This is a genomic window from Gordonia sp. CPCC 205333 (genome assembly GCF_048537885.1).
Classification (GTDB): Bacteria; Actinomycetota; Actinomycetes; order Mycobacteriales; family Mycobacteriaceae; genus Gordonia.
This window is the reverse complement of the sequence record NZ_JBCLVI010000003.1, coordinates 346029-403124: the sequence shown is the minus strand read 5'-3', so window position 1 is coordinate 403124 and position 57096 is coordinate 346029. Positions and strand designations below refer to the sequence as shown.

The window sequence follows — 57096 nt, the reverse complement described above, 5'->3', positions numbered from 1 at the left end:
GTCATCGCTCTCGCACTGGTCGGTGTAGTCGTCTGGTCGGTAGCACTGGGCAGCAACGACGACGAGTCAGTCGCGGTCGACTGCAATCAGCCAACGGTTGCCACGCCGAGTACATCCGGTCCGGCACCGGCCACCACCGCGGCAGCTCCGGCATCGACGGCCGCGCCCAAACTCACCGCGGCTTCCCGCGACGACATGCTGACGGTCGCGCCGGCCGCGCTCACCACTTTTTCGGTGCGGGTGCTCAACGCGTCGACCGCTCGCGGCGCGGCCCGGACAGTCTCCGACGATCTGATCGCCCAGGGATTCACTCCGACCCCGGATTCGGCGTTCGGCGACGACCCGCTCTATCCCAACCAGGACCTCAACTGCGTAGCGCAGATTCGGTTCGGTCCGGCCGGCAAAGCCAGCGCGGCGGCGGTATGGCTGGCGATTCCGTGCGCCCAGCTCGTCGACGACGGCCGCGCCGGAACCAGCATCGACGTCGCCCTCGGTGAACAATACAAAGCTCGCGAGCAGAGCCAGGACGCGCAAGCCGCGCTCGAGGCATTGCGCTCGGCCGATCCCAAGGATCCCAAAACCGGCGTCGACCCGTCACTCGTCAAGGCCGTTCACTCGGCCAGCTGCTGACCTATCGGTCAGGCAGGTCGACGAGCGCGCCGACCTCGTCAAGAACCCGCATCATCGCTTGCGCCACACCGGGACTCAGCGCGATCGTCGGGTGACCGTCACTCGCCCGCGAGTTGGCTGGCGGCAGGGTCACCACCGCGCCTGCCTCTGCGGCGATCAGGCCGCCCGCGGCCCAGTCCCACGGACTCAGTCCGTGTTCGATATGCGCGTCGACTGCGCCGCTCGCCACCATGCACAGATCAAGCGCTGCCGCGCCGACGCGCCGGATATCTCGGATCCGGGGCAGTAACGCCGCGATGATCTGGGCCTGATCGGCGCGACGGTTCTGGTCATAGGCGAACCCGGTGGCTACGAGCGCCAGCGACGCGTCATCGATGCCGCTGACCCGCAATCTCTCCCGGATACCGCCGCTATGCCGATACGCTCCGCCACCCGAGGCCGCCGAATAGGTGATCTCTCGTGCGACGTCGACGACCGCGCCGGCCACCGAGACTCCGTTGATCTGCGCGGCAACCGAAACCGCATAGGCCGGAATCCCGTACATGAAGTTGACCGTGCCGTCGATGGGATCGACAACCCAGCGCACTCCGCTGGGTATCTCGCGCGACCCACCGCCCTCCTCGCCGAGCATCTCTTCACCCGGCCGATGTTGTGTCAGCAGGTCTGCGATTAGCGTTTCGGTTTCGGTGTCGGCAAGCGTCACCGGGTCGGTCGGTGTCGACTTCGTCGACACCGCAGCCGATCCACTGGCCGCGTCAGACGACTCGTAAACCGTTGCGGTGCCGAATAATTCGGGTCGTCGGCGGCGGACATGCGCGGCGGCCGCCTGAGCAAGCTCAATGGCGACGAGTGCGAGATCGTCTGCGTCGGTGCTGAGCTGTCTGGAATCGGTCACGCATCCAGTGTGTCATCGCGATAGGGCCGCTTGTCATCCCGAGCTGTGCTCACCGTTCCGGTTTTACCGTTAGCCTGATCACAGTGAGTGTGCGGTTCCGTGAACGAAAGGCCTCGACAAGCCATGACAGACAACACAACTGAGCCCCGACGCAGTTTCGGAATCGACGTCGGCGGATCCGGCATTAAGGGCGGGATCGTAGATCTCGACACCGGCGAGTTGATCGGCGAGCGTTTCAAAGTGTTGACCCCCCGGCCGGCGACCCCCGAGGCGGTCGCGCAGGGAGTTGCCGACGTCGTGGCCCATTTCGACTGGCCCGGGCAGGTTGGGATCACATTGCCCGCGGTGGTTTCCGGGGGCGTCGCGCGTACCGCGGCCAATATCGACCACGGCTGGATCGGTACCGACGTCTACGAACTCTTCGGCCGTCACCTGGGCGACCGAGCACTGTCGGTCCTCAATGACGCCGATGCCGCCGGTATGGCGGAGTCCCGCTACGGTCACGCGTCCAACGAGGTCGACGGCGTGGTCATCTTCCTGACGCTCGGCACCGGCATCGGCTCGGCAATCCTCTATCACGGCCAGCTGCTGCCCAACACCGAACTCGGTCATCTCGAAGTCCGCGGCAAAGAGGCCGAACATCGTGCGTCGTCGAAGGTGAAGGAAGACAACGGCTGGTCATATGACAAGTGGGCCGAAAAACTGTCTGAGGTATTGCGAACCTACGAGGCGTTGTTCTCCCCCGCGCTGTTCATCGCCGGCGGCGGTATCAGCCGCAAGTCACACAAATGGATTCCGTTGCTAACCAACGACACCCCGGTGGTTCCGGCAACTTTGTTGAACACCGCCGGGATCGTCGGCGCGGCGATGGCGGTCGATGCCGGACTACGCGTGTGAATCGCGCGTCGGCGGGCTCCTAAGACAGCCGAGTTGAGCCCCGCGACACGGCACGAGCAGGGCTTTTCTTCACCTTTTCTCAGGTGTCGTTACAATGTTCGTCAGCGGTGCGTTTCGCACCAATAGCCCACCCGCACCGCGCGGTCCACCGACCCCCGGCGCGACTCCCCATCTGCTCGTCCGAAAGGTTGTACGTGGCTGCCTCCAAGACCCAATCGGCGGAAACCGACACCGCCGACTCGGCTGCCACCGAGTCATCGACCGGTGACAATTCCACCGCCCGCAAGGCACCTGCCAAGCGTGCTCCCCGTAAGGCAGCCGCCAAAAAGGCGCCTGCCCGCAAAGCGGCCGCAAAAAAGGCACCCGCCCGCAAGGCCGGAGCTAAGAAGGCCGCCAGCACGGCCGCCGACGGCGACGTCAATGGCTCCGATAGCGTCGACCCGACCGAACTCGACGAACCGTCGATTGATGACATGGACGGTCCGGATACCGACTTGACCGATGTCGACCTTTCCGAAGATCTTGCCGACGACGCCGAGGAGTCCACGCCGGCCAAGCCTGCCAAGGGCGCGAACAAGGCAAAAGATAAAGACAAGGAAGCCGAATCCGACGAGCCGACGGCCGCCGACAAGGCATCCGGTGACTTCGTCTGGGACGAGGAAGAGTCCGAGGCGCTGCGCCAGGCCCGCAAAGACGCCGAGCTGACTGCCTCAGCAGACTCGGTGCGCGCGTACCTGAAGCAGATCGGCAAGGTCGCACTGCTCAACGCCGAGGAAGAGGTGCAACTCGCCAAGCGGATCGAAGCTGGCCTGTTCGCGGCCGAACGCCTACGGCGGATAATGGAGGCTGGCGAGAAGTTGCCGCCGGCACAACGTCGCCTCTACAGCGAAGTCGCCCGTGACGGTAATCGCGCCAAGAATCACCTTCTGGAGGCCAACCTGCGGTTGGTGGTGTCGCTGGCCAAGCGTTACACCGGTCGCGGGATGGCATTCCTCGACCTCATCCAAGAAGGCAATCTTGGCCTGATCCGCGCCGTCGAGAAATTCGACTACACCAAGGGTTACAAGTTCTCCACCTATGCCACCTGGTGGATCCGTCAGGCCATCACCCGCGCCATGGCTGATCAGGCCCGCACCATCCGTATCCCGGTGCACATGGTCGAGGTGATCAACAAACTCGGCCGCATCCAGCGCGAACTGCTGCAGGACCTCGGTCGCGAGCCGACGCCGGAAGAGTTGGCCAAGGAAATGGACATCACGCCGGAAAAAGTGCTGGAAATCCAGCAGTACGCGCGTGAGCCGATTTCCCTCGACCAGACCATCGGCGATGAGGGCGACAGCCAGCTCGGTGACTTCATCGAAGATTCCGAAGCCGTCGTCGCAGTCGACGCCGTCTCGTTCACCTTGCTGCAGGATCAGCTGCAGTCGGTGCTCGAAACGTTGTCCGAGCGTGAGGCCGGGGTCGTTCGGCTCCGCTTCGGTCTCACCGATGGCCAGCCGCGCACACTTGACGAGATCGGACAGGTCTACGGGGTTACCCGCGAACGTATCCGTCAGATCGAGTCCAAGACGATGAGCAAGTTGCGCCACCCATCACGCTCGCAGGTTCTGCGCGACTACCTGGACTGATAGTCCGATCGCACTACAACAACTCCGGTCGCCCGGTTGAGGCGACCGGAGTTGTTATTGTTATGCCTCATGCTCGGCATTCTGCGCCCGTGTACGAGGCATCTCGACGACGATCTACGCGATCAATGGCGCGCACACCTATGCGGACTCTGCCTGTCTTTACGCGACCATCATGGGCAGGCATACCGCGCGATCACCAACACTGACGCCGTCATGCTGTCGATTCTTGTTGCCGCACAACATGATTCATCGACCAGCATGCGGACGGCCGGCCCCTGCCCACTGCGGGCGATGCGCCGCGCCGACGTCATCGACGCATCCGATCTAGGCATCCGACTCGGTACGACGGCCTCGTTGACGCTCGCAAGCGCGAGGGCCGCCGACGTCGTGGCCGAACGGGAACACGGCTTGGCTCGACAAAGCCGAGTGCAGTCGTGGACCGCGGGCCGCGCCGCGACGTTACTACGACGCCGTGCCCTGGCGGACGGCGGCGTGGCACCTCTGGTCGACGTCGACGCGCTCCTCGCCGATCCGGCGGCGTCGGCACAGGCCGAACTCACCGGTCAGTCGCTCACAGCGATCATCGCGCCAACAGCACGCTCGACGTCGGCGGTATTCGCGGCGAGCGCAGAGCTGGCGGGTATCGAGGCCAACCGAGCGCCGTTGGCCGACATCGGAGCTGACTTCGGCGCCTTCGCCCATCTGATCGACGCGGTCACCGATCGCGCCGAAGATGTACGTCGCGGTGACTTCAACCCATTGGAAAAGACCGGCACCACGACCCAACAGGTACGCGCGGACTGTCTTCGGCTCTATCGGGCGGTCGTGCGCCGATTCGACGATCTCGCACTGCATGACGACCGGCTGTTACGCATCACACTGCTTGGCGGCATGCATCATGCATTGCACCGCGTTTTCGATACAGCGACGGTCTCCGCGTCCGACACCCCGACGCCGGACGGTTTCGACGGTCTCGTCCTTGGCCATCCGACCGATCTGCCAACCCCGAACGAGAAGCAGAAGGAGCGATGGCGCGACCGTTGCTTCGATGAATCATGCGACTGCGGCTGCGACAGTTGCTGCGACTGCTGCGGGGACGACGGTTGCTGCAGCAGCTGTAACTGCTGTGACAGCTGCGACTGTGGGTGTGACTGCTGACCTTGTATCCGCAGGCCCTGTCGAAGGCGAACAGTAAACATCGCGTGTGACATGACACACCCGGGGCCCGGGAACAAAACATGAACGCGAATCGTCTGACAGAGTAAGAGAGTCACGTCAACCCAGATGTGGCACTCACGTTGGGACTGACACGCTTGGCGGTGTGTTAGCCCGGGACGGAGGAATCATGTCATCTGTTGTCACTACCACCGATGTGTTCACGCCCCTCACTGCCGCAGACCGCTGCGATCGTTGCAGCGCCGCAGCAAAGGTACGGGCCAGCCTTCCGTCCGGCGGCGAGTTGCTCTTCTGCCGTCATCACTTCACCGAGCATGAAGCACGGCTCGTAGAACTGGGCGCGACCGTCGACCAGTCGGCTGCCGAACTCGTCTAGTCACTGCCCAACGAAACCAACTTCAGGCAACAGCGCCCGGAAATTCCGGGCGCTGTTGCCATTTCACCGCCACTCGCGCAGCGCCTTGATCCGTTCAGTTAGCTGATCGGCGGTAGCCATGGCGGTCGGCGGTCCGCCCAGGCGTGAGCGAAGCTCGTTGTGCACCTTGCCGTGTGGCTTTCCGGTGCGGTGGTGATGCAATGCGACGAGCGAGTTCAATTCGCGGCGCAGCTCGCCGAGATTCGCACCAGTTGAGGTGGCCTTCGGCGCGGCACCATCGGGATGACCGCCCATCGAGGCGGCTACCTTGCGGTTATTGAGTTGCTCTTCCTGCCTGCGCGCGAGCAATTCGCGGACCTGACTGGCATCGAGCAGACCGGGCAGGCCGAGATAGTCGGATTCCTCATCGCTGCCGGCCATCGTCGCCGTCCCGAAGGACGCACCGTCGTAAATGACCTGGTCGAGCTCGGCATCGGCATGTAGTGACTGAAACGCCGCCTCTTCTTCTCCCGGCTCGTCTTTACGTTTGTTGGCGTCGACCAGCAAGGCGTCGTCGAGACCGTCCGACTCACGATGCGGTTTGCCAAGGACGTGATCGCGCTGCGCCTCCATCTCACTGGCCAGACCGAGCAATACCGGAACCGACGGCAGGAATACGCTGGCCGTCTCACCAGCACGTCGTGACCGCACGAAGCGGCCGATGGCCTGAGCGAAATACAGCGGCGTCGACGCGCTGGTCGCGTACACGCCGACGGCGAGCCGCGGCACGTCGACACCTTCGGACACCATGCGAACCGCGACCATCCACTCGGCGTCGGAGGTGGCGAACTGCTCGATGCGATCGGAAGAGCCGGGATCATCGGACAACACCAACGTCACCGACTGACCGCTGATCTCGGTCAGCAATTCGGCATAGTCGCGAGCCGTCGACTGGTCGGTCGCGATGACGAGTCCGCCAGCATCGGTGATACCCGACGCGCGCTTCTGGAGCAATCGCCGATGCGCCGCGCCCAACACCGCCGGAATCCAGTCGCCGTGTGGGTCAAGTGCTGTACGCCATGCCCGTGCGGTGTGTTCGGCCGACAACGGCTCACCGAGTCGGGCGGTGAATTCCTCGCCAGCGCTAGTCCGCCAGCTCGCCTGTCCGGAATAGGCCATGAAGACGACCGGCCGCACGACGCCGTCGCGCAGCGCGTCCGCATAGCCGTAACTATGGTCGGATTTGGATCGTTTGACGCCGCCTGGCTCATCTTCGTAGGTGACGAACGGAATCTGCGAATCGTCGGACCGGAAAGGTGTTCCGGTCAACGCGAGCCGACGTTCCGCGTCGGAGAAGGCTTCGCGGATCGCGTCACCCCACGATTTCGCATCACCGCCGTGATGGATCTCGTCGAGGATTACCAACGTCTTACGGTTCTCGGTGCGGACCCGATGTTTGAAGGGATGCGACGCGACTTGTGCATATGTCAGCACGACGCCGTCGAAATCCGAACTGGTCTGCCCAACCGAGTTGCTGAAATTGGGGTCCAACGCAATGCCGACTCGCGCGGCGGCCGACGCCCACTGGTGCTTGAGATGCTCGGTGGGACACACAACGGTAATCGTGTCCACCGTGCGATCGCCCAAAAGTTCGGCGGCTATCCGCAGTCCGAACGTCGTCTTACCTGCGCCCGGTGTCGCAACGGCCAAGAAGTCCCGCGGTTTAGTCGACAGGTATTTGGTCAACGCCCGACGCTGCCACGCTCGCAACGACGGAGCAGCTGGTTTTTCGCTCACGAAAGAGTTCCGCTCCTGCCCTAGAATCGAGCACTATTCTAACCGGCTTGTACGACACGGCGAACCTGAGCACGCGCGCGTCGCCGCGATCGTGGATGCTAGATGGATCACTACACGCACGCGCAATCCGGCTCCACTGCCCGACGACCCGCCACCCGGGCGCCGGCGTCGAGGCGATCCCGCGCCGGGATCGTCCGATTTACCCAAAGCCGATTCGCCGGATATCGACCGTTCAGACTCCACGCCGACTGACCCGATCGTCCGTGAACCGGTATTCCGCAATCTCCCGAAACTGGTCTGGCGCACCACAGTCGGCGCCTTCGACGACGGGATAATCGGCTGGGCCGCGCAGGCCGCGTTCTGGCAGGCACTGTCACTACCTCCCCTGCTACTCGGTCTGCTCGGCAGTATCGGCTACGTCAGCGGATGGTTCGGGCCGGACACGGTCGCGGTCATCCACGAACGGATCATCGCCTTCGCCAACCGCACGTTCTCCGAGAGCGTCGTCAACGATCTGATCGGTCCGACGGTCAACGATGTCCTCGGCCGTGGTCGGGTCGGTGTGGTGTCACTCGCATTCGTATTGTCACTTTGGGCAGGATCGGCGGCGGTGTCCTGTTTCGTGGCGTCCATCGTTCATGCGCACAATCAGCACGAAGTCCGAAACCCGGTGTGGCAGAGGTTCTTTGCTCTGTTTCTTTACATCGGCTTCCTATTCGCCGCGGTCTTCGTATTACCGCTCGTCGCCGTCGGTCCGACATACCTGCAACGGATCGTGCCTAGTTCGTGGGGCTCGTTCGTCTCTACCCTCATCGACGTCGGATACTTTCCACTCGTAGCTGCTTTGCTGGTCGCGATGCTGACCACGCTCTACCATCTCGCTCTGCCCACTCCACTCCCGTGGCATCGCCTCATCGCCGGCGCGGTGCTCGCCGCGATCGTGTTCTGGATCGCCAGCTACATCCTGCGGCTGTATCTGACCGCGGTTACCCGGTCGGGCTACACCTACGGTGCATTGGCGACGCCGATCGCGTTCCTGCTGTTCTGTTTCTTCCTCGGCTTCGCAGTGGTGCTGGGTGCCGAGTTCAACGCCGCCATCCAGACCATCTGGCCGGCCAAACCGGCGGCGAGTGTGCATGTCAAAGAATGGGTCCACAACACCACCGCCGAAATCACCGGAGGAATCCGGCACCTGCCGAGCGGTGGGTCCCGCCTGGGACTCAGGCGAGACGGCGTGAGCGCGCGCTCACCCGAAAGACGGGAAAAGAACGCGCGACCAGCGCCGCCCGGTGCCTGACCAGCAGACGAGTGGCGGGCGCTACTCGCCCTTTTTCATCCGCGCGTAGATCTTCTTGCATTTAGGACAGACCGGCGACCCCGGTTTGGCCGACCGAGTGACCGGAAAGACTTCACCGCAGAGCGCTACGACGTGGGTACCCATCACCGCACTCTCGGCGATCTTGTTCTTCTTCACGTAATGGAAGACCTTGGGGCGATCTGAGTCGTCAGAGTCAGTGGCGTCGGTGTCGGGCAAATCATCGACGTCGACATCGGGGCGTTCGATTGTCTGTGTTCCCATAGCTCCATTCTGCCCGACCGGTCCGCCACGATCGACCTCGAACCGTACTGACAACCCCGGCCGTGCATTCGCTACCCGAAAGTGGGACAGTGGAGCTATGGGCCACTCAGGTATCGGACATCGGGATGCCCCCGAGACGTTTCTGATCACCGGGGCCGCGACCGGACTCGATGACCAGCACCGCGCACGAGTGCGTAAATACCTCGCAATCATGGCTTTTCGGGTCCCCGCGCTGGTCGGTGCGGGTATCGCCTACAGCATCACGCAGAACGGCTGGATCGCCCTCGCAATAGTTGCAGTGTCCATACCGCTGCCGTGGGTTGCGGTCTTGATCGCCAACGATCGCCCGCCCCGTAAACGCGGTGAGGTCGCACACTATCTGCACGCCGATCATTCGAGCACCGACTCGCGGGCACTGAGCAGTTCGGCCTTCGACGCGGGGGCACCGGGACCTACGATTGACGCCGACGTCGATTTCAGTTTCGATTTCGAGAAACACCCTCCGGCCAGCGACGATAAATCCTGACAATACGCCGGGAACTTTCGGCGCCACCTCCTCGTTGAGCCACTAAGAACGCACACGATGGAGGAGGCCGCATGTCTCGCACGTCAGTTAGCCCAACCCCGACCGCCACCAAGCGACCGGCGATGACCGAACAAGATCTCGATGCGCAATCTCCCTCCGCTGATCTGGTACGCGTGTACCTCAACGGCATTGGCCGTACCGCCCTGCTGAACGCCGAGCAAGAAGTCGAACTCGCCAAGCAGATCGAAACCGGCCTCTACGCGAAACATGTTCTCGCCACCCGCAAACGTCTGTCCGCGGTCAAAAAGCGCGACCTCGCTCAGATCATCCGCGAAGGCGAAGCTGCTCGGGCCCATCTGTTGGAGGCCAATCTACGTCTGGTCGTCTCGCTGGCCAAGCGATACACCGGCCGCGGCATGCCACTGCTCGATCTGATCCAAGAAGGCAATCTCGGCCTGATCCGTGCGATGGAGAAGTTCGACTACGCCAAGGGATTCAAGTTCTCCACCTACGCCACATGGTGGATCCGTCAGGCAATCACCCGCGGCATGGCAGATCAGTCCCGCACCATTCGCCTGCCCGTGCATCTCGTCGAGCAGGTCAACAAACTGGCGCGTATCAAGCGGGAGCTTCACCAGCAGTTGGGCCGCGAGGCTACCGACGACGAACTTGCCGCGGAGTCCGGTATCCCGGCTGAGAAGATCGCCGATCTCCTCGACCACAGTCGCGACCCGGTAAGTCTCGACATGCCGGTGGGCACCGACGAGGAAGCACCATTGGGAGACTTCATCGAAGACGCCGAGGCCACCTCCGCGGAGAACGCGGTAATCGCCGGTCTCCTTCATTCGGATGTGCGCACCGTTCTCGGCACCCTCGACGAACGCGAACAGCAGGTCATTCGGATGCGTTTCGGACTCGATGACGGTCAGCCGCGCACCCTCGACCAGATCGGCCGACTCTTCGGCTTGTCCCGCGAGCGTGTTCGCCAGATCGAGCGGGAGGTCATGGTGAAACTTCGCCAAGGCGATCGCGCCGAACGACTGCGTGCCTACGCGAGCTAGTTCGCGACAGACATTCAACGAGCCGACGCACTACGAGAGTTTCTCGTAGTGCGTCGGCTCGCTTTGTCCGTACTCGACCCGAACTCCGGCTCGGCAAAAGGCCAGCCGAACTACCGTTTCACGGTGTCGAAAGCAGTCTTGAGAGTCGCGCCCGCGGTTTCCGCCGTAACGGAGGTGCCGGTCAAACTGACTGTAAGCAAGCCACCTTTGACCGATACCGCGGCCCACGCCGAATGACCGTCGAATGCGGCGCCAGAATTGGGCAACCCTGCGACGGGTGTTGCGGTCGTGTCTTTTACCGCCAGCTGCATGTATCGCGCTACGGAATCCGTCGTCGACACATAGGCAACAAAACCATTGGTTGGCTCGGTCGACGACCCGATTTGGCATCGACCGGCGTCAGCTTGGCTGACAACTATCGCCGTACCGACAGCACCGCTTAGTGCCTTCGCATCGAGTGCCCCGCACAACTCACCCGCGGGAACGATCGATGGTGTGTCAGCTGCCGGTGTAGACGCGGTATTCGAATCGCTGTCCGAACTTGAACACGCGACCATTCCGGAACCCACCCCTGCAACCAACACTGCCGCCACGAATCCTCGTCGAAATTTCATGTCCGCCCCTCTGAATTGTCCAAATGTCGTCGCGCCGGAGAGTATCAGTGCCGATATCGGGTCTGAAGCTGTGGGCAATGAGAAGCACGCCGCTACGCCAGTCGTCGCGGCCCAGCGTCGACCGCGCTCGGCACCGGCCCGATCCGGATTGTCGCCGACAAGACGGCGGCACCATCGGGCGTTGCCAGAATCGGGTCGCAGATTACCTCGCGAACCTCTGGAATGTCGTCCACGAAAGTGGAAATGCGTTGCAGCAGTTCAGCTAACGCGTCTTGGTCGACCGTCGGGCCACCACGATAACCAGTGAGCAGCGGAGCAGAACGCGGCGTCGTGACAAGTTCTGCGGCGTCGACGTCAGACAGCGGAACGGCGCGATAGCCGATATCACCGAGCAGTTCGAAAGTTGCACCGGACAATCCGAACGAGATGACTGGACCGAATGCCGGATTGTCCGATGCCCGAATCACCGTTCCAACGCCCTTGGGCGCCATCTTCTGCACGTGCAACGCCGTGTCGCCGGTGAGTTCGGTCAGCTCGGCGAATGCGGTCACCACCGTTGTCGCATCGGGGAGGTCGAGTCGCGCACCCTCCCGATCCATCCGGCCACGCCACTGTTTCGACGTCGCCTTGACCGCAACCGGGAATCCGAGTTCCCGCGCAGCGGCCGACGCCTCGTGCATCGAACCGACCACCCGAAACGGCACCACACGCACACCGTAATGCGCGAGTATCGCAGCTGATTCGACGTCGCTGAGGGCGATGGTCTCCCCTGACGCAGGCAGCCGCGACAGAATCGCAGTGCGTGCGGCTTCGGGATCGATGCCGTCGGGTCGGATGATCTCGCCTTCGGGCCGCTCGCGCCACCGCGCGTACTGCCATGACCTGGCCAGTGCTCGGGCTGCGCGCTCTGGGCTCGAATACGACGGGATCGAACCACGAACCGGAGTTCCGTGCGGACCGAAAACCGACAGCATCGGCAAAATGCCCTCGACGCCGAGGAAGGTCGACACGATCGGCTTGCCGCTACCCGATCCTGCGGCGACGAGGGCGCGTGCGTGTTCCTCGCCGTGCACTTCCACCGGCGGAACGAAGACCACGATCACCGAGTCGATCCCGTCGTCGGCGACCGCCTCACTCACTGCGCTCTGGAATGAGCCGGGAGCCGCAGCCGGGCCGAGATCGATGACATCGACCACGTCGAGACCGGAGTGACGTGCCACGTCGGCGGCCAGCGCACCTAGCGCACTCGAGTTGCCGATCACCCTGGTGCGCGGCCCCCTTGGTAAGGGTTGATACGCGAAAAGAGTTGCGCTGTCGAATAATTCAGAGATCGTCTCAACCTGGATGACACCCGCTTGCTCGAGCACCATTTGTGCGACTTTGTCGTCGAAGGATGCCTGCGACGCGCGCTCGGCGCGCATCTGACTCATCGCCCCGCTCCCCGTCTTCACCGCGACGATCGGTTTGCTCCGCGAGACCCGCCGCGCGATCCGGGAGAACTTTCGCGGGTTGCCGAAACTCTCCAGGTACAGCAGCACCACGTCGGTCGCTTCATCGGTGTCCCAGTACTGGAGCAAGTCATTGCCGGACACATCGGCCCGGTTTCCGGCCGAGACGAATGTTGACAAGCCGAGTTGCCGCCGGGCGGCGGTGTCGAGGATCGCGATGCCCAACGCGCCGGATTGACAGAAGAAGCCAACCCGACCGGTCGCCGGAATACGGGGCGCCAGAGTCGCATTGAGCGCGACTCCGGGATCATTGTTGGCGACACCGAGGGCATTGGGGCCCACCAGCCGCATACCGTGCTCGCGAACCTGCGCGACCATTCGGCGCTCGTTCTCCAGCCCTTCGTCACCACTCTCGGCGAAACCGCCGGATACGACGACGAGGGTCCGCACCCCCTTGGCGAGACAGTCGTCGAGAACGCTGTCAACCAAAGCAGCGGGCACGGCGACTACGGCAAGATCAACCGGGTCGGGAATATCGCGCACCGTCGGATAGGCGCGGATTCCGCGCACCGATTTCGGACGTTCCTCAGTTGCGCCGCTGGACCGTCGAGGACCAGCAGTCCTTGCGGCGGTGGGCTTTTCACCCACACGGAGGTCAAGCGCGCCAGTATCGGGGCCGTGTCCCGGTCCGTTGACCGGATAGATCGGACCGGTGAATCCACCCGAAGCGATATTGGCGAGGAGCGTGTTACCAACCTTGCCCGGATCGGTCGACGCACCGATGACCGCCACCGATCGCGGCCGCAGCAGGTTGGCAACGCTGCGTGCCTCCGAGGCGCGTTCACGCGCGTTCCGCACCGATCGCTGTGCCTCGGTCGGGTCGATCAGGAATTCCACGTGCACAGTCGATCCGTCGAAGCTCCGGGTCAGTTGATAGCCGGCGTCGCGGAACACAACGACCATATTCGGATTCTCGCTGAGCACCTCGGCCTCGAACCGGGTGATGCCGTTCTCCGCCGCGGCACCGGCGAGGTGTTCGAGCAGGATCGGCCCGAGACCGCGACCCTGATGTTCGTCGGCCACCACGAACGCCACCTCCGCCGACCCCGGCTTCCCCGTCTCGCCAAGTCCTTCGTAGATGCCAACGGCGATGATCTCGCCGCCAAGTTCGGCGACGAGTGCGACGCGCTGCTGATGGTCGACGGTGGTCGTGCGGGCGATCTCGCGCGGAGAAAGAGTCGGTGTCGGCCCGAAATACCGCAGGTACCGAGTTCGTTCGGAGAGTTTGCTGTGGAATTCGACGACGCGATCCGCGTCGTCCGGCACGATGGGCCGCAGATGAACCACGCCGCCATCGGACGCCAGGACGTCGGCGATCCAGTGTCGGGGATATGACCACGCCTGCCGAATCGCCGGAGTCACGTCGTCGGCCTCGCCCGCCGGGACCTGCGCGGTGGGTTCGGCTGCACTGTCAGTCACGCGGATCCTCCGGATCAAGTCCGTGCAGTGGAAAGACCGCACGTCGGGTGGCCAGAATCGAGCGGTCGGTCTGCGCTTGGGACTTCTCGGTGATGCCGTCGGGCGGCGGCTGGCCGGTGTCACCATCCCATGACTGGTATTTCACATCACCGCCATCTGACATCGTCGTTTCCGGCGGCCGTGAATAGTCCGAGTGCACGTCGTCGGCGATGGTTCGCGCGCCAGCCAACCACTCGTCGCCGATAACAGTCGCCGGCTCGATGCTGCGTCCCAGAGTGGCGGCAATCAGATGGGTCCAGATCCGCGGCACCACGTTGATCACGCCATATCCCCCACCGCCAACAGTGAGCCATCGACCGTCGCAGTAACGGTCGGCCAGATCGCGCATCGCGTAGATCGCGGCACGCTGTCCGTCGACGGTGAGCGACAGGTCGGTCAACGGGTCGGCGCGATGACTGTCCGCGCCACATTGACTAATCAGGATCTGCGGCTTGAACGCTTCCAGCACTGACGGCACCACACTGTGAAATGACCTGAGCCACAACCGATCTGACACACCGGGCATCAGTGGCAAGTTCACCGAGGTACCCGCGGCGGCTCCGTCGCCCACCTCACTCGACCAACCGGTTCCCGGCCACAAAGTTGCCGGATGCTGATGCAACGACACTGTCATCACCCGAGGGTCGTCGATGAATTCCAACTGCACGCCGTCGCCGTGGTGAGCGTCGATGTCAACGTAGGCGATCCGGTCGAATCCGTTGGCCAACAACCATTTGATGGCGACCGCACAGTCGTTGTACACACAAAAACCCGCGGCACGTGCGGGCATCGCGTGATGCATACCGCCGCCGATGTTGACCGCGCGACGCACCGATCCATTCGCGATGGCGCGTGCTGCGGCCAGGGTGCCGCCGACCAGCAGTCGCGATGCTTCGTGCATCCCGTCGAATATTGGATTGTCGGCGTCACCAAGGCCGAACAGCCGCTCAAGAAGTGGTCCCGACAATGCCGCCGTCCCCGACCCGACAGCACGCACCGCGTCGATGTAGTCGGCGGTATGCACTACCGTCAATGCTTCATCGTCAATGTCGGTCGGCGGGATCGGATCGACGCCCTCGAATACCCCGAGACTTTGCGCCAAGGAGACCGTCAAGGCCAGGCGCACCGGATTCATCGGGTGTGTGTAGGCCCACTTGTAGGACAGGTAGCCCTCGCTCCAGATCACCGCGGCATCGCTCGCGCCCGGCCCGCTGTCGTCGTCACTCACGCCTGGATATACCACGCTGATCAGGCTAGGGCATTGTCACGAGATAGGTTGCCGTGCGTCGGATTCTGTTGGTGCACTTTCGAATTCTCATCTTGGGACGTTGGTAACGCCGCCGAACGACCATCGGCTCTGTGCGACACCGCGATAACCTCACCACGGACTGCGCCGCGCTAGTAGTACTCTGGTAGCTCAGGAGCGTGCAGTGCTGCCACGAAAGGGAACTGGGGCGACGTGAACGACTTGGTCGATACCACCGAAATGTATTTGCGCACAATCTATGACCTCGAAGAAGAGGGCATCGTTCCGTTGCGCGCGCGGATCGCCGAACGTCTCGAACAGAGCGGCCCCACCGTGTCGCAGACGGTCGCGCGGATGGAACGTGACGGACTGCTGCATGTCGCAGGTGACCGTCAACTCGAGCTGACTGACAAAGGCCGCGAACTGGCCATCGCCGTCATGCGCAAACACCGTCTCGCCGAGCGTCTGCTCGTCGATGTCATCGGCCTCCCGTGGGACGAGGTGCACGACGAGGCATGCCGCTGGGAACATGTCATGAGCGAAAGCGTCGAACGCCGACTCGTCAATGTGCTGGAAAATCCCACCACTTCCCCCTACGGCAACCCGATTCCCGGCTTGGAACTACTCGGTGTTGAAAGTGTCGCAGTCGTCGACTCGGCCTGCCGAGTATCGGACCTCCCTCAGGGCGATGCCGTCGCTGTCGTGATTCGGCGGCTTTCCGAACACGCACAATCGGACCAGGAACTGATCGCCAGTCTGCGCGAGGCAGGCGTGGTGCCAAATGCGCGTGTCACAATCAGCGGTTCTCCCCGTTCCTACACGATCAACACGCCGGGCCACGAGGGGCTGGTGCTCTCGACCGAGATGGCGCATTCGATCTTCGTCGAGAAGGTCTAGCGGCGTAATTAGCCCGCGACCGGCAACGTCGGCCCGGGCATTGTGACGCCAAGTGCCTCGGCAATCCGGTACGAGTCCCCGATGAGTTCCCGTAGCAGGGCCGGGCGTAGTCCGGCCCGCAACGCGCGGTCGAGCAAGATCGCGAACGACCACTCATGGTCGGCGCCGAGAGCGACGTCGAGAGCTATCCCGGCGAAGGCACCCTCGCCCGCGATGTAGTGCAAATGGGCGAGCATAGTTGCCGCACTCGCGCGGCCGCGACCGCGCAAGACCTGGGTCAGTTCTCGCCACATCTGTTCGGCTTGCGCACGAAGATCGGTGATAGCGAAAACCAATAGCGCGTCACGAACGTGTACGTCGGTGATCGCGCGATGCCAGGTTGCCATTGCGGCACAAGGTATTTGAACCTTCCCCACGCGTGGCGCCGGTCCGTTCGCCAACGCGGCGACGGCATCGTAGGCAAAGGCGAGCAAGTCAGCCTGCTCCTCCCGAGTCGCGCGGGACAGCGATATCAAGCCGTCGGCGGAACAGTCCGGGTCATCGCAGTGGGTTTTCTCGACGAGCAATTGAGTCATCTCGGCCCGCTTGCGCAGAACCGGGCGGCCGCGCCGGAACGCTCGGTCCAATGCGGTCGGCGATGATGACGGATCTGCCAGCGCGCCGACACGCGGCGGCGGCGCGAGGAACGGTGTCGGCGGCCCGGTCAGTACCGTATGCCACCTGCTGCCGGCCGCATACTCGCTGGTCGCGTAGGCGGCCGCGAGTCCGCCGACTGCCGCGAAGGGGGCCGCGATCTGCTCCACGACGGCGGCGATCTCCGGCGAGTCGGGCGAATAGCGATCATCGATGACGACCGCGATCACCGCCGCCGTGTCGTACTGGCGGCAGATCGCTGCCAAATTGTCCACGATGCCGATGAACTCCGGCCGGGCCACGCCGGCGGCGTCCAGTAGCAGGTCATGTCGCATCGTCGAGTCGATCGTGCCGTCGTCGTCGAATGCGACGAGAACCAGCGACCGCTCCGGCATGAATCCGATCAGTCCGCCAATGGCGTCGAGTAGCACATTGGCCGCAAGTGCCCGATTGGTGTCAAATATCGTCATCGCCCAATAATGAGCTGCGAAACCGTTTGCGCAAGAGTCGTTTTCACGACGACGGCGTGTCGTCCACAGCTAGCGTCGTCATCCACAAATTTGCCTGGAGCGATGCGTGAGAAACGTCAGGCGAATGACGCCGAAACCGCCTTGACGAATAGTGCGTCAAGGTCCGGCGTCGACACCGACGCCACCTGCGTCGGCTCAGCATTCGCCGCGTCTGTCGTCGCGACACCGCGGTAGACCACATAGACCCGTACGCCATCGCGTTGAGCCACATAGGTCTTCGACGCGACCCCGACCGCGGACTCACCTTGGCCGCCAGTCGCACTGCCGCCGGTGGTCTGCGTCCGCGCGATCCCGAGGGTCGAGACACCGGGGATCGATGGCTCTGCGAGGTCGATGATCGTCTGCCGCACCGTCGACGACGCTCCCGCCGCATTGGTGCGCACATAGGACTTACACTGTCCGACTTGGTTTTCGAGGTCGGATAGCGGTGTGCTCACGCGCGTCGTCACTACAGTGAGAGTGCCGGGCAGCACCGACGATGCGGACAACTGGGCAACCATCGCCGCGCTGTCGGCGGGATTGGACGACAGCGGCGTCGGAGCGCAACTGTCCGGTTCGACCCTGCCGCCCTGAACATCGCCCACCACATCGGAGACAAGAGCGGCACGAGCTGGGCCGACGACAGTCGTCGGAGTCAGGCCCGCCGGAAAGTCAGCCGCGTCGACCATTCGAGCGCTGATATCTGGATGCGAGGCACCGTCAACGCTGCACGCTGTTCCCAGTGTGACGACCATCGCCAGCGCAGCCACCAATGGCCAGGCCATACGTCCACGTTCAGCGATCACAGCAAACAAGTCTGCCAGCAATCGTCGCTCAGTCCGGGAATCAGCCACACCTTCGGTGCGTTGGAGGGAAACAACACACCGATTACTCACTTCGGATAGAACGTCAACTCGAAGCGCCACCGGGTAACCCGCAGGGCTAATGGATTCGCCTAGCCGGGTACTGGTGAGGGACAATAGTCACTTCACCGGTCGGCACGCTCGAGAAGAAGGAGGCACGACGATGGATGAGAAGCCCGAGCAGAGCTCACTCTACGAGTTGGAGTTCCCGGCACCCGAGATGTCCGGTCCGCCCGAACGCGGCCCGGTCTTGATTCACGCGCTGGAGGGCTTCGCGGACGCCGGACATGCCGTAGCGCTGGCAGCTGAGCATCTGCGTGACAGTCTTGAGTCTGAGTTGGTGGCGACGTTCAACACCGATGAGCTGATCGATTACCGCTCCCGCCGCCCAACGATGACTTTCTCCGGCGAGGAGTTCACCTCGGTGGACATGCCGAAATTGACGATGCATGCAATCCGCGACAATGCGGGCGTCGGGTTCCTGTTGCTGTCGGGGAACGAACCCGATCTGCGCTGGGAACAGTTTGTCGAAGCGGTGCGGCGGTTGACCGAGCAGTTTCGCGTCACCGATGTCATTGGCCTCAACGCGATTCCAATGGCTGTTCCGCATACCCGGCCAGCGACCATCACGGCGCACGGCGACTCCGAACAACTCGGTGACCTGCCACGATGGGGTTCGGAAATGAAGATCCCAGCGTCGGCGTCGATGCTGCTTGAACTACGCCTTACCCAGCAGGGTTATCGAGGCGCAGGGCTTTCGGCCCACGTCCCGCACTACCTGGCGCAGGCCAACTATCCAGGTGCGGCGGCGCGACTGGTCGAGACTGTCGGCGACGTGACCGGACTTAAGCTTCCGGTTGCCGCGCTCGACAACGCCGCGGCTGCGGTCCGCGAGCAGATTGACAACGAGGTGTCGGGCAATAGCGAGATCCAGTCGGTGGTTTCGGCCCTGGAATCGCAATACGACAGTTTCCACGAGGCGGCTCAGACGCAGGCGTCGCTGCTCGCCGCCGACGAACCGCTGCCCAGCGGCGACGAGCTCGGCGCTGAACTGGAGAAGTTCCTGGCGCAACATAACCGCGACCAAGACCAAGGCGATGCTGGCGACACCTCCGGCACTATCTGATCCCGCCGCGCGAGCGGCCTTCGACGAAGACCTGGCATTCGAAGAGTTCTCCGAGTGGGCCGACGGACGCGGCCTCCAGTTCTACTCCCACCAAGAAGAGTCTCTGCTGGAACTGGTCGGCGACTCACATGTCATCCTGGCGACCCCGACCGGCTCCGGAAAGTCGTTGGTCGCCACCGGCGCTATCTACTTCGCGCGGCACCGGCATCGTCGGGCGTATTACACGGCTCCGATCAAAGCGCTGGTCAGTGAGAAGTTCTTCGAACTGTGCGATGCCTTCGGAGCAGACAATGTCGGGCTCCTCACTGGTGACGCCTCAGTCAACTCCAACGCGCCGATTATCTGCGCGACGGCCGAGGTAGTCGCAAATATCGCGCTACGCGACGGCTCTGATAGCGATATCGGCTTGCTCGTCGCCGACGAATTCCATTACTACGGCGACCGAGATCGCGGGTGGGCCTGGCAAGTCCCGCTCATCGAACTTCCCAACACGCAGTTCCTGCTGATGTCGGCGACGCTGGGCGATGTCACGTTCTTCGTCGAGGACCTCACCCAGCGCACCAACCGGCCGACTGCGGCGATCACCGGCACCACTCGCCCGGTACCGCTCGAATACGACTACGCGCTCACACCGATACACGAGACCATCGAGAAGTTGGTCGACGCCGGTCGCGCGCCCGTCTACGTCGTGCATTTCACCCAGGCGTCCGCCGTCGAACGCGCACAGGCTCTGATGTCGGCGAAGGTAGCCGACAAGGCGCATCGGGCCCTGATCGCCGAAGCCATCGGTGATTTCCGGTTCGGTACCGGCTTCGGCTCGACGTTGAGCAAACTTCTGCGAGCGGGCATCGGCGTACATCACGCCGGGATGCTGCCGCGTTATCGACGGCTTGTCGAACGGCTGGCTCAGCAGGGATTACTGCGGGTAGTGGCCGGCACCGACACGCTCGGCGTCGGGATTAATGTGCCGATTCGCACGGTGCTATTCGCTGGCCTCTCGAAATACGACGGTACCAAGGTTCGCCGCCTCTCGGCACGCGAGTTCCACCAGATCGCCGGACGTGCTGGTCGCGCGGGATTCGACACCATCGGGTACGTGGTCGCGCAGGCACCCGAACACGACGTCGAGAATGCCCGTGCGGTCGCCAAGGCCGGCAGCGATCCGAAGAAGTTGCGAAAAGTGGTGCGCCGCAAGCCTCCCGAAGGTTTCGTCTCTTGGGGTGAACAAACTTTCGTCACGCTGACGACCGCGCCCAACGAGGCGCTGCGCTCACATTTTCACATCACGATGGCCATGCTGATGGAAGTGCTCGCCCGACCGGGCGACTGTTTCGCGGCCCTACGTCATCTACTGGAAACCAATCACGAGACCCGCGCACGACAGCTCAAACACATCACGCACACCATCACCCTGTACCGCGACCTTCGGGAAAGCGGCATCGTGATTCAGCTCGCCGAGCCCGACGACTTAGGCAAACATGTCGCCCTGTCAGTTGACATGCCGGAGAACTTCGCTCTGACCAATCCGCTGTCGGCGTTCGCCCTGGCGGCATTCGACCTACTCGACGCCGAGTCATCGACATATCACCTCGATGTCTTGTCCATCGTCGAGGCGACACTCGATGATCCGCGACAAGTTCTGATGGCTCAGCGCAAGGCCGCGCGTGATGTTGCGATCGCTGAAATGAAGGCCGACGGAATCGAATACGAAGAACGAATGGCCCGGCTTGAGGAGATCACCTGGCCGCAGCCGCTTCTCGACGAGATCTCTTTCGCGTTCGGCGTATACCGTTCGACCCATCCCTGGGTCGGCTCATTCCCGCCGTCGCCGAAGTCGGTTGCACGCGAAATCCTTGAGCAGTCAAAGACATTCAACGAGTTCGTTTCCGAGTACGGACTGGCACGCAGCGAAGGAGTGCTACTGCGCTACCTCACTGATGCGTACCGTGTATTGCGGTCGGGCTTGCCGCAGAGCGTTGCCACCGAGCAGATTGTGGACCTGACCGAGAAGCTTGGCACGATGGTCCGCGAAGTCGACTCCAGCCTGCTCGACGAATGGGAACAACTGACCACGGTGGACTCGGAATAGTTGCCGTCGCGCCGACGTTGAGTTCAGTCATGGCACTTCAGGGAGAATACGCACCGAGCACATCCGACTGGGCCCGCAAACAGGCCGAGACTATTGAGAAATCCGGTGGCACCACTGGAACCTCACTCAACGGAATGTCGGTGATTGTGCTGACCAGCCTCGGCGCGAAGTCTGGCAAACTGCGGAAGAGTCCATTGATGCGCGTCGAGCACGAGGGCGAGTACCTGGCTGTCGCCTCGCTTGGTGGCGCTCCGAAGAATCCGCAGTGGTATCACAACGTCGTTGCACATCCCGAGGTGGACGTGCGCGACGGCGAGCAGGTTGGCAGCTATATCGCACGTGAGATCTCCGGCGACGAACGCGATATCTGGTGGGAGCGGGCAGTCGCGGCATTCCCGAATTACGCCGACTACGCAACCAAGACCAGCAGGGTGATCCCGCTGTTCGTGCTGACGCCGACTGACTAGATCCAGCCTCACGAGGATAACGGTCGGGCCGCCTACAACTCCTCAACGACGCCCAACTCTCCGACGACGCGTCTGATCGTCGCTGCCAGCGCGGTGAAAGTGTCTGCGCGGCGCGATGATTCGCGATAGACGAGACCTATTTCGCGGCCAGGTCGTGGTTTCGCGAAGGTCGCCGTGCTCAGGCCACCGCCCGACGTCTCCGCTGCCACGGCAGTCGACGGGATCAGGGTAACCCCGAGCCCTCCCTCGACACATTGGACGGCCGTAGCCAGCGACGCAGCTCTCGTCTGACCTATCTCCGGCCGGAATCCGGCCAGCCGACACACTTCGAGTGCCTGGTCGCGCAGACAGTGCCCTTCATCGAGCAACAGCAGCGGCAGGTCGATCAACGACTGCGGATCTACCCGCTTGCGTCCGGAGAGCGGGTGTCCGACGGGCAGCGCCAGCACGAAATCCTCGCGATACAGCGGAATTTCGACAGTGCCGCGCGATTCGGTCGGTAGGGCAAGTAGTGCTGCGTCCAGTGTCCCCTCCCGCAATTGATCGAGTAGTCGAGCTGTTTGGTCTTCGACGACGCGCAGTCCCAGATCGGGCAACTCGCCCGCGATTCCACGCAGGACAGCCGGCAGCACATACGGAGCCACGGTGGGAATCAACCCAAGTCGCACCGCGCCCGCCAACGGATCATCGGCGCCTCGGGCAGCGACCATGAACGCGTCGATCGCGTCGACCGCGACCGTCGCTTGACCGAGAAGCGCCTCGCCATCGGGCGTCAAGAAGACACGCCGGGTTGACCGCTCGATGAGTTGAGTGCCCAACCCTGCTTCCAGCGCGGCGAGCGCCTGGGACAGCGACGGCTGACTGACTCCCAACTCCGTTGCCGCAGAACCGAAATGGCGCTTTCGGGCGACGGCGATGAAGGCTCGGAGACCGGCCGGCGAGGGCTGATAACTTTGATCAGTCATACCTATCAGTGTAGTGCTTATCATCACGTTTCGTTTTCGTTGCGGTTCGGGCACGATGGAGTGGTAAATCCCCTAGTCGAAACGTATTGAGCTTAGGAGCGCACCCACAATGGCATTGCTGACCATCGGCGATCAATTCCCCGCATACAACCTCACCGCAGTAATCGGCGGAGATCTGTCGCAGGTCAACGCCCAGCAGCCCGACGACTACTTCACCCAGGTCGCCAACGACGATCATGAGGGCAAATGGCGGATCATCTTCTTCTGGCCCAAGGATTTCACCTTCGTCTGCCCCACCGAGATTGCCGCTTTCGGCAAGCTCAATGACGAGTTCGCCGATCGTGACGCCCAGGTACTCGGCGCGTCGGTCGACAACGAGTTCGTCCACTTCCAGTGGCGCGCACAGCACGAAGACCTCAAAACCCTCCCGTTCCCGATTCTTAGCGACCTCAAGCGTGAACTCGCGTCTGCCGCAGGAGTTCTCAACGCCGATGGGGTTGCCGATCGGGCAACGTTCATCGTCGATCCGAATAACGAGATTCAGTTCGTCTCGGTGACCGCCGGCTCCGTTGGCCGCAACGTCGACGAGGTGCTGCGCGTCCTCGACGCGCTGCAGTCCGACGAGCTGTGCGCATGCAACTGGCGCAAGGGTGATCCGACCATCAACGCCGGCGAATTGCTAACCGCCAGCGTCTGATTCACCCCAGCGACCGAAGGAAGTACAGATGAGCATCGACAATCTCAAGGACGCACTCCCCGAGTACGCCAAGGACCTGAAGCTGAATCTCGGTTCGATCAGCCGCACCACCGCACTGAACGAAGATCAATTGTGGGGCACCCTGCTCGCGTCGGCGGCAGCCACGCGCAATCCCCGCGTGCTGAGCGAGATCTCCGACGAGGCAGCCGACACGCTCTCGGCGGAGACCTACAACGCGGCACTGGGCGCTGCGTCGATCATGGGTATGAACAATGTGTTCTATCGCGGTCGCGGGTTCCTCGACGGCAAGTATGACGACCTGCGTCCCGGGCTGCGGATGAATATCATCGGCAACCCGGGAGTCGACAAGGCATTGTTCGAGTTGTGGTCGTTCGCGGTGTCCTCGATCAACGGCTGCGGCCACTGCGTCGCGGCACACGAGAACACGCTCCGCGAGGCGGGCGTCGATCGGGAGGCCATCTTCGAGTCGCTGAAGGTCGCTTCGATCGTCGCGGGTGTCGCACAGGCGATCACGACCACCGAGGTGCTGGCAAAGGCGTAGAAAGTCGTACCGTAAACGCTGCGCATTCGATCGTCCCCAACACCAGTTCGGTGCTGGGGACGATCTCTTTCGTGGAGTTTCGGTCGTCTGCCTGGATGACCGATCCAGCCCCTACTGTGATTCACCATTTAGAATCTAGACATGACGGCAGTGATCATCTGTGCGCTACTGGCTATGTGCATCGCGTTCGCCATCGCCGCGATCGTCGGCGCGCGCCGGTCGGCGGCCCTAGAGTCGCTGGCCACCGAACACGGGTTCAGCTATATCGGCGATGACTCGAGATATGCGAAGCGATTTTCGGGTCGACCATTCCGTACCTGGGGCGGCAAGGTCCACGATCTGGTCTCGGGTCAGTACCGTGGCCGCGACTTCGCCGTATTCGACTACCACTACACGACGTCGAGCGGCTCGGGCGACAACTCCACGAAGCACCACCACCACTTCACGGTGTGGGCCATCGAATTGGCGTGCTCGGTCCCACGACTCGAAGTCGGCAGCGAAGGAATATTCGGCGGCAAAGTCGCCGAATTCTTCGGCGCTGAGCGCATCCGCAGCGGCGATGCCACCTTCGACAACAGATTCAAAGTCTCTGCGGATGACGCCAAATTCGCCCACGCTGTCCTGTCGCCCGATCTGGTTGCACATATGAACGCGAACGTCGGGCAACTCACCTGGCGATTCGACGGTGACGTCATGATCAGCTTCGAAAAGGGTCGCTTCACGGCGGACTCTGGAATGGTCAACCGGCTGGATGTCATGTGCGACATTCTCGACACAATCGGTGACGAGACGTGGCCGTCGAGGCGACACTCCCGCTAGCCACAAACCCCGCGGAACAAGTCATCCCCGACACCCTTTTGGTGTCGGGGATGACTTGTTTCGCAAGGTTTGGGCGAGAAGGTGTCAGCCCAGCGCGTCGGAGAAGCGATGCGCCAGTTCGCCGACCTGGTCGGTGGTCATCACGAATGTCGGCGAAACCTGAAGTGCGCCTTGTCCTGCGGCTCGTGTAACAACACCGTGGGCACGTAGTCGCAGCACAGTAGTCGGCGCGGTCGCCGGATCGGCCAACTGAACTGCCGCTACCGCACCCAGTCCAACGCGAACTTCGCTGACAGCGTCGAGTTCGGCCAGCGGCGCGAACGCGGTCGCTAAGTCACCCTCAAGTCGTGACGCCTCGGCGAGCAAACCCTCGCGCTCGATGATGTCGAGGTTGGCCATAGCGGCGGCAGCGGCCCCGGCGTGCCCACCGTAGGTATAGCCGTGACGGAACCACACCCCACCGCCGTGGAACGGCTCCGCGATCCGCGGCGCGATGAAGACGGCACCCATCGGAACATAACCCGACGTCAGCCCTTTGGCAGTGGTGATCATGTCCGGTTCCAGACCGAATCGTGTACTAGCGAACCAAGACTCGCCGCCGATACGACCGAACCCGGTGACAACTTCGTCGGCGATGAACAGCACGTTGTTGTCGCGGCAAATGGCCCGCACTTCTTCGAGGTAGCCCTCCGGCGGCAGATAGACACCGCCCGCACCGATGATCGGCTCACAGAAGAACGCTGCGACGCGGTCAGCGCCTACTCGCTCGATCAGTCCGAGCAAACTCTTGGCGTCGTTCCAGTCGACTGTCTCGGTGTCGGGCAGGAACTCTCCATAGCCGTCGTGGTTGGCGGGAATACCGGCAAGCGATGTACCGCCGATATGCATACCGTGGTACGCCTTGGAGCGCCCGACCATGATCGTCTTCTCCGGCTTACCCACCTCGCGCCAGTAACGTCGAGCGAGTTTTGCCGCGGTCTCCACCGAATCGCTGCCGCCCGAGGTGAAGAATATCTTGGAACCTGGCACCGGAGCGATCTCGGCGAGCCGGTTCGCCAAGTCGACGGTGACGTCGGCAGTCATATCGCCGAAACCCGAGTAGTGGGCTAGTTTGCCGAGTTGCGCGGCCACCGCGTCGCCGACCTCGCTACGACCGTGGCCGATATTGGTGAACCACAACCCTGCTGTCGCATCGAGATATTGGTTACCTTCAGCGTCGAATACGTAGGCTCCCTCGCCTCGCGCGATCACAAACGGACCCGCGGCGTTGACCGCCCCCATGTCAGCAAAACCGTGCCACAGCGCATTAGTCATGGCCTACATCATGCCGGTAGCGGTGCTATCCGTCGCAATCAGCCCCGAGCGCAATGTTGCCAACGGGCTGTCCGCAGTGGGTTTCGCAGGCCGTATCCTTGAAGGGCTATGCCACCATCGGAAACCGTAGACGACGACGCCGCTATCTCCACACCTGATATCAAGGCATATCGTAAGGCGCTCGATGCGCTCACCATCGTTGATGCTCACCAGCTCGGCCGTCGTTTGGACACATTCAGCGGTCGGGGCCGTCGCGACAAATCCGCCACCCGCAAGCGCGCGAAACCTCCTACCTGGGAATCACTATCCGTCGACCTCACCAAGGCGCAATCGCGGGTTGCACGCCGCGTAGCGTCGGTTCCGACGATCACCTACCCCGATGGTCTACCGGTCAGCGCGGCCCGCGACCAGATCAGCACTGCTATTGCCGAACACCAGGTGGTGGTGATCGCCGGCGAGACCGGATCTGGCAAAACCACCCAGCTGCCAAAGATCTGCCTTGAACTCGGACGCGGAATCCGCGGTTCCATCGGCCACACCCAACCCCGCCGCATCGCGGCCAGTTCAGTCGCCACGCGGATAGCCGACGAGACGAATACCGAACTGGGTGAGGCCATCGGATATTCGGTTCGCTTCGCCGACAAGACCAGCGCTGACACGCTGGTCAAAGTCATGACCGACGGTATTTTGCTGCGCGAGATCGCCAATGATCCGATGCTGCGCGCCTACGACACGTTGATCATCGATGAGGCTCATGAACGCAGCCTCAACATTGACTTCATCCTCGGTTTCCTCAAACGCCTGCTCCCCCGCCGCCCCGATCTCAAGGTGATCATCACCTCGGCAACCATCGAACCTGACCGTTTCGCAAGGCATTTCGCAGTCGACGGAGCCGACGATGCCGTCCCGATCCTCGAAGTATCCGGACGCGCCTATCCGGTCGACATTCGGTATCGGCCGTGGGGAGAGGTTGGGGCGAGCGCAGCCACGGGAATTGGTGGCAGTGATGCTGCCCGACGCCGGGAGCGCGCTGATTTCAACCTAGTCGACACCGACAACGACCACGCCGACCTCGATCAGATCGGGGCGATTGACGCGGCCATCGGCGAGTTGTGGTCGGCACGCGGCGGAGGTCGCGGCGACATCCTCATCTTTCTGCCGACCGAACGCGACATCCGCGATACCGCCGACGCCCTGAAACATCGCGCCAGTAAGGGTGCCGAGATCGTTCCGCTCTTCGCTCGCTTGTCCAATGCCGAACAGCGCCGGGTCTTCACGCCTTCCGACGGTCGCCGAATCGTGTTGGCTACCAACGTGGCTGAGACATCGCTGACAGTTCCCGGTATCCGCTACGTCATCGACACCGGAACCGCCCGTGTCGCAAGGTATTCCACCCGAACCAAGGTCAATCGTCTTCCCATTGAATCGGTTTCGCAAGCAAGTGCACGGCAACGTGCCGGCCGTTGCGGTCGGGTGGCGCCAGGTATCTGCATCCGTCTCTACAGCGAGGACGACTTTGACAACCGGCCGGAATTCACCGATCCGGAAATCCTGCGTACCAATCTGGCCGGCGTCATATTGTCGATGCTGTCATTGCGCCTCGGCGATATCGCCGACTTCCCTTTCGTCCAAGCGCCCGGCGAACGCGCCATCCGCGACGGTGTTGCGGTACTACATGAGTTGGGCGCGATCGAATCGCCCTCGGCCACTTCGGGTCCGCCGCGCCTGACCAGGGTCGGACGCGAACTCGCAACATTGCCGGTCGATCCGCGGCTGGGACGGATGCTCGCCGAAGGACATCACCTCGGCTGTCTCGATCACATTCTTGTCATCGCTGCAGCGCTGTCATTGCCGGACGTTCGCGAACGGCCAGCTGAACATCGTCAGGCAGCCGATGAATCGCATAAACGCTTCGATGTTCCAGGATCAGATTTCCTCGCCTATTTGGAACTCTGGGACTATCTCAACGAACAACGAGACACTTTGTCGAGCAGCAAGTTTCGACGAACCTGCGAGCGAGAGTTTCTGCATTGGGTGCGCATCCGCGAATGGCGTGACCTGCATCGGCAACTGACCTCTATCGTCGCCGACCTCAAATGGTCGATCCAACCGACCCAGCGCGATGCCGATGCCATCCACCGCTCGATCTTGTCGGGACTGCTGTCGAATATCGCGGCCCGCAACGGCGACACTCGCGAATACACCGGAGCCCGCAACACCACGCTGATGATCTTCCCCGGCTCATCGCTATCGAAGAAGTCGCCGCCATTCCTGATGGCCGCCGAAATGCTCGAGACCTCACGGCTATTCGCGCACACCGTCGCGCGGGTGGATCCGCTATGGGCAGAGAAGCTCGCCGGCAATCTGGTCAAACGTGTCTACAGCGAACCTCATTGGTCGTCCAAGCGCGGATCGACGATGGCCCATGAACGGGTCACCCTGTACGGCGTTCCGCTGGTCGCTTCCCGTCGCGTCACCTATACGTCCATCGATCCGGAGCTGTGTCGGGAGATGTTCATTCGGCACGCGCTCGTCGAAGGAGACTGGCGAACCGAGCACAAGTTCTTGGCACATAACCGTGCTCTGCTCGACGACGCCGCCGCCATTGAACATCGCGCCCGACGGGCCGACATCACTATCACCGACGATCAACTCTACGAGTTCTACGACAAGCGGATACCCGCCGACGTGACGTCGGCGCGGCATTTCGATACGTGGTGGCGCTCGGCACGACGCGCGGATGAGACCCTGCTCGATCTCACCGAAGCCGACGTCGTCGACAGTGCTGATGCACCGGTGTCCCCTACTGATTTCCCCGGCGCCTGGGCTCAGGGCACGTTACGACTCGACCTTGCCTACAAATTCGCACCGGGAGATCCCGATGATGGTGTGAGCGTGGTGATTCCGGCGGCGCTCCTCGATCATGTTCGGCCCGCGGGCTTCGACTGGTCAGTGCCAGGCATGCGCGCGGAACTGGCAACCGAGTTGGTGAAGTCACTGCCGAAGTCTCTGCGGAAGTCGATGGCCCCGGCATCTCGCTTCGCCGACGCCGCGTTGGCCAGACTCAAGCCGCGGTCGGAGCCATTGACCAAAGGCCTTGCCAGAGAATTGTCCGCGATGACCGGGTTATCCATCGCTGCAAGTGATTTCGATATCGAAGCGGTCCCCGCACACCTGCGCGTCAATTTCCGCGTCATCGGCGCTGACGGCGCTACGGTGTCGTCTGGCAAGTCTCTACCCGCCCTCCAGTCACGCGGCGGCTCACCAGCCAAGCGCACGGCGGCCATCTTCACCACGTGGACGGCGGACAGTATCGGCACCATCCCCTTTGAAAAGACCGAGACCGTTGCGGGACAACAGGTAACGCGCTATCCAACCCTGAAGGTAGTCGATGGCGGCGTCACCCGCACACTCGCGACGTCGTCGGCACAGGCTAGCCGGATGTTGCATACCGCTGTCTGCGCATTGCTCGCAGCGTCGCTCCCCGCCCTGCCGGTGCGAATCACGCGTACCCTCGACCCCGCCGGAACGCTCGCGCTCAGCCAAAGCCCCTATGCGACAAGCGAGTTGATGCTCGCGGAGTGCACCACCCGTGCCGTGCTCGAATGTGTGACTACTGCCATGACGGCCAATATTCGCACCGCCGAACAGTTTGACGTGTTGCGCAAAGACGTCGCCGGCCCGGTTGCGGAGAAGGCCCTATCGGTTTTCGATGCCGTGGTCGATACGTTGCGCGAAGTAGCGCCGGTGCGAGCGGAGATTGACGCGAATGCCGGCTCACTCGCCGCAGACGACGTCGCTGACCAAATGCATAATCTGATCTATCCGGGTTTCGTCGCATCAACGGCGTTGCCCCATCTGAAAGAGATGCCGCGGTATCTTCGGGGTGCGCGCACTCGATTGGAGCAACTGTCGCTCGCACCCGATCGGGATAACGCTGGTATCGCGATCATCGACCGTGTAGTTGAGGGGTGGAATCAGCGCCTCGCCCAACTCCCACCGGGTCGACGAGATGCTTTCAACGAATCGGCGACGTGGCTCGTCGAGGAGCTAAGGGTTGGCACCTTTTCCCAGCGCTTGGGAACGGCATATCCGGTGTCGGAGAAGCGGATTCGACGCGCCTTCGAGGAATTTAGGTGAGCTGCGAGTCAGTCTCGCCAGCTGCTTCACGGCGTTGGCCTACATGCTCACGCAGCTCATCGATCTCCTGCTGGAAATCGGCCAGCGACTCGAACGACCGGTAGACCGAAGCGAACCGCAGGTATGCGACTTCATCCAGATCCCGCAGTGGCCCCAGAATGGCCAGCCCAACCTCGTTGCTCGGAATCTCAGCCGATCCCGACGCACGGACAGCCTCTTCCACTTGCTGGGCGAGTAGCGCAAGGTCGTCCTCGGCCACGTCGCGGCCCTGGCATGCGCGCCGTACACCGCGCATAACCTTCTCTCGACTGAACGGCTCTGTGACTCCGTTGCGTTTGACGACGGCGAGGACCGCGCTCTCTACGGTGGTGAAGCGCCGACCGCATGCGGCGCAAGAGCGCCTCCGGCGAATCGCCTGTCCTTCATCGGCAACCCTGGAGTCGACGACCTTGGTGTCATCGTGTTTGCAGAAGGGACAGCGCATACCTAGAAGAGTAACCGCCATCATTTTCACGGGTTTCAGTAGACAGGGGTCACCAAAGCCTGACCCACACGAACACCCGACGACTCGAGGTGATTGAGTTCCACAATCTTGTTGATGACCGCCTGCGTGGGCAACTCTGGTGCGACGCGCGCAGCGACGGCGCTGAGCGATTCGCCGGCGCGCACATGGACCACCGAAGTCGAGGTCGGCGCGGGCGCTACTGACGCCTCGTAATTGCCGCCGACAACCGCGAAGAACCACACCAGCCCGGCCAGTGCAGCGCCGACGAGGACACTCGCCGCGCCGCGCCGTCGACGATAAACCGCCATCTGCCGAGCCTCGCGGGCGCGCATGCCGTCAGTTCCCGAGCAGCGTGTGCCGGTTGGCCATGAGATGTCGGGCCGACGGTTGAGCGGGCGGGTGGTCGAACCCGGCGTGCGGCGGGGCGCAGGCCTCGTCGGCGCTGCGAGACCGGCGCGCGGGGCGATACGCGGAGCGAGTGCTGCGGTCATGGTGTCCTCCTGGTGTACGAACCTGTGTTCGATGAACTTATGTTCGATTTCTAGCACGACCCACCGACAATGTCTCGCGACACGTCGAACAAATGTTTGAAAGTCCAGCTCGTCTCGTCTACTTTTGAGTGCAGACCGCCTTGGCGAGCCACCCGAAAAGCACCATCGAAGAAGGGAAACCAGCTGATGACCGAGCAGGGACCGTCGGACGATTCCGCGGCGAACGGCGCACTCGACGCAACTCTCGCCGAATCCGTCGAGGCGACGTTGACCACGCGTCAACGCGCGGTTCTGGAATACATCCGCAAGTCCGTTCGCATGCGCGGATACCCGCCGAGCATCCGCGAGATCGGCGACGCGGTCGGTCTTACCTCGACGTCATCAGTTGCCCATCAGCTGCGCACGCTTGAACGCAAGGGCCTGCTCCGCCGTGACCACAACCGACCGCGCGCGGTGAATATCCAGGACAGTGAGCCAGATCCGTCGGGCGATTCCCCCTTCGGCGGCGTTGCGACGATGCCGACACCTACCTTCGTCCCGGTACTCGGCCGGATCGCCGCCGGCGGACCGATTCTCGCCGAAGAAGCAGTCGAGGACGTGTTTCCACTTCCACGCGAACTCGTCGGCGACGGTTCGCTGTTTCTGCTGAAGGTCGTAGGCGAGTCGATGATCGACGCCGCGATCTGCGACGGCGACTGGGTAGTGGTTCGCCAGCAGAATGTCGCCGAGAACGGAGATATCGTCGCCGCGATGATCGATGGCGAGGCGACCGTGAAGACGTTTAAACGCAAACGCGGTCATGTCTGGCTGATGCCGCACAACGTTATGTTCGAACCGATCGCAGGCGACGACGCGACAATCTTGGGCAAAGTCGTCACAGTTCTGCGTCGCGTGTAGATACGAGGCGTCAGCTGAAGCCTGCGGGCACAACATCGGCGAGGGGCATACTCCCCCCTGGCTGCGGCCTATATGCGGACTTCAGCCGGCTGCGCACAGGCTGAAGTCTGCGGGGATTCGGTAAGTGGGGAGAATGACCCCTCGGAAGCCTCCAGCGCGCAGATTTCAACCTGGCTGAAACCTGCAGCGACGGTGCCATCGAGGGGCACGCTCCCTCGATGTCCGTCGGGCTCAGATTTCAGTCGATGGTTCGTACTTGACCGCACGTCGAGGCACGGTGGCTTGCCCGGCTGAGAACTGCTTGCCTGGCTGAGAACTGCATCGTCAGGTTGGTTGAGGGAAATACTCCCTGGGCAAAGTCCTGACTGCAGATTCGAGCCCGGCGGCAAGCAGACTGGAGTCTGTCCTCCCACACCCGCCGAGGGCGCGACTCCCCCGGCAGCCACCAAAACGCAGATTTGTTTGCGGCGCTCCCAGCCCGAAAATGCGTTTCCACCTTCATCGAGGGCAAATCTCCCCCTATCGCCGCCAGACCGCAGATTTCAGCTACGCCCTATAGTCCGCCGCATCCCAACCCCAGCAGCAACACGGCTGGACTCTGCAGCCGCCATCGTCTCCGAAGGAGATACTCCCCCGGCCGCGACCAAGGCGCAGCGTCCAGTCCGACGACAGCCCGTTACCCGCTCAGCGCCTGCGACGCCGCTGCCCTCGCCGCCGTCGGATCCGCCGTATTGAGCGCGCAGCGCGCCGCGTCTTCGCACGATGCCATCGTTACCTGACCCAGTCGGGCACCGACTGCCGCGGCGGCGACTGGCGCACTCGACAACGACGTGACGCCCATCCCGACAAGTACACAGGCGAGCAGCGGATCGGCCGCAGCCTCCCCACACACACCGACGGGCTTCCCAGCCGCACGACCGGCTGCGGCCACCATCGAGACCAACGACAGTACGGCTGGCTGCCAAGGATCGGTTAGCGCCGCCAATTCGGCCGACATCCGGTCCGCGGCCATCGTGTATTGAGTCAGATCATTGGTACCGATCGACACAAAATCCACTTCAGCCAGAATTGCGGGCGCGAGCAGCGCTGCCGCCGGCACTTCGATCATCACCCCGGCCGTCAGGCCCCGCCCGCGAGCGAGCGCCGCGAATTCCGCGGCCTCAGCGACCGTGGCAATCATCGGAGCCATCACCCAAACGTCGGCATCGCTCGCGGCGGCGGCCGATGCGATCGCGTCGAGTTGAGCTTCCCGCAGTTCCGGCTGGGCGCCGGCAATCCGGTTGCCGCGCACGCCCAACGCCGGATTCGCCTCCTCGGGACTGTTCACAAACTTCATCGGTTTGTCCGACCCGGCATCGAGTGTCCGGATGACCACCTTGAGGCCGCTGAACGCATCGAACACCCCGCGATAACTCGTCACCTGCTCAGCGATCGTCGGAGCCGCCGCACGATCCAAAAAGGCCAGCTCAGTACGGAACAGACCGATCCCGGCCACCGGCTTCGACGATGCTGCCCGCGCCGATGCACCGTCGGCGACGTTGGCCAGGACAGCGACGTCGATTCCGTCCGCGGTACGTCCCGGACCAGCCCAGGCGGCGACCAAATCCGCTTGTGCCTGCCAGTGCGTCGCTGCGGCCCGCGCCGCCGCCGGTTCAGGTTCGACGTCGACCGTCCCTGCGGTGCCATCGACCAGAACCGACGTTCCGGTGCCGATGGTGGCCAGATCGCCAACCGCGACGATGCACGGAATCCCGAGTTGTCGCGCGATGATCGCGGTGTGACTCGTCGGACCACCGAGACGGGTGACCAACGCGACTACCAATTGCGGATCCAGGCCAGCCGTATCGGCAGGGGCCAGATCGTCGGCAAAGAGGATCGACGGCGAATCAGGCACTGGCACACCCGGTTCGGGCGAACCTGTCAGTGCAGCCAGTACGCGGTCGCGTACGTCATTCAGGTCGGTGACCCGCTCGGCCATCAGGCCGCCGAGTTTGGTGAACAAGTCGGCGAACTGTTTAGTGGCGGCGACCGCCGCGTCGGCCGCCGGGCTACCGGCATTGATGAGCTTGCCCGCGGCGGAGAGCCAGCCACGATCTTCGGCGAGGCTGGCAGTAGCACTGAGTACCTCGGCGGCCACGCCCGTGCTGGCCGACGCTCGATCGCGCAGTTTCGCGGCGACGTCCGCTGCTGCGGCGGAGAACCGATCGACCTCGCGCACCCGATCGACGTCGGACAGTTCCACTGTCGACGCAACGAATTCCGGGCGCGGGCCCGGCCAGATCACCGGCCCATAGGCGATACCTGAAACGACCGGCGTTCCGGTCAACTGCTGGATGGCGTCCGACACGCGATTCACCTTTCATCGAGCTATATATGTGATCTAGATTACGAGAAATACTTGACTTGTCAACACATTCGGGGGTAAAACAAACGATATCAACACAAATCTTCCCTGATATCAACATATTGGACGAGAGGAGGCGACTCTATGTATGCCGCAGAACGACATGAGGCAATCGCCGGGGCCGTGCGCGAACACGGCAGGGTGTCAGTCCTCGACTTGGCAGCCCAGTTCGACGTCACCGGCGAGACGATTCGCCGGGATCTCGCCGCCCTCGAACGAACAGGTCATGTACATCGCGTACATGGCGGCGCAGTCGATCCCGGCCTGACTACCCTCGACGCGGGCGAACGGCCACTCACCCAGCGCATCACCGAACACAGCGAGGCCAAAATCGCGATCGGCATCGCCGCGCAGCAATTCTTGCCGACCGCGGGTGGATCGGTCTTCTTCGACGCCGGAACCACCACCTATCAGGCGGCGCGCGCACTCACCGACCCTCGCGAGCTGACTCTTGCGACAAACGCTCTGGGTATCGCCGCGACTCTGGCCAAGCTCCCCGCAGTGAACCTGCACCTCATCGGGGGGCGACTTCGCGGTCTCACGCAGGCCAGCGTCGGCGCCGACACCGTCGCCGCCATCGCCAAGCTTCGAATCTCCGTCGCCTTCGTCGGCACCAACGGACTGTCGGCCCGCCACGGCTGCTCCACTCCCGATCCCGACGAGGCGGCAGTCAAGTCGGCGATCGTCGCATGCGCGAATCGTGTTGTAGTGCTTGCTGATTCATCGAAGTTCAACAGCGACGAGCTCGTATCGTTCGCCCCCCTGTCCGAAGTTGACGTCATCGTGACCGATTCGGACGCCGATCCCGCGGATATCGCACGACTCACCGAACAAGGAATCGAGGTTGTCACCGCATGATTCTCACTGTCACTGCCAATCCCAGCGTTGATCGGACCGTTGAACTCGGCGAACCACTGACACACGGCACCGTTCAGCGCGCCAACGCCACACGGGTCGAAGCCGGCGGCAAGGGCGTCAATGTCGCGCGGGTCGTCGCCACCGCGAGCAGTGACACTATCGCGATCCTGCCAGCGAACCGCACCGATGCGCTCCTGGGACTGCTCGACGCCGTTGAGTTGCCTTACCGATACATCAACGTCGACGACCAGGTCCGCAGCAACATCACGATCGTCGACCCGGACGGCACCACCACAAAGATCAACGCCGCGGGCGCGGCTTTCGACCAGGCCACCGAGACTGCACTATCTCGTCTGATCGACGAACTCGCGCCAACGGCCGACTGGATCGCTCTATGTGGTTCGTTACCCCCGGGCCTCCCCGACGACTGGTACGCGCACATCGCCGAACGCCTGAGCGCGAAAGGAGCCAAAGTCGCCGTCGATACGTCAGGTGCCCCCCTGCGCGCGGTCGCCCGACCGGGTATCGCTCTGCTCAAACCCAACGCAGACGAACTCGCCGAACTCGTCGGCGGCGACGGCCCCACGATCGAATCTGCTGCCGCCACAGGAAATTTCACTCCTGCGGTGACGGCATCACAGAAGCTCGCAGCACGCACCGGCGGTGCCGTGCTCACCACTCTGGGAGCCGCTGGCGCCCTTCTCACGATCGGCCAACGTACCTGGTCAGCAACCGCGCCCTCGATCACTCCCCGTAGCACCGTCGGCGCCGGCGATGCATCGTTGGCGGGCTATCTGCTCGCTGAACTCGACGGGCAAACACCGCCGGACAGGTTACGTCGAGCGGTCGCGTACGGCTCGGCCGCTGCGGCACTGCCCGGCACTCAGCCACCATTTCCCACTCAACTCGACCTCGCCAACGTGCAGGTCACCGAGTTACAACCGTCCACCACCGTGTGATTCCCCATCCTCCTCCCGCTCACACAGAAGAGACTAGCCATGAGCACTGACATTCCGACCGGAGCCTCGGCACCGCAGATCATCACCTCCGAAGCCGTACTCCTCGACGTCGACGCCGGTGCTACCAACGGCGCCGTCATCAGCCGCCTCGCCGGCCTTCTAGGTGCTCAGGGCCGCACCACTGACGTCGACGAACTCGTCGCCGCCGCAATGGCACGGGAAGCTAAGTCGGCTACCGGCCTCCCCGGCGCAATCGCAATCCCGCACGCCCGTTCGGCATCGGTCACGACCGCCAGCCTGGCGATGGCGAGGCTATCGAACAAAGTAGATTTCGGTGGCCCCGACGGCGACGCGGACATCGTGTTCCTGATCGCTGCACCAGAAGGTGGCAGTGAGCATATGAAGTTGCTCAGTTCGTTGGCCCGAGCACTTGTTCGACCCGAGTTCGTCGCCGCGCTGCGTGAGGCTCCCGACGCAGCCAGTGTCGTCGAGCTCGTCAGTCAAGCCGTCACACCGAAGGCCAAAGCTAAACCATCACAACCGGCGGCACCGGCTGCAGTCTCGACATCAGCGCCCACCACAAGTGCGGCGCCCCGCCCGCGAATCGTCGCGATCACGGCCTGCCCTACCGGCATCGCGCATACCTACATGGCCGCCGACGCCCTCAAATACGCCGCCGAACGCGCCGACATCGACTTCACCGTTGAGACCCAGGGGTCGTCGGCGACCACGCCCATGACACCGCAGACCATCGCCGACGCCGACGCCGTCATCTTCGCCACCGACGTCGGCGTCAAGGGACGCGAGCGGTTCGCCGGTAAGCCGGTTATCGCATCCGGCGTCAAGCGGGCCATCAACCAACCCGACACAATGATCACCGAAGCCATTGCGGCAGCGAAGAATCCGAATGCGGCGACCGTCGGCGGCGACGCCGCCGATACAGCCGAATCGGCAGCGGCAACCGTCGGCTACGGCGGTCAACTCAAGCAGGCGCTGATGACCGGCGTCAGCTATATGATTCCGTTCGTCGCGGCGGGCGGTCTGCTCATCGCGCTGGGCTTCCTGCTGGCTGGCTACGAAATCGCCAACAAGACCCTCGACCAGACGCAAACCCTGTCCGACGGCGCGTTCATCGCCCTGCACAACAGCCTGTGGGATTTGCCGTCCGGGGGCATCATGACCTACCTCGGAGCGGTAGCCTTCGCCGTAGGATCGCTGGCAATGGGCATGCTGGTCCCGGTGCTGTCGGGATATATCGCCTTCGCCATCGCCGACCGTCCAGGAATCGCACCCGGTTTCGTCGCTGGCCTGGTATCGATCGCGGTCGGTGCCAGCTTCATCGGCGGTTTGATCGGTGGCCTGCTAGCTGGCGTCGTGGCACTCGGATTGTCTCGAATTCCGTTGCCGCAGTGGGCGCGTGGGCTACAGCCCGTCGTCATCATTCCGCTCTTCGCCTCGATGATCGTCGGCGGATTCATGTTCATGTTGCTCGGCAAACCGCTGGCCTGGGTAACCACGGCCATGACCGACGGCCTCAACTCGATGTCGGGCAGCTCCAAGATTGTCCTGGGCATCGTGCTTGGCCTGATGATGTGCTTCGACCTGGGCGGGCCAGTCAACAAGGCGGCCTACCTCTTTGCGACGACTGGCCTCGCGATCGGCGGCACCGCGCAGTTGGAGATCATGGCAGCCGTCATGGCTGCCGGCATGGTTCCGCCGCTGGCACTCGCACTCGCCACCGCTGTGCGCCCGTCGCTGTTCACTGAGCCCGAGCGGGCGAACGGCAAGGCCGCGTGGTTACTCGGCGCTTCGTTCATCTCGGAGGGAGCCATCCCGTTCGCTGCCGTCGACCCACTTCGGGTGATCCCGTCGATGATGATCGGCGGCGCAACTACCGGAGCCCTGATCATGGCCTTCGGCGTGGAACTGCGCGCACCGCATGGCGGTGTATTCGTCTTCTTCGCGATGAATAACGCCCTTGCTTTCCTTGCCGCCCTGGCAATCGGAATGGTCGTCGCCTGCACCGCGGTGGTCACTGCCAAACAACTCCGCGCGACGCGGCATCCGAACGAAGAAGCGCAACTGGAGGCAGCGATTTCCTGACCGCGCAAGAACTACACCCGATTTCACCAAAACACCAAAGGAGAACCCAATGCCATCGACAACCGTTACCGTCGGATCCGCCGTCGGCCTGCACGCCCGCCCAGCCAGCATCATCGCCGAGGCCGCCGCCGAAGCCGATGCCAATGTAACCCTCGCCGTCGACGGTGAGGATCCGGTAGATGCCGGCTCCGCGTTGCTCATCATGACTCTCGGCGCGGAGAAGGGCACGCAAGTAACCGTCACCGCCGACGATGACGCTGCCGTTGCGAAGATCGCCGAATTGGTAGCCGCGGATCTGGACGCCGAGTAATACTCGCTCGACTTGAACACTGTCGGCTGGGTCGCACCGTAGGCAGAATCCCCCTCCAAGTGGCCCAGCTGTCAGGTTTGAGCCTAGGCCCGACGCCGTCGGGCTACGGTGCGACGACCACCAATTCGCGTAGTTCCCCGGCCAACGCCGCGGGTACCCGAACCCTCATCCGGGTACCGCCCGAGTCGTGGTCGGCGGAGAAGACTTCGCCTTCCGCGTGAATCCTCGACACCAGGTCGCCACGCGAAAACGGCACGGACACAAACAGTTCCACGTCGTTTCGGCCCAGTGCCGACCGGACCCGGTCGAATAGCTCCGCAATACCGGCACCGGTCTTCGCGGAGACGAATACGGCGTCGGGCAGGGCCGCGCGCAGCTGCGTGATCTGCAGTTCGGTCATCGCGTCGACCTTGTTGACCACCAACAATTCCGGCGGCAATGAAGCACCCTCAGCCCCTGTGTTCGGCTGCGCCGACGACTCGCTGACAATCTCTTTGAGCACCTGCCGGACGGCGCTGATCTGCTCCAGCGGATACTCGTCGGCACCGTCGACGATGTGCAGCAGCAGGTCGGCTTCGGCAGCTTCCTCCAGTGTCGACCGGAATGCCTCGACCAGCTGCGTCGGCAGGTGGCGCACAAATCCGACGGTGTCGGTGAATACGACGATCCGTCCGTCGTCGAGTTTGGCTCGTCGCGTCGTCGGGTCGAGGGTGGCGAATAGCGCGTCCTGCACTAGCACGCCGGATCCGGTCATTGCGTTAACCAACGACGACTTTCCCGCGTTGGTGTATCCGACGACGGTCAGGGCTGGAACCGAATTACGTTGTCGTGCAGCACGTTTTACAACTCGCGCAGTCTTCATCAACCGAATCTCGCGGCGCATCTTGGCCATTCGTTCGCGGATACGACGCCGATCGGTTTCGATCTTTGTCTCACCGGGCCCGCGCAGACCAACGCCGCCGTTGCTTCCCGCTCGACCGCCGGCCTGCCGGGACATCGATTCACCCCAGCCGCGCAAGCGCGGCAACATGTATTCCATTTGTGCCAGCGATACTTGCGCCTTGCCTTCGCGCGAGGTGGCGTGCTGGGCGAAGATGTCGAGGATCAGCGCGGTCCGGTCGATCACCTTCACCTTCACGACCTTCTCCAGCGCGGTGAGCTGTGCGGGCGTCAATTCACCGTCGCAAATCACCGTGTCGGCTTCGGTTGCCAGCACAACCTCACGCAGTTCACCGGCCTTACCCGAACCGATGTAGGTCGCCGAGTCCGGCTTGGAGCGACGCTGAATCAGAGCGTCGAGCACTTGTGAACCGGCAGTCTCGGCGAGCGCCGCGAGTTCGGCCATCGCCGCATTGGCCTGCGCCTGTGTGCCGTGGGTCCATACTCCGACCAGCACGACTTTCTCCAGTCGTAGCTGCCGGTATTCGACCTCGGTGACGTCGGTGAGTTCAGTGGAGAGTCCGGCGACGCGTTGCAGCGAGGCGCGATCGTCGAGTTGTAGATCGCCGGTGGTCGGAACACTCGCGGAGCGAGTATCGACAATGGGTGTTGAGATGTCCGTGTCAGTCATATGCCATCCATGATGGCACGTTCACCGACTTCGGGGCATCTCAATATTCGCCCGGCCCAGCGCCGATGCTCGTCTACCCGCGTTCCCAACCGTCGATCAGGGTCCCCCGCGCGACCAGCCGCGACGGGCCGCGCAACGTTGCACCAGCGTCGGCGATATGCACCGTCACCTGGCCGCCCGGAACTGTCAGTCTTAGTTCGCCGGTCATCTGGCCGATCGAACGCAATGCGGCGGCACCGGCCGCGACCAGCCCGGTGCCGCAACTGCGGGTCTCGCCGACGCCGCGTTCGATGACCCGCATCGCCGCGCTGAATATCTCTCCCTCGGCGACCGGCGGAGTCAACACTTCGACGTTGGCGCCGTGCGGAAATACGACGGTGTCGATGTCGGCACCCCGACTGAAATCGAGTCCGGCGAGGTCGTCCACCGTCAAACCGTCGACGACCGCCGCGAGGTGTGGGTTACCAACGTCGACCACCACTCCGGTGTATTCGATCCCGTCGATCAGCGCCGACGACTGCTCGCCGACGCGCGCTGGTCCCATCTCGACGCTGACCTCGGCCTGCGAATCGTCGAACGAGTGGACTGTCACCACCCGCCCGCCCGCCCGGGAGCCCACGGTGAACACATCGAAATCGACCAGGCCTGCGGCGCGGCAGAAGTGCGCGAACACCCGCACCCCGTTGCCACACATCTCCGCGATCGATCCGTCCGCGTTTCGGTAATCCATGAACCAGTCTTCGGGTGCGACGTCGTCGGGGTGTGCGTCCAATACGCCGCGAGCCACCAGTTCACCGGCCCTGGCGACGCGCAGTAGGCCGTCAGCTCCGATCCCGCGCTGTCGGTCGCACAGTGCCGCGACCGCGTCCACCGTCAAGTCAACTGTCGCGGCCGGGTCGTAGAGCAGTACGAAGTCGTTCTGGGTGCCGTGCCCTTTAAAGAACTGGGAGACCGAACCCGCGTCGGGCAGCGTTAGAGTCACATCATTCAGGTTACCGGCCGCGAGTGCCGGTATCGCCGACGACGACGCGCAATGCCTGCTCCGCCAACTCGTCCGACGCACCGTCGAGCCAGGTGATGCGATGATCCCGGCGAAACCACGAGCGTTGTCGCCGCACATAACGCCGCGTGCCGATAAACGTGCGCTCGGCGGCTTCGGCCAGGTCGTACTCGCCGTCGAATGCCGCGAGCACCTGTGCGTATCCGATCGCCCGCCGCGCCGTCTGACCGTCGCGGAGACCCTGCCCTTCCAATAGGCGCACCTCGCTGACCAACCCGCCGTCGAACATCAGCTCGGTACGCAGCCGGATACGCTCATCGAGATGCTCGGTATCGCGATCAACCGCGACAATCTTTGTCCCCCAACGTGGTTCGCCGATAACCGGCGCTGACGCCGCGAACGGTTCGCCGGTAATCTCGACGACTTCCAGCGCCCGTACGATACGTCGCCCGTCCGTGTCGAGGATCGATGCCGCCGCGGCCGGATCGACCCGCGCCAACTCTTGGTGCAGTGCCGCAACGCCGAGTCGCTCGAGTTGTCCCTCATACTTGGCGCGGACCACCGGCTCAGTCGCGGGCAACTGCCAATCATCAAGCAAGGCTTGGATGTACATCATGGAGCCGCCGACGATAATGGGTGTCTTACCCGCATCGCGCAATGTGTCGATGTCGGCAACCGCACCGGCCAGATAGCCGGCGACCGTGGCGGTCTCGGTGACGTCGAGGACGTCGAGTTGATGATGTGGGATGCCGCGCCGCTGCTCGATGGGCAGTTTGGCGGTGCCGATATCCATCCCGCGGTACTGCTGCATCGCGTCGATATTCACGACTTCACCATCGAGTCGCTCAGCCAGGTCGAGCGCGAGTGCCGATTTGCCACTCGCCGTAGGTCCGACGACGGCAACCGGAATCGGTCCGCTCACGACAACGCCGTCCAGGTGGCCACCGTGTATCCGACACCGAGTGGCGAGCCGGTGTAAAGCAGCCGTGCCGCCATTGTGGTCCCCGACACCGCCGCACCGACCGCCTGCCATACCGCGCGGCCCCCGACGCCCCAGCGCGCACACTCTGTCGCCGACAAATCCGCCAGCGCGGCATAGTCGGCACTACCGAGCGCCGCATCGATTCGTGCCTGAAGTTCGTGCGCCTGCGGGGCATCACCACCTCCGGGAGCACGAGTACTCAACGATGTAGCGCCGTCGCCGACGACCATCAGCGCCGTCGGATCCCCCGTGTCGAACAACGCGGTCCGGAGCGACGCGCCGATGTCGGCTACCTGTTCGACAGTTGCATCCGCGTCGATCACAACCGTCGTGAGCGCGTTCAGGTCCGCTTGTTCGCGATACCACCCGGCCAGCAACATCGACGTCGGCCAGCCCGGATCCGCCGGGCCGGCAACGGCCTTAGCCGATAGCGTCACCACTCGATCCGCCCCGAACCCAAGGAAGGTCCCACTGCCATCGAATGCTGAATCCGACTGCGCTCCAACAGAATCACCACATACCAGCCAGCGCGGCCGATGCCCGTCGGCCATCGTATTCGTCGCTCGCAGGGCTTCGATAGCCGCCGCACGCACGTCGTCGACTTCACCGGCACCAGGCCCAGCGAGATCCGGCAGCAGCACCGGCGCACTTGGTACGAACACCACAGATTTCAACACGGGTACCAGGCTAACCGGCGACCAATGTCTCACCAGCGCACACATCGGGCGTGCTGACCTGTTTGAATGGAGCAATCCCTATCGGCCGCGCGCACGCGTGGGTAGCGGGGATGAGACCAGTTGACGGCAGCCGTGGCGCGCGGCACTAGCGGAGGACACCCAATGACCGATTCGGACGCAACTACCCCTGAAGACACCTCGGCCACTCCGTCCGCCGCACCCAAGCCGCGACCGAAACCCGGCCCCAAGCCGGGCCCGCGACCCGGTCCGCAACCCACAGCCGCTTCGGCCGTAAGCCATCCGGCGCCGCATCCGGTCCCGCACGGCGACGTCCATAAATTCGGCCGCGTCGACGACGACGGCGGCGTCTGGCTGATCACCGCATCCGGTGAACGGCAGGTCGGTTCATGGCAAGCCGGCGATGCCGAGCAAGGACTCGCCCACTTCGCCCGTCGGTTCGACGATCTGGCCACCGAGGTCGAAATCCTCGAAGAGCGGTTGGCCGCACGCTCGGGTGATCCGCGCAAGACACAGGTCGCTGCCGCGCACCTGCTCGAAACGCTTCCCGAAGCCGCTGTCGTCGGCGACGTCGACGCACTTGCCGCACGATTGGCCTCGATCACCCAGACGGCAGACGATGTCGCCGCGTCGGTGAAAGCCGAACGCGAGCAGGCCCGAACTGAGGCGATCGCGAAGAAGGAAGAACTCTGTACCGAGGCCGAGGCGATCGGTTCAGACTCGAACCAGTGGAAGGCATCGGGCGACCGGCTGCGGGCCATCCTCGATGAATGGCGGGCAGTCAAAGGCATCGACCGTAAGACCGACGATGTGCTGTGGAAGCGCTACGCCAAAGCACGCGATGCCTTTAATCGACGTCGAGGTGCACATTTCGCCGAACTCGACCGCGAACGGGCCGGCGCGAAGGTTCGCAAGGAAGAATTGATCGAGCGCGCACAGGAACTGTCGTCGTCGACCGATTGGGGTCCGACCGCGGGTAAGTTCCGAGATCTCCTCACTGAATGGAAAGCCGCCGGTCGCGCGCCTCGGGATACCGATGATGCGCTCTGGCAGCAGTTCAAAGCGGCTCAGGATGTGTTTTTCGCCGCCCGCAACGCGGTGACCGCGGAACGAGATACCGAGTTTTCCGCGAATGCCGACGCCAAACGTGAATTGCTCGATGCCGCCGAGCGTTCAATCGATCCGGCCGCCAACCTTGAGGCCGCTCGCCGCGAGTTCCGCAGTTTCCAGGCGCGCTGGGATGAACTGGGGAAAGTTCCGCGTGAACAGATGCAATCACTGGAAGGCCGGGCGCGGGCAATCGAACGTCGAATCCGCGATGCCGAGCAGACGCACTGGCAACAGTCCGACCCCGAGGCGCAGGCGCGCGCGGCCCAATTCGCCGAGCGGGCAGCCCAATTCGAGGATCAGGCGCGCAAAGCTGAGGAGCGCGGCAAAGCGTCAGACGCCCGTAAGTTACGTGAGCAGGCCGAACAGTGGCGCCAGTGGGCTGACACGGCGCAAAGCGCCATCGAGAGCTGAGACGAAAAGCTGGGGCAGATCAGTTGGTGTTGTGACGCCGCTGCAGTTCCCGCACAGCTTCTTCGCGTTCGGCTGCCTCTGCTCGACGTTCGGCCTCCAGCGCGAGCTGGTAGCTACTGCGAGCCCAGACCAGCCGCGCCCAATGGAAACTGAGGACCATCACCGCGATCCACCCGACGATCAGGCCGATACCCACGCCCGACGGCGGAGTCTCGCCGGTGACGCCGGGCGTGTTGCGCGTCCACCAGGACAACAGTCCGGCGACTACAGCGATGAGATTGCCGCACAAGGCGATCCACGCGATGGCCCAACGTCGGGTCAGCAGCGCGAGCGTCGAGAAGCCGATGCCGAAGATCACCACGAAATAGACGAATATCCGCGAGGTGATCGCAATCCGCTCTGCCTGCGCTGCTGACGAATAGGTCAGCACGTCGAACCCGTTCGCCTTTCCGGCGTGCATCAGCACCAGCGACGCGATTGCCGCGAGTACGCCGATGGCAACCACCACTCCGCGTGCGCCCGGATCGAATTCACCGGCGACCCTGCGTTCAGCCTTTTCCAGGTCTTCGTGGAACTCCGCAAAGTCAGATTTGTCGCTCATTGGCAGCCTCCGCTACTACATGCGCTCACCGGCTCAGGTGGGCGCGCTCCGATGCCCGGCATACCGAGCCCCACTCCGACCGGCGCCGTCGTAGGTGTGGTCTTCGCCTCGTAGGAATCGCCGGCTCTCGTCTGGCGATGAGTAAGAACGCCACCGTCGGCGATCAAGTGGTGCGGCGCGGCCGAGGTAATCGTCGTTGTGACGTAGTCACCCGGACGGATCCGTCCGGGTACATCGTCGATGACCGCAAAATGCACCAACCGTCCGTCCCGCGCGCGGCCGGTGAGACGCGCATTCTCCGCGCTCTTGCGGCCGGCCGCGGAGACCAGAAGTTCCACTTCGGTGCCAACAAGTGTCGTGTTTTCGGCCAGACATACCGACTCCTGCAAGGCGATCAGACGCTGGTAGCGATCCTTCACCACTTCCGGTGGTACCTGGCCGTCCATCGTCGCGGCGGGAGTCCCCGGCCGCTGCGAATACTGGAAGGTATAGGCACTCGAAAAGCGTGCGGCGGCAACAACTTCGAGGGTCTGCTGGAAATCTTCTTCGGTCTCCCCCGGGAATCCGACGATGATATCGGTGGTGATCGCCGCATGTGGCATCACCGCGCGCACCCGATCGATGATGCCGAGAAACTTCGTCTTGCGATAGCTGCGGCGCATCGCGCGCAGGACACGGTCAGACCCCGACTGCAGCGGCATATGCAGCTGTGGACAGATATTCGGCGTCTGCGCCATCGCCTCAATGACGTCGTCGGTGAACTCCGCCGGATGGGGCGACGTGAAGCGCACCCGCTCGAGTCCGTCGATCGTGCCGCATGCACGCAGCAAATCGGCAAATGCCCCGCGATCACGGCCCAGTTCGGGATCGGCGAACGACATACCGTACGCGTTCACGTTCTGCCCGAGCAATGTCACTTCACTGACGCCCTGATCGACGAGGGCTTGAACTTCGGCGAGGATATCGCCGGGACGGCGATCAACTTCTTTCCCGCGTAGCGACGGCACGATGCAGAAGGTACAGGTGTTATTGCAGCCCACCGAGACCGACACCCATCCTGAATACGCTGAGTCTCGTTTGGCCGGCAGCGTCGAGGGGAACTGTTCCAGCGACTCCAGAATCTCGACCTGCGCCTGCGAGTTATGCCGGGCGCGGTCCAACAACGCCGGCAACGACCCGATATTGTGCGTACCGAACACGACGTCGACATAGGGCGCTTTCGACAAGACGGTGTCCTTGTCCTTCTGCGCGAGGCAACCGCCGACCGCAATCTGCATGTCGGGCCGGTCGTGTTTCTGCGGAGCGAGATGTGACAGATTGCCATAGAGCTTGTTGTCCGCATTCTCTCGAACGGCGCACGTGTTGAAGACCACCAAATCTGGTTCGTCGTCGTCCCCGGCGGCCACGTAGCCCGCGTCCTCCAACAGCCCCGAGATCCGCTCGGAGTCGTGGACATTCATCTGGCACCCGTAGGTTCGCACCTGATAGCGGCGCGGCGCGGACAACTGACTACTCACTTATCCCAGGGTACGTGAGCAAACCAAATCGATTCCGGGGGCAACCGCCCCGGCATCGTCAGGGGCGACGTCGGCGACGAATGTAAACATTGCGGTGCCAACCTCCGCGTTGCGCGCGTTGCTGAGCCCCCCGCGCAGTAATGTGACCAGATATGACCGCTTCGCCCACCGATGACACCTCCGTCAAGGCCGCCGACGGCCCACCGAAATCGATGATCTCGATGCGAAATGTGCAGAAGCACTTCGGATCACTTCACGTACTCAAGGACATCAACCTAGAAGTCCCCGCGGGACAAGTCGTTGTAGTCCTGGGACCGTCCGGCTCAGGCAAATCGACGCTCTGCCGCACCATCAATCGCCTGGAACCCATTGACAGCGGCGACATCTCGATCGACGGCCGACAATTGCCGTCGGAGGGACGTGACCTGGCCAAGCTGCGCGCCGACGTAGGCATGGTCTTTCAGTCCTTTAACCTGTTCGCGCACAAGACGATTCTGCAGAATGTCATTCTCGCGCCGATCAAAGTTCGCCGAAAGTCGAAGGCGGATGCGGAGAAGCGCGGCTATCAGCTTCTCGAACGGGTCGGCATCGCCACCCAGAAGGACAAGTATCCGGCCCAGTTGTCGGGCGGACAGCAACAGCGTGTCGCCATCGCCCGGTCGTTGGCGATGGAACCGAGTGTGATGCTCTTCGACGAGCCGACGTCGGCACTCGACCCGGAGATGGTCAACGAAGTACTCGACGTCATGGTGTCACTCGCTAAAGAAGGCATGACCATGCTCGTGGTCACCCACGAAATGGGATTCGCCCGCAAGGCCGCCGATCGGATCATCTTCATGGCCGACGGCGCGATAGTCGAAGATACCGATCCGGAGAGTTTCTTCACCGCGCCGAAGTCGGAACGCGCGCGTGACTTCCTGTCCAAGATCCTGGACCACTGATGAGAACACGGAAGTCGCCGCGCGCAACCGCAGTCGCCGCGTGTCTGGTGATCATGGCTCTGGGCGGCGCGCTGCTGTCGGGTTGTGGCAGCACCGAACCGCGTAACCTCATCGATTCCATCCGTAGCGGCTCGGTTATTCTCGGCACCAAATATGATCAGCCAGGCCTCGGTCAGCGCAATCCCGACAAGACGGTGACCGGATTCGATCCGGCAGTCTCGGAGTACGTGGTCAACTACATCGCCGACCAGCAAAAGGTTCCGCACCCCAAGATCACCTGGCGCGAGACACCGTCGGCGCAACGCGAAACATTGATCGACAACGGTGAAGTCGACATGATCGCCGCGACGTATTCGATCAATGCGGCGCGATCGAAGAAGGTCGATTTTGCCGGGCCGTATCTCATCAACTATCAAGGCCTGCTGGTCCGCTCCGACGACGACTCCATCAAAACACTGACCGACCTGGAGAATGGCAAAAAGCTCTGCTCGGTGACCGGCTCTACCCCGGCCCAGAATGTCAAGAAGCAGCTTCCCGGCGTGCAGCTGCAGGAATACGACTCCTATTCCTCATGCGTTGAAGGTCTTCGACGGGGCAAGGTCGACGCTCTCACCACGGATGAGGTGATCCTGGCCGGCTATGCCAAATTCTGGGAAGGCGAATTCAAGTTGGTCGATATGACCTATCCGAATGCCTATTGCGGGTCGAAAGAATACGAAGGCGAAACGGTCGACAACTACATCAAAGCCGGCACGCCCTTCTCCACCGAGCGCTACGGCATCGGCATGGCGAAAGGTACGACTGAGGCGGTCAACGCCGTCAATGAGGCACTACGTGCGATGATGCGGCCAGAGGGGCCCGATTCCCCGTGGCAGCAGGCGTTGCGCACCAATATCGGCAACTCAACTGTTGACAAGATGATCGACCGGGTCGGAGACGGATCCACCTATAAGTTCACGCCGACCCCGGGTGATCTGGCTTTCGTCAAACCGACTCCGGGCAAGCCGTGTCCGGCCGGATCGAAATAAGGGGGCGAGCACAATGAGTGAACTCTGGTCCGAAATGGGTCCACAGCTGTGGCCCGCGTTCTGGATGACGATCAAGCTGACATTCTTCTCCGCGGTCGGCGCCGTCATCTGGGGCACCATCCTCGCCGGCATGCGAGTGTCGCCGGTACCGGTGATGCGGGGCTTCGCGACGATTTACATCAACATCGTCCGCAATACCCCACTCACGCTGATCGTGATCTTCTGCTCCTTCGGCCTCTACCAGAACCTTGGTCTGCAGTTCAGCAATCAGGTAAAGAACAACAATTTCTGGATCGCTGTTCTGGCCTTCATCCTCTACACCGCGACTTTCGTCTGCGAGACCTTGCGGTCGGGTTTCAATACCGTCCCGCTCGGACAGGCAGAAGCCGCCCGCTCGCTCGGTCTGTCCTTCCCGCAAGTCTTCGGGATCATCGTCCTGCCCCAGGCGGCGCGCACGGTGATCGGACCGATGGGCAGCGTGCTGATCGCACTGACCAAGAACACCACGATCGCCTCCGTGATCGGTGTCGCCGAGGCGTCACTGCTCATGAAGGAGGAGATCGAGAATTTCGCCGACCAGGTGATCGCGGTGTTCGTGATCATCGCCATCGGCTTCATGATCATCACCCTGACCGAGGGCCTCATCTTCGGGTACCTGGCTAAACGATTCGCGGTGAAACGATGAGCGCAGAAGCAACAGTCCTCTACGACGCGCCGGGCCCAAAAGCCCGGGTACGCAACAACATCATCGCCGTGGTCTTTGTCGCGATAGTGGTCGCGATCGCGGCTTATGTGATCATCGTCCTCGCCGACAACGGACAGCTTGACTCCGAGAAGTGGAGTCCGTTCCTCAAGGGAACGACGTGGACCACCTATGTTCTGCCTGGTCTGTGGGGAACGCTGAAAGCCGCGATCGTGTCGATCATCTTGGCGATGATCCTCGGATCCGTTCTCGGCATCGGCCGCCTGTCGGACCACCGATGGGTACGCCTAATTTCCGGCGCGTTCACCGAGGTCTTCCGCGCCATCCCGGTGCTGATCCTGATGATCTTCGCCTACTATCTATTCGCCGACTATGCGATTTTCCCATCATCACAGTTGGCTTTCGCCGCGGTGGTCACCGGATTGACCCTGTACAACGGTTCAGTCATCGCCGAGATTTTGCGGTCGGGTATTCAATCGCTTCCGCGAGGTCAGTCGGAAGCAGCTGTGTCACTTGGCCTGCGGAAGTCGCAAACCATGCGGATCATTCTGTTGCCCCAGGCGATCACGGCGATGCTGCCGGCACTGATCTCGCAGATGGTGATCGCGCTGAAGGACTCTGCCCTCGGTTATATCATCGGCTACATCGAGGTAGTTCGGTCGAGTTTGCAGTCGGCGTCGTACTACGGCAACTATCTCCCGGTGCTGATCGTCGTGGCCATCGTCATGATCGTGATCAACTTCGGATTATCGTCGCTGGCGACGTATATCGAAGGCCGAGTCCGCAGTGGTCGGCGGGGAGGCAACACTGCGACTACCGAAGAACTCGAGCTGGGTGCCACCGAGCCGCTGCCCGGGCTGAAATAGCACAACTCAACTAAACGACGTGGCGCCGAGGTTCTCCTCGGCGCCACGTCGTTTAGTCAGAGTCGGCTTCAGTTGCGCAAAGCGTCGTTCACCACATCTATAGACATCGACTGCGGATAGCCACGCCGCACCAGCATCCCAACGAGCCGGCGGAACACCTTCTCACGACCAGCTCGATCGGTCCGCGCCTGTTCCATTTGCGATGGGGTCAGCTTCTTGGCGACCAGCCCCGCGGCGATCTCTCGTTCGGCATCCGGATCGACATCGGCCAGCGCATCTTCGGCGACGGCCTTATCTATCCCCTTCGCCGCCAGTTCGTGGCGCAACGCTATACGCCCTTTGCCAGAGTTGGCATGGCGTGAGCGTACCCACTCGCTGGCGAACTCGACGTCGTCGAGCAGTCCGGCCGAATCGAGTCGACTCATCGCTGACTCCACCTCTGAGTCCTCAAACCCGCGACGCAGCAATCGCTTTCGCATCTCATCCCGACTGCGCGCGCGTGCACCGAGAAGACGCAACGCCGCGTCCCAGGCACTGGCTCTAGACTCCCCCGGAGATTTTCCCGGTGGGACTCCGTTGGCCGATGCGCGGCTACGCGGCGTCGCTGACTGAGTCATCGCTGCTCAGTTGAGCTCGATCTAGAACTCGACCGGAGCCGGGGCGACTTCGTCGGCGTCCAGCGTTGCCCCGATACCCAGCTTCTCCTTGATCTTCTTCTCGATCTCGTCGCGGATATCGGTGTTCTCCAGCAAGAACTTTCGGGCGTTCTCCTTACCCTGGCCGAGCTGATCGCCCTCGTAGGTAAACCACGAACCCGACTTGCGGATGAATCCCTCGGATACACCAAGGTCGATGAGCGAACCCTCTTTGGAGATGCCATGCCCGTAGAGGATGTCGAACTCGGCCTGCTTGAACGGCGGGGCCACCTTGTTCTTCACAACCTTCACGCGAGTGCGGTTACCGACCGCGTCGGTGCCGTCCTTCAGGGTCTCAATACGCCGAACATCCAGGCGGACAGACGAATAGAACTTCAGCGCCTTACCACCGGTGGTTGTCTCCGGCGAACCGAACATGACGCCGATCTTCTCGCGGAGCTGGTTGATGAAGACCGCGGTGGTGTTGGAGTTACTCAGCGCACCGGTCATTTTGCGCAGGGCCTGACTCATCAGGCGAGCTTGCAGGCCGACGTGGCTATCACCCATCTCGCCTTCGATTTCCGCCTTGGGCACAAGAGCGGCCACCGAGTCGATGACGAGAATGTCGAGCGCACCCGAGCGGATCAACATATCCGCGATCTCCAGGGCCTGCTCACCGGTATCGGGCTGGGATACCAGCAATGCGTCGACATCGACACCGAGTTTGGTCGCGTACTCGGGGTCGAGTGCGTGCTCGGCGTCAATGAACGCCGCGATACCGCCCTGTGCCTGAGCGTTCGCTACCGCGTGCAACGCGACGGTTGTCTTACCCGATGATTCCGGACCGTAGATCTCGACAACTCGGCCGCGCGGCAGACCACCGATGCCCAGCGCGATATCCAGTGCAATCGCCCCGGTAGGGATGACCTCGATGGGCTGGCGGCTCTCCTCGCCCAGGCGCATCACCGAACCCTTGCCGAAATTCTTGTCGATCTGGGCGAGAGCCAGATCGAGTGCCTTTTCCCGGTCATGTGACGCTGGTGCCATGTCGATCTCCTTGGTGAGGACTTAGTGGGTTATTGGTTGCCACGCTAGCGAGACCCTCTGACAACTTCGGTTTCGCCACTGTCGCCCCGCCGACATCTTGGACGTTCTCGGGGTGGATTTGGTTCCGTCGAGTTCCAACAGTAGCGAACGGATGTTCGATTGCAAACGCGACGCGCCGAAATATCGGGGCGACAGTCACCAACGATTGCGGGGCACATCGAAGTCACGGCAGAGCGCAACCCAGACGTCACGCGGATCGACACCGGCTTCAATCGCCTCAGCCGCCGTCATACCGTCCAACTCGGCCAGCACATGGTCGATAAGCATCGAACCCGCAGTTACCTCACCGAATTGGGTGTTGATCAGTTCGGTGAATTCGGTCAGACGCACGCCAGCATCCTACGTGCCCCGCCCACTCGGCGCCGACCGCGCCGCAGCCCGCTCGATCACCGGCACCGGATCAACGACCTCTGCGGCCGACGCCGCGACGCGTCGCGCAGCCGCGACGAAACTCTCATCGGCGAGTATCTCGCTGACCGCCGCCGCCAGCGACTCCGCGGCAAGCGGCCGTACCAGCCGTCCCGCACCGAGCCGTTGTACCCGACTGGCCAACTCCCACTGATCTCCCCCGCCGGGTACTGTCACCACCGGCACACCCGCGCCGAGTGCCTTGGCGAGCATCCCGTGCCCACCCCCGCAAATCACCAGATCGGCGGCGGACACCAACTCGTCCTGGCGTCCGAATCCGGCGGTCACGTTCACACAGCCCGACGCCCGGATCTCTTTCTCCGACGGCGTGGTGATACCTGAAATAGCCACGCGCACAGGGATATCCAGATTCGCCGGGGATAATGCGGTCAACGCGACCGAGGCCATGTCGGCAGCTCCTATCGCCGCGGTCGACGGCGCGACCATCACCAGCGGCTCGTCACCGGAGGGCACCGACAGCGAGTCGTCGGTCGGCTCCCACAGCAACGGCCCGATCAGATATGCGTCCGCGGGCCAGTCCGGCCGATACACCTCAAGTCCCGGCAGCGTGGCGATAAGCCGGGTGAACTCACCTGAGTCGGGCGGCAAGCCGATCGATGTCCGGGCCACGCTCCGCTGACGTCGACCACGACGGACCGCGCGGTCACTCGATGCACGCAGTACCGTGTCTCGCAGACTCCCGAGCGGGCCATCTCCACGTGCCATCCCCGCACCGATCGGCGGCAGCCCGCGCGACTGGACGTAGAGCGGATGCGGCGAACACTCCACCCAACCTATGCCGGCCAATTCCGCGGCCCAGCCGCCCGCAACGGTGATCACATCGGAGACCACCACTTGCACCCGATTGGCAACGAGAATCGGCGCCAGCGCCACTGCCATCCGAGCGGCCCGCACAGATAACTTCGCTCCGGCGTCGCCGTCGTCATCGGAGATGTCGGCGTCTAGCGCGGGAAGCTCGATTACCTGAATTCCACGTCTGGCCGCAGCGTCGAACCATCGCATACCGGTAAAGACAATCGGCGAATGCCCAACGGCGGCAAGCTTTTCCGCGAGAGCGAAGGCCGGAAAGGCATGTCCTGCCTCGGGGCCCGTGACCAGCCCGACGACCAGCGGTCGGCGAGCCGAGTCGACTGTCAGCCTTGCGCCTGGGGGTTCGCTGACGGATTCGCCTGCGGCTCAGCCGGTTTGGTGAGATTCGCGTTCCCGGACACCTGCGGAGTGGCCTGCTCACCGGCCAACGGCGCTCCGCTCATGCTGGCGCGGATCTGTTCAAGCCGGGCATGGCCCGCCATCTGCACGCTAGCCTGTTGTACCTCGGCCATCCGGCCCTGAACGGTATTGCGCGCCAATTCCGCCGACCCCAGCGCGTTGGCATAGCGGCGTTCGATCTTGTCGCGCACTTGATCCAGATTCGGCGTGTTACCCGGCACAGCCAGTTCACTCATCTGCTGCAACGACGCCGAGACTTTCTCCTGCATCTTGGCCTGTTCTAGCTGACTGAGCAGCTTGGAGCGCTCGGCGAGTTTCTGTTGCAACATCATCGCGTTGCGCTCAACCGCCTGCTTGGCTTGTTGGGCAGCTTGTAGCGACTGATCGTGCAGTGTCTTGAGGTCTTCCACGCTCTGCTCGGTAGACACCAACTGGGCGGCGAAGGCTTCAGCCGCATTGGTGTATTCCTGCGCCTTCGCCGTGTCACCGGCCGAGGTGGCCTGGTCGGCAAGGGTCAGCGCCTGACGGGTGTTGGCCTGCAACCGCTCGACCTCTTCGAGCTGGCGATTCAGCTTCATTTCGAGTTGACGCTGATTACCGATCACCGACGCCGCCTGCTGCGACAACTCTTGATGCTGACGCTGCGCATCTTCGATGGCCTGCTGGATCTGGATTCGAGGGTCGGCGTTCTCGTCGATCTTGGCGTTGCCGAGCGCCATCAAATAGTTCCACAACTTCACAAACGGGTTTGCCATGTCAGAAAGTCAACTCCATCGAAAGGACTGTCGTCGGGATACCAGCATCAAACCTAGCGCGGCGAGTAACCAGCGGTGTGATCAGGCTATCGCGATCACACCTGCTGATGCATCCGCCTGCGACCATATTCAGGCCGCGGCCAACGCGGTCGAGCGTTCCCCCGACGAGGGGGCCGGGATGACGACCTTGGTGGTCGCCATGACATCGGCAGCAGGCACTGGCCGCAGCGCCTCGCCGGCGGCGAGCAACAGATCGGCCAACTCGACGTCGAGTGCGTCGCAGATCGCCGCGAGCAATTCACTCGAGGCTTCCTTTTGACCTCGTTCGACCTCCGAGAGGTATCCGAGACTCACCCGCGCGTTGGTCGATACCTCACGCAGTGTTCGCCCCTGGTCAGTCCGCGCCTGGCGCAAGGTATCCCCTAGCGCCTCTCGCAACAGCTGTGCCATCGTGCTCTCCTGTCTCGTCGTGAAGTCCAACGCGTACGCGGTCCCCCTGGTTCCCGAACCGCCTAGACCGACTTAGTCGTCAACTTTAGTGTGTCGCCTCACGACGCCGTCGCCGACCATGCGGTTCGTGTCTGCCGAGGTTAGTCGAAACTGCCCTCCACCGCCGTGAGGCACACGCCGCATTGGTGGCGATGAATGGAGTGCGCCGCGTCACCGCATCAAGCCTCAGCGACCCGACGCACCGCTTGTCGAGTGTCGTCGCAGCGAGATCGCCTGCCAGACATATTCGATGCCGGTCACGACGGTCGCGATCACGGCGGCGATCATGAAACCCCACGCCAACCATTCCCACGGATGCGGCAACGGCAAGAGAAACAGTCCGATCGCGAGGACTTGCAACAGGGTCTTCAGTTTGCCGCCACGACTTGCCGGGATCACACCGTGACGCAGAACCCAGAATCGCAGTGCGGTGACACCCAATTCACGACCAAGAATCACCACGGTGACCCACCAGGGCAGATCGCCGAGCATCGACAATCCGATCAATGCTGCGCCAATCAGTGCCTTGTCCGCGATCGGGTCGGCGAGTTTGCCGAAATCGGTGACGAGCCCACGTTCGCGAGCGAGCCGACCATCGTAACGATCGGTCAGTGCCGCGAGTCCGAAGATCGCGGTAGTAATCAGCCGCCACAAGGTGTCGTGCCCACCCTCAACGAACAAGGTGACGATAAAGACCGGTACCAGCAGAATTCGGAAGACCGTCAACGCGTTCGCGATATTGACCACTGGGACCACGTCAACCGGATCAGCGATGTGATCGGGTTTGGCCTCCGGTACCGGCAGTCGCTCACTGACGCGCTTGTGCTCGGTCATGCGGCCGACCGACACGTCGAGAGGCCGTCGGCCGGTACACAGTCGCGCATAGTCACGTGAATAGCGTAACGACTCGACCGATGCGGCATCGCGCCGCGTGGGTAGCTGCGCCAACCGGCTGAGGTGAACATTAGGATTTCGGTCATGAGTCCAGCAGATCTGACACCAGAAAGTGCCCCCGCGTCGAATGACATCGTCGTTCGACGAGCGCGCACCTCTGATGTGCCGCAGATCAAAAGGCTCGTCGACCAATACGCTGGCCGAATCCTATTGGAAAAGAACCTGGTCACCCTGTACGAGGCCGTACAAGAGTTCTGGGTCGCCACTATCACCGACGATGGCGCAGAGCAGATCGTCGGCTGCGGCGCACTGCACGTATTGTGGGCCGATCTCGGCGAGGTGCGAACCGTCGCCGTCGACGCTTCGCGCGGGCGGCGCGGGATAGGCCACCGTGTTGTTGCCCAATTGCTCTCGGTCGCAAGAGAATTGGAACTTTCGCGAGTATTCGTCCTCACCTTCGAAACAGAATTCTTCGGCCGACACGGATTCGTCGAGATCGAGGGGACGCCGGTCACCCGGGAGGTCTACGAGGAAATGTGCCGCTCATACGACACCGGTGTCGCTGAATTCCTCGACCTGTCCTACGTCAAACCCAACACCCTGGGCAACACTCGAATGCTGGTCACCCTCAACTGATTTCACCGACAGAAGGAGCAATACGCATGGCAGTCATCGCCGTCGAATACACCTATCCGGCCGAGAAGCTGACGGTTCGGGATGAGCATCGCCCGGCACACCGCGCGTGGCTGGGTGGATTGCTGGAAGCGGGGTCGCTCATCTTGTCCGGGCCATACGCTGACGGCTCAGGTGCCCTGTTCCTGGTTCGCGCCGACGACGAAAACGCGGCGCAGGCTCTCCTGGCTGACGATCCGTTTCAGACCGCGGGCGCGGTGAGTTCCGTTCGGGCAATCGAATGGACCCCGGTGTTCGGCCCCGTGACGCCGTAGGCGCGCGCGAGGCGAAGACTGCGGGCCTAAAAGTCCGCGGTCTTCGCCCAGCGATCGTCGAAGTTATTCAGTCGACGATGGTTGACCCTTCCGAGACTTCACCAGACTCGCCACGGTGGTAATGACCAACGTTCCGATGATCACACCCAATGACAGCGGCGTCGATATCTCCGGCACCGCCACATGCTCACCGCCATTGATGAAGCCGAGCGTGTTCTCGTGCAAAGCA

At 62.8% G+C, this 57096-nt stretch carries 55 protein-coding genes (2 of these 55 running past the window's edge); 28 read left to right on the top strand and 27 right to left on the bottom strand.

The features are described 5' to 3' along the window. A protein-coding gene (cei, locus tag AAFP29_RS12080) for an envelope integrity protein Cei (protein WP_419217611.1) crosses the window boundary here: on the top strand, nucleotides 1–630 show its 3' portion. It extends 87 nt beyond the left edge of the window; 630 of the gene's 717 nt are visible here — the last part of the coding sequence; its start codon lies off the left edge, out of view; the stop codon is at nucleotides 628–630. Between the two features lies 1 nt (nucleotide 631). Here the strand turns inward: cei and AAFP29_RS12075 are convergent, their stop codons facing one another. Continuing rightward, nucleotides 632–1525, bottom strand: a complete 894-nt coding sequence (locus tag AAFP29_RS12075) for an inositol monophosphatase family protein (protein WP_419217610.1) — start codon at nucleotides 1523–1525, stop codon at nucleotides 632–634. Between the two features lie 123 nt (nucleotides 1526–1648). Here AAFP29_RS12075 and ppgK point away from each other — a divergent pair, with 123 nt between their 5' ends. The 4 genes from ppgK to AAFP29_RS12055 all read left to right on the top strand — a co-directional run bounded on the left by ppgK (nucleotide 1649) and on the right by AAFP29_RS12055 (nucleotide 5602). Beyond that, the gene (ppgK, locus tag AAFP29_RS12070; RefSeq protein WP_419217609.1) at nucleotides 1649–2422 is read left to right on the top strand and encodes a polyphosphate--glucose phosphotransferase; all 774 of its coding nucleotides are present in this window, start codon (nucleotides 1649–1651) and stop codon (nucleotides 2420–2422) included. A gap of 194 nt (nucleotides 2423–2616) precedes the next feature. Continuing rightward, nucleotides 2617–4050, top strand: coding sequence for an RNA polymerase sigma factor (locus AAFP29_RS12065; RefSeq protein WP_419217608.1), 1434 nt, complete (start codon nucleotides 2617–2619; stop codon nucleotides 4048–4050). A gap of 69 nt (nucleotides 4051–4119) precedes the next feature. Continuing rightward, on the top strand, nucleotides 4120–5208 hold the full coding sequence (locus AAFP29_RS12060) for a DUF5685 family protein (protein WP_419217607.1): 1089 nt from the start codon (nucleotides 4120–4122) through the stop codon (nucleotides 5206–5208). Nucleotides 5209–5395: 187 nt separating this feature from the next. After that, entirely contained in the window at nucleotides 5396–5602 is a 207-nt protein-coding gene (locus AAFP29_RS12055) for a DUF7455 domain-containing protein (protein WP_419217606.1), read from the top strand. A gap of 63 nt (nucleotides 5603–5665) precedes the next feature. Here AAFP29_RS12055 and AAFP29_RS12050 read toward each other — a convergent pair whose 3' ends face one another. Beyond that, entirely contained in the window at nucleotides 5666–7378 is a 1713-nt protein-coding gene (locus AAFP29_RS12050) for a DEAD/DEAH box helicase (RefSeq protein WP_419217605.1), read from the bottom strand. Nucleotides 7379–7469: 91 nt separating this feature from the next. Here AAFP29_RS12050 and AAFP29_RS12045 point away from each other — a divergent pair, with 91 nt between their 5' ends. Then, nucleotides 7470–8675 (top strand): YihY/virulence factor BrkB family protein, encoded by a 1206-nt coding sequence (locus AAFP29_RS12045; RefSeq protein ID WP_419217604.1) that lies wholly within the window; start codon nucleotides 7470–7472, stop codon nucleotides 8673–8675. Nucleotides 8676–8696: 21 nt separating this feature from the next. On the opposite strand, the gene AAFP29_RS12040 is transcribed toward AAFP29_RS12045, so the two are convergent. Beyond that, nucleotides 8697–8957 (bottom strand): DUF3039 domain-containing protein, encoded by a 261-nt coding sequence (locus tag AAFP29_RS12040; RefSeq protein ID WP_419217603.1) that lies wholly within the window; start codon nucleotides 8955–8957, stop codon nucleotides 8697–8699. Nucleotides 8958–9054: 97 nt separating this feature from the next. Between AAFP29_RS12040 and AAFP29_RS12035 the strand changes: the two genes are divergently transcribed. Continuing rightward, nucleotides 9055–9483 carry a DUF3099 domain-containing protein gene (locus AAFP29_RS12035; RefSeq protein WP_419217602.1) on the top strand — a complete coding sequence of 143 codons (429 nt, stop codon included), beginning with the start codon at nucleotides 9055–9057 and terminating at the stop codon, nucleotides 9481–9483. A 71-nt stretch (nucleotides 9484–9554) separates the two neighbouring features. After that, entirely contained in the window at nucleotides 9555–10544 is a 990-nt protein-coding gene (locus AAFP29_RS12030; protein ID WP_419217601.1) for a sigma-70 family RNA polymerase sigma factor, read from the top strand. 110 nt (nucleotides 10545–10654) lie between these two features. Here AAFP29_RS12030 and AAFP29_RS12025 read toward each other — a convergent pair whose 3' ends face one another. From AAFP29_RS12025 to AAFP29_RS12015, 3 genes are all read right to left on the bottom strand, one after another. Then, the gene (locus AAFP29_RS12025; protein WP_419217600.1) at nucleotides 10655–11158 is read right to left on the bottom strand and encodes a hypothetical protein; all 504 of its coding nucleotides are present in this window, start codon (nucleotides 11156–11158) and stop codon (nucleotides 10655–10657) included. Between the two features lie 92 nt (nucleotides 11159–11250). Continuing rightward, nucleotides 11251–14085 (bottom strand): GNAT family N-acetyltransferase, encoded by a 2835-nt coding sequence (locus tag AAFP29_RS12020; RefSeq protein WP_419217599.1) that lies wholly within the window; start codon nucleotides 14083–14085, stop codon nucleotides 11251–11253. Next, nucleotides 14078–15352, bottom strand: a complete 1275-nt coding sequence (locus tag AAFP29_RS12015) for an acetoin utilization protein AcuC (protein WP_419217598.1) — start codon at nucleotides 15350–15352, stop codon at nucleotides 14078–14080. The genes AAFP29_RS12020 and AAFP29_RS12015 overlap by 8 nt, the downstream gene beginning before the upstream one ends. 231 nt (nucleotides 15353–15583) lie before the next feature. Between AAFP29_RS12015 and AAFP29_RS12010 the strand changes: the two genes are divergently transcribed. Beyond that, the gene (locus AAFP29_RS12010) at nucleotides 15584–16267 is read left to right on the top strand and encodes an iron dependent repressor, metal binding and dimerization domain protein (RefSeq protein ID WP_419217597.1); all 684 of its coding nucleotides are present in this window, start codon (nucleotides 15584–15586) and stop codon (nucleotides 16265–16267) included. 8 nt (nucleotides 16268–16275) lie between these two features. Here the strand turns inward: AAFP29_RS12010 and AAFP29_RS12005 are convergent, their stop codons facing one another. Both AAFP29_RS12005 and AAFP29_RS12000 read right to left on the bottom strand, forming a co-directional pair. Next, on the bottom strand, nucleotides 16276–17370 hold the full coding sequence (locus tag AAFP29_RS12005; protein ID WP_419217596.1) for a DUF4192 domain-containing protein: 1095 nt from the start codon (nucleotides 17368–17370) through the stop codon (nucleotides 16276–16278). Between the two features lie 116 nt (nucleotides 17371–17486). Beyond that, nucleotides 17487–18215: a hypothetical protein gene (locus AAFP29_RS12000; RefSeq protein ID WP_419217595.1), complete on the bottom strand. Its 729-nt coding sequence runs from the start codon at nucleotides 18213–18215 to the stop codon at nucleotides 17487–17489. Nucleotides 18216–18435: 220 nt separating this feature from the next. On the opposite strand from AAFP29_RS12000, the gene AAFP29_RS11995 reads away from it, so the two are divergent. The 3 genes from AAFP29_RS11995 to AAFP29_RS11985 are packed head-to-tail and all read left to right on the top strand — an operon-like array spanning nucleotide 18436 to nucleotide 21954. Further along, a complete protein-coding gene (locus AAFP29_RS11995; protein WP_419217594.1) occupies nucleotides 18436–19398 on the top strand; it encodes a PAC2 family protein in 963 nt (320 codons plus the stop codon). Next, the gene (locus tag AAFP29_RS11990; protein ID WP_419217593.1) at nucleotides 19370–21487 is read left to right on the top strand and encodes a DEAD/DEAH box helicase; all 2118 of its coding nucleotides are present in this window, start codon (nucleotides 19370–19372) and stop codon (nucleotides 21485–21487) included. The genes AAFP29_RS11995 and AAFP29_RS11990 overlap by 29 nt, the downstream gene beginning before the upstream one ends. 29 nt (nucleotides 21488–21516) lie before the next feature. After that, nucleotides 21517–21954 carry a nitroreductase family deazaflavin-dependent oxidoreductase gene (locus tag AAFP29_RS11985; protein ID WP_419217592.1) on the top strand — a complete coding sequence of 146 codons (438 nt, stop codon included), beginning with the start codon at nucleotides 21517–21519 and terminating at the stop codon, nucleotides 21952–21954. Between the two features lie 32 nt (nucleotides 21955–21986). Here AAFP29_RS11985 and AAFP29_RS11980 read toward each other — a convergent pair whose 3' ends face one another. Further along, nucleotides 21987–22919, bottom strand: coding sequence for a hydrogen peroxide-inducible genes activator (locus AAFP29_RS11980; RefSeq protein ID WP_419217591.1), 933 nt, complete (start codon nucleotides 22917–22919; stop codon nucleotides 21987–21989). A gap of 109 nt (nucleotides 22920–23028) precedes the next feature. Between AAFP29_RS11980 and AAFP29_RS11975 the strand changes: the two genes are divergently transcribed. The 3 genes from AAFP29_RS11975 to AAFP29_RS11965 all read left to right on the top strand — a co-directional run bounded on the left by AAFP29_RS11975 (nucleotide 23029) and on the right by AAFP29_RS11965 (nucleotide 24997). Beyond that, nucleotides 23029–23616 carry a peroxiredoxin gene (locus AAFP29_RS11975; protein ID WP_419217590.1) on the top strand — a complete coding sequence of 196 codons (588 nt, stop codon included), beginning with the start codon at nucleotides 23029–23031 and terminating at the stop codon, nucleotides 23614–23616. A gap of 28 nt (nucleotides 23617–23644) precedes the next feature. Beyond that, nucleotides 23645–24178: an alkyl hydroperoxide reductase gene (locus tag AAFP29_RS11970; protein ID WP_419217589.1), complete on the top strand. Its 534-nt coding sequence runs from the start codon at nucleotides 23645–23647 to the stop codon at nucleotides 24176–24178. 141 nt (nucleotides 24179–24319) lie between these two features. Further along, nucleotides 24320–24997, top strand: coding sequence for a DUF3137 domain-containing protein (locus AAFP29_RS11965; protein WP_419217588.1), 678 nt, complete (start codon nucleotides 24320–24322; stop codon nucleotides 24995–24997). A gap of 84 nt (nucleotides 24998–25081) precedes the next feature. On the opposite strand, the gene AAFP29_RS11960 is transcribed toward AAFP29_RS11965, so the two are convergent. Next, a complete protein-coding gene (locus AAFP29_RS11960) occupies nucleotides 25082–26311 on the bottom strand; it encodes an aspartate aminotransferase family protein (RefSeq protein WP_419217587.1) in 1230 nt (409 codons plus the stop codon). Nucleotides 26312–26419: 108 nt separating this feature from the next. Between AAFP29_RS11960 and hrpA the strand changes: the two genes are divergently transcribed. After that, nucleotides 26420–30451 carry an ATP-dependent RNA helicase HrpA gene (hrpA, locus tag AAFP29_RS11955; RefSeq protein ID WP_419217586.1) on the top strand — a complete coding sequence of 1344 codons (4032 nt, stop codon included), beginning with the start codon at nucleotides 26420–26422 and terminating at the stop codon, nucleotides 30449–30451. Here hrpA and nrdR read toward each other — a convergent pair. Together nrdR and AAFP29_RS11945 are read right to left on the bottom strand one after the other, a co-directional pair. Next, the gene (nrdR, locus tag AAFP29_RS11950; protein ID WP_419217585.1) at nucleotides 30444–30935 is read right to left on the bottom strand and encodes a transcriptional regulator NrdR; all 492 of its coding nucleotides are present in this window, start codon (nucleotides 30933–30935) and stop codon (nucleotides 30444–30446) included. The two genes, hrpA and nrdR, sit on opposite strands and share 8 nt — an antisense overlap. Before the next feature lie 35 nt (nucleotides 30936–30970). After that, complete coding sequence (locus AAFP29_RS11945) at nucleotides 30971–31447, bottom strand: LysM peptidoglycan-binding domain-containing protein (RefSeq protein ID WP_419217584.1); 477 nt, start codon at nucleotides 31445–31447, stop codon at nucleotides 30971–30973. A 186-nt stretch (nucleotides 31448–31633) separates the two neighbouring features. Between AAFP29_RS11945 and lexA the strand changes: the two genes are divergently transcribed. Further along, nucleotides 31634–32344 carry a transcriptional repressor LexA gene (gene lexA / locus AAFP29_RS11940; protein ID WP_419217583.1) on the top strand — a complete coding sequence of 237 codons (711 nt, stop codon included), beginning with the start codon at nucleotides 31634–31636 and terminating at the stop codon, nucleotides 32342–32344. A 676-nt stretch (nucleotides 32345–33020) separates the two neighbouring features. On the opposite strand, the gene ptsP is transcribed toward lexA, so the two are convergent. After that, entirely contained in the window at nucleotides 33021–34691 is a 1671-nt protein-coding gene (gene ptsP, locus AAFP29_RS11935; RefSeq protein WP_419217582.1) for a phosphoenolpyruvate--protein phosphotransferase, read from the bottom strand. Between the two features lie 141 nt (nucleotides 34692–34832). Here ptsP and AAFP29_RS11930 point away from each other — a divergent pair, with 141 nt between their 5' ends. Genes AAFP29_RS11930 through AAFP29_RS11915 form a run of 4 tightly spaced genes read left to right on the top strand, consistent with a single transcriptional unit; the run spans nucleotide 34833 to nucleotide 38978 of the window. Next, the gene (locus tag AAFP29_RS11930; protein ID WP_419217581.1) at nucleotides 34833–35606 is read left to right on the top strand and encodes a DeoR/GlpR family DNA-binding transcription regulator; all 774 of its coding nucleotides are present in this window, start codon (nucleotides 34833–34835) and stop codon (nucleotides 35604–35606) included. After that, nucleotides 35603–36565 carry a 1-phosphofructokinase family hexose kinase gene (locus AAFP29_RS11925; RefSeq protein WP_419217580.1) on the top strand — a complete coding sequence of 321 codons (963 nt, stop codon included), beginning with the start codon at nucleotides 35603–35605 and terminating at the stop codon, nucleotides 36563–36565. Before AAFP29_RS11930 ends, AAFP29_RS11925 begins: the two co-directional genes overlap by 4 nt. A 39-nt stretch (nucleotides 36566–36604) precedes the next feature. Next, nucleotides 36605–38668 carry a PTS fructose transporter subunit IIABC gene (locus tag AAFP29_RS11920; RefSeq protein ID WP_419217579.1) on the top strand — a complete coding sequence of 688 codons (2064 nt, stop codon included), beginning with the start codon at nucleotides 36605–36607 and terminating at the stop codon, nucleotides 38666–38668. A gap of 49 nt (nucleotides 38669–38717) precedes the next feature. After that, a complete protein-coding gene (locus AAFP29_RS11915) occupies nucleotides 38718–38978 on the top strand; it encodes an HPr family phosphocarrier protein (RefSeq protein WP_419217578.1) in 261 nt (86 codons plus the stop codon). A gap of 103 nt (nucleotides 38979–39081) precedes the next feature. Here the strand turns inward: AAFP29_RS11915 and hflX are convergent, their stop codons facing one another. The 4 genes from hflX to AAFP29_RS11895 form a co-directional block, all read right to left on the bottom strand. Continuing rightward, entirely contained in the window at nucleotides 39082–40548 is a 1467-nt protein-coding gene (gene hflX / locus AAFP29_RS11910; RefSeq protein WP_419217577.1) for a GTPase HflX, read from the bottom strand. Between the two features lie 73 nt (nucleotides 40549–40621). After that, nucleotides 40622–41530, bottom strand: coding sequence for a diaminopimelate epimerase (gene dapF / locus AAFP29_RS11905; RefSeq protein WP_419217576.1), 909 nt, complete (start codon nucleotides 41528–41530; stop codon nucleotides 40622–40624). A 10-nt stretch (nucleotides 41531–41540) separates the two neighbouring features. Then, nucleotides 41541–42470: a tRNA (adenosine(37)-N6)-dimethylallyltransferase MiaA gene (miaA, locus tag AAFP29_RS11900; protein WP_419217575.1), complete on the bottom strand. Its 930-nt coding sequence runs from the start codon at nucleotides 42468–42470 to the stop codon at nucleotides 41541–41543. Then, nucleotides 42467–43207 (bottom strand): hypothetical protein, encoded by a 741-nt coding sequence (locus tag AAFP29_RS11895; RefSeq protein WP_419217574.1) that lies wholly within the window; start codon nucleotides 43205–43207, stop codon nucleotides 42467–42469. The genes miaA and AAFP29_RS11895 overlap by 4 nt, the downstream gene beginning before the upstream one ends. A 162-nt stretch (nucleotides 43208–43369) precedes the next feature. Between AAFP29_RS11895 and AAFP29_RS11890 the strand changes: the two genes are divergently transcribed. Continuing rightward, nucleotides 43370–44746 carry a DUF349 domain-containing protein gene (locus AAFP29_RS11890; RefSeq protein WP_419217573.1) on the top strand — a complete coding sequence of 459 codons (1377 nt, stop codon included), beginning with the start codon at nucleotides 43370–43372 and terminating at the stop codon, nucleotides 44744–44746. A 19-nt stretch (nucleotides 44747–44765) separates the two neighbouring features. On the opposite strand, the gene AAFP29_RS11885 is transcribed toward AAFP29_RS11890, so the two are convergent. Further along, nucleotides 44766–45347 (bottom strand): hypothetical protein, encoded by a 582-nt coding sequence (locus AAFP29_RS11885; protein ID WP_419217572.1) that lies wholly within the window; start codon nucleotides 45345–45347, stop codon nucleotides 44766–44768. Continuing rightward, entirely contained in the window at nucleotides 45344–46864 is a 1521-nt protein-coding gene (gene miaB, locus AAFP29_RS11880) for a tRNA (N6-isopentenyl adenosine(37)-C2)-methylthiotransferase MiaB (protein WP_419217571.1), read from the bottom strand. The genes AAFP29_RS11885 and miaB overlap by 4 nt, the downstream gene beginning before the upstream one ends. A gap of 212 nt (nucleotides 46865–47076) precedes the next feature. Here miaB and AAFP29_RS11875 point away from each other — a divergent pair, with 212 nt between their 5' ends. Genes AAFP29_RS11875 through AAFP29_RS11860 form a run of 4 tightly spaced genes read left to right on the top strand, consistent with a single transcriptional unit; the run spans nucleotide 47077 to nucleotide 50402 of the window. Continuing rightward, complete coding sequence (locus AAFP29_RS11875; RefSeq protein WP_419218082.1) at nucleotides 47077–47805, top strand: amino acid ABC transporter ATP-binding protein; 729 nt, start codon at nucleotides 47077–47079, stop codon at nucleotides 47803–47805. Next, complete coding sequence (locus AAFP29_RS11870; RefSeq protein ID WP_419217570.1) at nucleotides 47805–48833, top strand: glutamate ABC transporter substrate-binding protein; 1029 nt, start codon at nucleotides 47805–47807, stop codon at nucleotides 48831–48833. The genes AAFP29_RS11875 and AAFP29_RS11870 overlap by 1 nt, the downstream gene beginning before the upstream one ends. A 13-nt stretch (nucleotides 48834–48846) precedes the next feature. After that, nucleotides 48847–49518 (top strand): amino acid ABC transporter permease, encoded by a 672-nt coding sequence (locus tag AAFP29_RS11865; protein WP_419217569.1) that lies wholly within the window; start codon nucleotides 48847–48849, stop codon nucleotides 49516–49518. Beyond that, nucleotides 49515–50402 (top strand): amino acid ABC transporter permease, encoded by an 888-nt coding sequence (locus tag AAFP29_RS11860; RefSeq protein WP_419217568.1) that lies wholly within the window; start codon nucleotides 49515–49517, stop codon nucleotides 50400–50402. Before AAFP29_RS11865 ends, AAFP29_RS11860 begins: the two co-directional genes overlap by 4 nt. 68 nt (nucleotides 50403–50470) lie before the next feature. Here the strand turns inward: AAFP29_RS11860 and AAFP29_RS11855 are convergent, their stop codons facing one another. The 7 genes from AAFP29_RS11855 to pgsA all read right to left on the bottom strand — a co-directional run bounded on the left by AAFP29_RS11855 (nucleotide 50471) and on the right by pgsA (nucleotide 55860). After that, nucleotides 50471–51019 carry a regulatory protein RecX gene (locus AAFP29_RS11855; RefSeq protein WP_419217567.1) on the bottom strand — a complete coding sequence of 183 codons (549 nt, stop codon included), beginning with the start codon at nucleotides 51017–51019 and terminating at the stop codon, nucleotides 50471–50473. Between the two features lie 21 nt (nucleotides 51020–51040). Continuing rightward, nucleotides 51041–52084 (bottom strand): recombinase RecA, encoded by a 1044-nt coding sequence (gene recA / locus AAFP29_RS11850; RefSeq protein ID WP_419217566.1) that lies wholly within the window; start codon nucleotides 52082–52084, stop codon nucleotides 51041–51043. Nucleotides 52085–52279: 195 nt separating this feature from the next. Then, nucleotides 52280–52474 (bottom strand): DUF3046 domain-containing protein, encoded by a 195-nt coding sequence (locus tag AAFP29_RS11845; RefSeq protein ID WP_419217565.1) that lies wholly within the window; start codon nucleotides 52472–52474, stop codon nucleotides 52280–52282. A gap of 9 nt (nucleotides 52475–52483) precedes the next feature. Then, nucleotides 52484–53683, bottom strand: a complete 1200-nt coding sequence (locus tag AAFP29_RS11840) for a glycosyltransferase (protein WP_419218081.1) — start codon at nucleotides 53681–53683, stop codon at nucleotides 52484–52486. A 23-nt stretch (nucleotides 53684–53706) separates the two neighbouring features. Beyond that, nucleotides 53707–54537, bottom strand: coding sequence for a PspA/IM30 family protein (locus AAFP29_RS11835; RefSeq protein WP_419217564.1), 831 nt, complete (start codon nucleotides 54535–54537; stop codon nucleotides 53707–53709). A 129-nt stretch (nucleotides 54538–54666) separates the two neighbouring features. After that, entirely contained in the window at nucleotides 54667–54987 is a 321-nt protein-coding gene (locus tag AAFP29_RS11830; protein ID WP_419217563.1) for a helix-turn-helix domain-containing protein, read from the bottom strand. Between the two features lie 225 nt (nucleotides 54988–55212). Continuing rightward, nucleotides 55213–55860, bottom strand: a complete 648-nt coding sequence (pgsA, locus tag AAFP29_RS11825; protein ID WP_419217562.1) for a CDP-diacylglycerol--glycerol-3-phosphate 3-phosphatidyltransferase — start codon at nucleotides 55858–55860, stop codon at nucleotides 55213–55215. A gap of 144 nt (nucleotides 55861–56004) precedes the next feature. Here pgsA and AAFP29_RS11820 point away from each other — a divergent pair, with 144 nt between their 5' ends. Together AAFP29_RS11820 and AAFP29_RS11815 are read left to right on the top strand one after the other, a co-directional pair. After that, a complete protein-coding gene (locus AAFP29_RS11820) occupies nucleotides 56005–56556 on the top strand; it encodes an amino-acid N-acetyltransferase (RefSeq protein WP_419217561.1) in 552 nt (183 codons plus the stop codon). A gap of 26 nt (nucleotides 56557–56582) precedes the next feature. Beyond that, nucleotides 56583–56867 carry a YciI family protein gene (locus AAFP29_RS11815; protein ID WP_419217560.1) on the top strand — a complete coding sequence of 95 codons (285 nt, stop codon included), beginning with the start codon at nucleotides 56583–56585 and terminating at the stop codon, nucleotides 56865–56867. Between the two features lie 63 nt (nucleotides 56868–56930). Here AAFP29_RS11815 and AAFP29_RS11810 read toward each other — a convergent pair whose 3' ends face one another. Beyond that, nucleotides 56931–57096, bottom strand: partial view of a TerC family protein gene (locus AAFP29_RS11810; RefSeq protein WP_419217559.1) — the end only. It continues 824 nt past the right edge of the window; only the last 166 of its 990 coding nucleotides appear in the window; its start codon lies off the right edge, out of view; the stop codon is at nucleotides 56931–56933.

Excerpts from the sequence above, each read along its gene's own strand:
- AAFP29_RS11860 (WP_419217568.1), top strand. The coding sequence starts at position 49,515 with ATGAGCGCAGAAGCAACAGTCCTCTACGACGCGCCGGGCCCAAAAGCC.
- AAFP29_RS11920 (WP_419217579.1), top strand. The coding sequence starts at position 36,605 with ATGAGCACTGACATTCCGACCGGAGCCTCGGCACCGCAGATCATCACC.
- AAFP29_RS11945 (WP_419217584.1), bottom strand. The coding sequence starts at position 31,447 with ATGACCGCAGCACTCGCTCCGCGTATCGCCCCGCGCGCCGGTCTCGCA.
- AAFP29_RS11990 (WP_419217593.1), top strand. The coding sequence starts at position 19,370 with ATGCTGGCGACACCTCCGGCACTATCTGATCCCGCCGCGCGAGCGGCC.
- hflX (WP_419217577.1), bottom strand. The coding sequence starts at position 40,548 with ATGACTGACACGGACATCTCAACACCCATTGTCGATACTCGCTCCGCG.
- AAFP29_RS11885 (WP_419217572.1), bottom strand. The coding sequence starts at position 45,347 with ATGAGCGACAAATCTGACTTTGCGGAGTTCCACGAAGACCTGGAAAAG.
- pgsA (WP_419217562.1), bottom strand. The coding sequence starts at position 55,860 with ATGACCGAGCACAAGCGCGTCAGTGAGCGACTGCCGGTACCGGAGGCC.
- AAFP29_RS12040 (WP_419217603.1), bottom strand. The coding sequence starts at position 8,957 with ATGGGAACACAGACAATCGAACGCCCCGATGTCGACGTCGATGATTTG.
- AAFP29_RS11830 (WP_419217563.1), bottom strand. The coding sequence starts at position 54,987 with ATGGCACAGCTGTTGCGAGAGGCGCTAGGGGATACCTTGCGCCAGGCG.
- AAFP29_RS11960 (WP_419217587.1), bottom strand. The coding sequence starts at position 26,311 with ATGACTAATGCGCTGTGGCACGGTTTTGCTGACATGGGGGCGGTCAAC.
- AAFP29_RS12030 (WP_419217601.1), top strand. The coding sequence starts at position 9,555 with ATGTCTCGCACGTCAGTTAGCCCAACCCCGACCGCCACCAAGCGACCG.
- AAFP29_RS12025 (WP_419217600.1), bottom strand. The coding sequence starts at position 11,158 with ATGAAATTTCGACGAGGATTCGTGGCGGCAGTGTTGGTTGCAGGGGTG.
- AAFP29_RS11815 (WP_419217560.1), top strand. The coding sequence starts at position 56,583 with ATGGCAGTCATCGCCGTCGAATACACCTATCCGGCCGAGAAGCTGACG.
- ppgK (WP_419217609.1), top strand. The coding sequence starts at position 1,649 with ATGACAGACAACACAACTGAGCCCCGACGCAGTTTCGGAATCGACGTC.
- AAFP29_RS11975 (WP_419217590.1), top strand. The coding sequence starts at position 23,029 with ATGGCATTGCTGACCATCGGCGATCAATTCCCCGCATACAACCTCACC.
- AAFP29_RS11855 (WP_419217567.1), bottom strand. The coding sequence starts at position 51,019 with ATGACTCAGTCAGCGACGCCGCGTAGCCGCGCATCGGCCAACGGAGTC.
- recA (WP_419217566.1), bottom strand. The coding sequence starts at position 52,084 with ATGGCACCAGCGTCACATGACCGGGAAAAGGCACTCGATCTGGCTCTC.
- AAFP29_RS11875 (WP_419218082.1), top strand. The coding sequence starts at position 47,077 with ATGATCTCGATGCGAAATGTGCAGAAGCACTTCGGATCACTTCACGTA.
- AAFP29_RS11970 (WP_419217589.1), top strand. The coding sequence starts at position 23,645 with ATGAGCATCGACAATCTCAAGGACGCACTCCCCGAGTACGCCAAGGAC.
- AAFP29_RS11870 (WP_419217570.1), top strand. The coding sequence starts at position 47,805 with ATGAGAACACGGAAGTCGCCGCGCGCAACCGCAGTCGCCGCGTGTCTG.
- AAFP29_RS11930 (WP_419217581.1), top strand. The coding sequence starts at position 34,833 with ATGTATGCCGCAGAACGACATGAGGCAATCGCCGGGGCCGTGCGCGAA.
- AAFP29_RS11965 (WP_419217588.1), top strand. The coding sequence starts at position 24,320 with ATGACGGCAGTGATCATCTGTGCGCTACTGGCTATGTGCATCGCGTTC.
- AAFP29_RS11835 (WP_419217564.1), bottom strand. The coding sequence starts at position 54,537 with ATGGCAAACCCGTTTGTGAAGTTGTGGAACTATTTGATGGCGCTCGGC.
- hrpA (WP_419217586.1), top strand. The coding sequence starts at position 26,420 with ATGCCACCATCGGAAACCGTAGACGACGACGCCGCTATCTCCACACCT.
- nrdR (WP_419217585.1), bottom strand. The coding sequence starts at position 30,935 with ATGCGCTGTCCCTTCTGCAAACACGATGACACCAAGGTCGTCGACTCC.
- AAFP29_RS11980 (WP_419217591.1), bottom strand. The coding sequence starts at position 22,919 with ATGACTGATCAAAGTTATCAGCCCTCGCCGGCCGGTCTCCGAGCCTTC.
- AAFP29_RS11890 (WP_419217573.1), top strand. The coding sequence starts at position 43,370 with ATGACCGATTCGGACGCAACTACCCCTGAAGACACCTCGGCCACTCCG.
- lexA (WP_419217583.1), top strand. The coding sequence starts at position 31,634 with ATGACCGAGCAGGGACCGTCGGACGATTCCGCGGCGAACGGCGCACTC.
- AAFP29_RS11865 (WP_419217569.1), top strand. The coding sequence starts at position 48,847 with ATGAGTGAACTCTGGTCCGAAATGGGTCCACAGCTGTGGCCCGCGTTC.
- AAFP29_RS12060 (WP_419217607.1), top strand. The coding sequence starts at position 4,120 with ATGCTCGGCATTCTGCGCCCGTGTACGAGGCATCTCGACGACGATCTA.
- AAFP29_RS12005 (WP_419217596.1), bottom strand. The coding sequence starts at position 17,370 with ATGACGATATTTGACACCAATCGGGCACTTGCGGCCAATGTGCTACTC.
- AAFP29_RS11995 (WP_419217594.1), top strand. The coding sequence starts at position 18,436 with ATGGATGAGAAGCCCGAGCAGAGCTCACTCTACGAGTTGGAGTTCCCG.
- AAFP29_RS11915 (WP_419217578.1), top strand. The coding sequence starts at position 38,718 with ATGCCATCGACAACCGTTACCGTCGGATCCGCCGTCGGCCTGCACGCC.
- AAFP29_RS11925 (WP_419217580.1), top strand. The coding sequence starts at position 35,603 with ATGATTCTCACTGTCACTGCCAATCCCAGCGTTGATCGGACCGTTGAA.
- AAFP29_RS12035 (WP_419217602.1), top strand. The coding sequence starts at position 9,055 with ATGGGCCACTCAGGTATCGGACATCGGGATGCCCCCGAGACGTTTCTG.
- AAFP29_RS12055 (WP_419217606.1), top strand. The coding sequence starts at position 5,396 with ATGTCATCTGTTGTCACTACCACCGATGTGTTCACGCCCCTCACTGCC.
- AAFP29_RS11985 (WP_419217592.1), top strand. The coding sequence starts at position 21,517 with ATGGCACTTCAGGGAGAATACGCACCGAGCACATCCGACTGGGCCCGC.
- AAFP29_RS11820 (WP_419217561.1), top strand. The coding sequence starts at position 56,005 with ATGAGTCCAGCAGATCTGACACCAGAAAGTGCCCCCGCGTCGAATGAC.